The sequence below is a fragment of the Bacteroides timonensis genome (genome assembly GCF_000513195.1).
Lineage (GTDB): Bacteria > Bacteroidota > Bacteroidia > Bacteroidales > Bacteroidaceae > Bacteroides > Bacteroides timonensis.
Genome location: NZ_CBVI010000133.1, coordinates 1 through 41,470, shown reverse-complemented (window position 1 = coordinate 41,470; position 41,470 = coordinate 1). Strand labels below are relative to the sequence as shown.

The following is a 41,470-nucleotide window of genomic DNA, read 5'->3' as shown; positions in this document are numbered from 1 at the left end:
TGCTTTTATCCTAACTTTCGGATAACAGCAGAGAGTCTTTATTGAAGCGTCGGAAAACTGCACATCGCTTCATCAAATCCGACCTTAATAATGAATCTGCTTGTGCTTCTGTCAAATCAGCAGTAAGTTGTTCTCCCGGAAGCAACCGGTGACCGTAACCGATGTAAGGTGCATTCCGAGCCGTATGCCAGCCCTCATATCTTTTAACGATTTCAACGGCGCTATCAAACAACGTTTTTTCTTTTTCATCAGGATAGGACACTATCAGATTATCCGCCCGGAGCATAAAACTGAATATAAAGAATGGCAGAATACCCAACAAGAGCTTTTTCATAATCTAAACTTTCTTTTCGGTTGCACTTTCCTTTACTTCATCCTCATTCCCTGTATCCTTGTTATTGAAATCAAAACTGAGCCGCCGGATATCTTTCCAGTTATTTTCAAAATACAAATCAATGGTCTGTGCCTCATCCGCACTCTTGGATGTATAATACAGCCTGAATTTCTTTTCATTCAACAGATAGCGGTCATTGGGCTTGAGTACAGTGCCATCTTCCATTTTCAACAAGCCGTCTCCGGACGGCTGAAAATAACGCAAGGTATAAACTGTTCCGTTAAAGTCACCGTCCGACAAGATTTCCAGACGGATTTCCACCGTCTCGCCATTCTTAATCTTATCCGCCACCGGCATGGCTTCTACCGTGAACGGGTAGTCCTGCAGAATATCCAGGTTGCTGTCACAAGAACCAAGACAAAAAAAGGCGGCTGCCATGCAACAGGTAATCATCATAAAATAAAGTATCTTTCTCATGTTCATATGGATTTAGTCGTTATAAAATGTATTTGATGCCCAAAGCATACTGGGTGTGAAAATGTTTGGCGGCACTACCCCAAATAATACGTTCACGTAGCCGTAACAACAGGACCACCTTATCCGACAGGTAAGTTTCCGCTTCCAATGTCACTGATCCGCCATAAATGAATGATTCATATTTTCTAAGGGCCGCACCGTCAGACAGCAGTTTTTTTCCGCCGTTGACCGCTTCATACCCCATCATGCCGGAAACGCCGACATTCAGAAAAACAATTTTCTTCGGATCGGAAAAGAAATTATAGAAGTAACCTCCCTCCGCCGTGTACTGTCCCAAAGGAATACGACTACTGCGATAGGGATAGTATCGCTGCATGATTTCAGCACCGAATACCCATTTGTTTTCACCTTTGGCATACGTGGAAACGGCAATACCGAAAGCAAAACCCGCATCACCACGGTTCGCCTTGCTGTAAAAACCGTCCACCATTTCCGCTGTAAACTGCACACCTTTCATGCCCGGCAGGCAGCGTTGCGCCTTTGCCTGCCCTGCAAAGAGGGCAAGCATGGCTGTAAACAGCATTACAAACTTCATGCGTGCTTTCATCTGACTTTCAACTCATTAATAGTTTCCGCACGTACAAGGTCCTCATTGTCCACATCAAAGGTCTGGTGGCGTCCGCCTTGTTTCTCGTACATCTCCACGATCAGTTTCTTGTCCTCCGGTATCGTGAACTTGGGCAGGGCGTACACCGTACATTCGGAATCCTTGCCGTCCACACGGGTCACATAGCTGTAGGCACGTAGCGGATAAATCACCTGTTCCTGCATGGCAGTGCGCTTTACCACCTTTTTATCCACAACCTTGAAAGTCACAAAATCGACATCGAAAGGCACGTTCGTCTCATTTTTTACCTGCGTATGAAAATACAGCAGGTCATTATGAGCGTAAAGCCCTTTGAGCAGGAACTGCACCCCGAAGCGTTTGCAACCGATGTGCTTGATACGACGTTTGTCCTGCTTGTGTACGGACTTCATAATCAGATGTACCAGACGCGGGGATTCATTGCCCAGTTCTTGCAAATAGATTTCCATGGCATTATTCGGACGGTTGACCGTTTCCCCGTCATGGATGAAGTCGCACATCTCCACATTAAGCAGCAGCGGTTCGTCCGCGTACTTGACATTGAATGTGTAGAAGTTTCCATCTTCTGTGATGACACTCATATTCGTTTCATCACGGAAATGCTTCTTGGTAGCTTTCACGCGGATTACATTTTCAGCGGCATCCGCCTTGCCGGCAATCAGGTTGGTGGAACCCAAGTCCACGTACTTGATGGGAGAAGGGAAAATAATATGCACCGTCTTGTCGTAAGTGATTTCCAGACCATGCGGGGGAATCATTTGGCTAAAACCGATCTTGCGGCTCAAACCTTCAAAATAATCTCCGCTACTCTGCTGCGCATGGGCAGCCACTACGCCCGTTAAAAGGGCAAAAAACATCATCAGAATCTTCTTCATGTCCGATTGTTGAATGATTGGTTAATAATTGGGTTTCTATTCATTGCTCAGGTGAATGCAGCAACAGCCTGTGTCCGGCTTTGAGCGTAATCTTTACTGTCCGCATCTTCTTGGATATATACCCCGATACACCCTGTATCACACCTTTTCCCAAGTCTGAAGCGATCTGCGCCCCGGCATCCGTAGAAATATTGATGCTGCTGTTCATCGAGGTTCCCATATTGGCCGCTATCTCACGCACCGCATCATACTCCATCGAGTTGGGTATAAGGATGCCCTGTTGTCCGTCCGCGTCATATACTTCAAGTTCCACCGGAATGACCGAACCTTTGTATTCCACGGCATTGATGACAATATCGAGACGTTCTCCCTGTATACGGGTACCTCCAACCAGCACAGTGCCTTTGGGGATAAAACGGTCATCGACTACCATCGGTTCCAACAGCCTGAGACGGAGTGCCTGCCCGTCCGATACGGTCTGTGTACCATGTACGCAGGCAGGAATGGTGTTCCTGTCCGAAGTGAGTGTCTTGCCTACGGGAGTGTTGAATCCCATGTTCCTGCCACCCGTAAAACCGGAAATAAACTCCTCATCGCTCATTGGCTGTGCCAGGGAGGACACCACCTGCTGCCGTACCTGCTTCACCGGTTTTGCCGCAGTCCGTTTCCTCTCGTCTTTCACGGGTGAAACCGTAGCCGTCTGCTTGCCGTTATATCTGGCGGCAAGCTCGTAGGATTTCTCCATCAGGGCCATTTTCTCTTCCATCGTGTTCTCCTCAGGCTCTTTTTGTGTCTTCTGCTCCCGTTCCAGCTCTTCAATACGCCTTAGCAGTTCCCTCTTTTCCGGATCATCTGTCCGGGTGTAGAAGTTGTCAAGCGTATGATTCATGTTTCGATATGCATTCGCGGAAGAACGCACCGTGTTATGGGAACTGCCGACTCTCTTTTCTGCCGGTTCTTCTGGCAGTTCTACCATTCTGTCCGGCAGATGTACCGTATCATTCTTGGCTTTACCGAACAGTGAGGCCATCTCCTGAAACGTACCCTTGCGCTGTTTTTCTTTTCTGGCCAGCTCTTCCCGTTCGTATGCGGTCATCTTGTTCCCCTCCATCTGTTGCTGCAGGGGGGACGGTATTTCCGTATTGAATCCTTTGCCTTTTTCCTCTTCCGCCCTGTCCTTTTCCGACGGGGAGAAAATCAGCCAGATACAGGCTGCGAAGATCAGGAAGAATACGGGATAGATGATATACCGTGCGCGTCTGCGCTTCTCTTCCGGTGTCAGCGGCTTATCAGGAGACAAGCCTAACCGTGTCTTGATTTTCTGGATATCCATAATCGTAATAGTCCTTAAAGTGATTGTTCTCGTTTCTCTTAACGCCGTCAAGCATCTGCCGGGGTGAACGTATATGCTCTATCTCCGGACTTCCGTCCGGCTTCCCGAACCCGGTGAGTGAAGAGGCGATCATATAAAGGCAGCTTGCCATGAAAAGCACGAATGCCGTAGCTACGACAGCCACCCGTTGTCTCTCTGTCAGTTTGCGGCAGTACCAGCGCATCAGGCTGTCCGCCCGTTTCAAATAGTTGTTTCTTCTTTTCATCGTTCCACGCTCCTTAAATCCTTGTTCTCAAGAATAGTGAAATTCTCGATGATGAACCCGTTCGGATTATCGTCAGAACGGACCGCATTCTGGAGCTGGCAGTCCGTCACCAGGCTACGCTCCGTGACATTGCTTTCGCGGATAATCATCTGCCGGGCATACGTCCTTGCCTTGTAGGGATAGCCGGTGAAATCACAGATTACGCTGTCCACTTGCAGCACCTGGTTGATATTGCCCGATATAAGCCGGTTGTAATATCCCTTTTCGGCAAAGTCCACATAGTAATGGTAGGCGCTCTTGTCGGCCAGCAGCAAGGCACGGTTGATATTATGCTCGATGGCGTCTTTCTGCGGAGAAAGGCTGAAGAAGAGTTCGTGGAATCTCCTTACATGCTCCCTCGCCTCTGCCGGACGGTTCTGTGAAAGGTCCTGCGAAAGGGCGAGCATCAGCGACTTGCCACCGTCCAGCACATAGATCTTCTCCCGCTGCTTTTCGGCAAAGCTGTAGGAACTCCACAACGCGTAGCCGGTGACTAAGGTACAGCAGCAGACAAAGGCTATCAGCATCAGGCGGATGCGTTTGAAGCTGCTTTCAATATTGGTTAATGACTTGAATTCCATAAATGACTTGTTTTTGAATGGTTATTTTCCACGGATGCGTCCTCCGATATTTCCAAGCACCGCTCCGCCTACGCCGGCTGCGAAACTTCCGGCTTTTGTTGCCGTACGGTTCAGGTTGCGGGAATAGTTTCCGGCTCCTCCGGCCTGCACGATCCAGCCGGCAACCGTTGGCACGGTAAAATATCCGATGATGCCGATGAGCATAAAAATTATGTATACGCTATTTGAATTCTCCAGCGAATAATCGGGGTTTCCCTGCAACTCGGCGATGTCGCTCTGAAGCATCAATACCTGTATCTTGGCAAGCATGCTACTGAACAGGTCACTGACCGGAAGCCATAGATAGACGGATATGTATCTCGTAAACCACTGGCTGAGCGTGGACTGGAAGCCGTCCCATACGGAGATGGCGAAAGCTATCGGACCAAGCACCGAAAGGACTACCAGAAAGAAGGTTCTTACCGTGTCTATCAGCAGGGACGCCGCGGCAAAGAGCAGCTCAAGCAGGCTGCGGAAGGCATCACGGATGCTCTTTTCCATATTGTACATACCCACTTCCATATACATGCCCAGACGGGTGGCGGCATCCCCCGGTGACCAGCCGAGCTCGTCCAGCTGCCGGTCAAACTCCTCGTCACTGACCAGATAGGCGGTTTCAGGATTGCGCATCATGGCTTCTTTCTCCAGTTTCTCTTTCTGCTCCCGGTATTGCTGCATATCCAGCGTCTGCCCTTCCAGCATCTTGTGCGTCCCCTGCACGATGGGGCTGAGAATACTGTTCATGGTTCCCAGCACCAGTGTCGGAAACAGGAGAATGCAGATGCCAAGGGCAAAAGGACGCAGCAAAGGATATACATCTATCGGTTCGGCACGTGCCATCGACTGCCAGACACGGACAGCTACATAGAAAAGGGCACCCAGCCCGGCGATGCCTTTGGCGACATCCAGCATATCTTCGCAAAGCGGCATCATCTGTTCATACAGACTCTCCAGAATCGTATGGAGGTTCGCAAAATCTATTGACAACAGTACCATAGGCTACCAGTATTTAGCGTTTTCATCCCCGTAAAGCCGCATCACACGGTCCAAGTCATTCTTTTTCTTGGCACGCAGGTAGCTCACGGCGATGTTCTTGTTCGTATAGTAGCTGACAAGGTTCCGGTAGCGGCGCATATTGCGGTAGCATTCATCCACCACGTCCATGCGGTCCTTGTCCGTCATACTCAGCGTGCTGACATTGATGACCTGTTTGAGGTCCTGCAACACTCCGTTGCTCTCCTCCAGAAGTTCGGTGTAGCCGTAAGCGATGGCGTCCAGTTCCTTTGCCGAAAAGTTCTCATCGTTCATCATCCTGCCGAAGTTGGTGACATAGATATCTGACACGTCACCTACCATCAGGATGATTTCACGGACCTTGCGGGCATCCTTCACCAGATTGTTCACGGACTTGAGCGCATCGTAGTACTTTTTAGCCTGCTGGTAAATTTTGACCGTCTCGGAAAAACTCTGTGCGGTACTGGTTGCAGTCTTGGAAGTATGCGTAATATTGTCCGACATATTGATGATACTCTGGGCGAGATTGCCGGGGTCGGTAACCACCCATTGGGCGCTTGCCCGGGTGATGCCCAGTGCAAGGGCCATGCAGATTAGGATTGTCTTTTTCTTCATATGCTTTTGTTTTAGTGAATCCGCCGGCGGAATTAATTCTTTCCGTACCGCTATTGAATCAGTCCGGCACAGATTGCCCGCTGAATCGAAGTTGTCTTGTCGCTGACTTGTGGCTGTCTTGTCGGCGACTCGAGGTCCTCTTGTCGGCGACTCGGGAAAGCCTTGCCGGAGATACGAAAAGACCGGATTGCATTCGTTTCATTTCCGTACGGTCGTGAAGTCATTCCGCCAGGTTTTTAGTGTTCATTTTCTTTTCGCACGTAATCCCCGTTCGGTGAAAAGGTAAGCACGTCCGCCGCTTCATTGTAGGATACGTCAATGCGGTATCCGGTATTGATGAAGAGATTGCCGTTTTCTTCCACCAGCAGGTACGTCTGTGGTTTCAGACGGCGCATCTTTCCGCTGCGTGAAAAGACCGTCACCTTGTAGGATTCGCCCTCCTTGTAAATCAGCACGTCAGGCTTGCCCTCTACGCTGCTCCACGAACCGCACAGTTTATCGCGGTCCGTTCTTCCGTTCATATCCGCACATCCCTGTAGCACCAGTGAGGCTACGCCTATCAGGCAGAGTGCCAGTTTCAATAGTTGTCTGTTTCTCATCCGTTGTTTTCATTTAGGTGTTGATACTTGTTTTTGTTCTTCCCGTTTCTTTTCAGCCAGCCGCCGGATGGCAAGTTCAAGATTGCCGCCAAGTTCTTCCGACATCTTCCGGACTTCCAGTTTCTCTGATTCTTCTGTCGTGAACGTGTAGTACTCTTCTTCGCTTACTTCCGTAGCATACACCGCCGAATGGGTGCCGCCCAGACCGATCCATACTTCACGGTAGAAGCGTCCCGGATGGTTCGCCTGGTTAATAGAAAGGATTTGTCCCTTTTCTTTCTCCGTGAGTCCCAGAAGCTTCTGGATATGCTCGAACTTGTTCATATACTTGCGCTGGTCAAGCAGTATCTTGCAGTCCGAATTGTTGATGATGGCTTCCTTTACAATAGGCGAACTGATAATGTCGTCCACTTCCTGCGTAACCACCACTGCCTCACCGAAATATTTCCGGACGGTCTTAAAAAGATACTTTATGTATTCACTCATATTGGCGGACATAAGGGCTTTCCAGCACTCTTCAATCAAGATCATCTTGCGGATGCCCTGGAGCTTTCTCATTTTGGAAATGAAGGTTTCCATGATAATCAGCGTCACCACCGGAAGAAGTACCTTATTTGAACTGATATTATCCAGTTCGAAGACAATGAACCGTTTATGGGTCAGGTCAAGCTCCTTGTCAGAATTCAGCAGGAAATCATAGTCACCGCCTTTGTAGAACGGCTCCAGTACATTCAAGAATCCGTCAATGTCGAAATCCTTTTCGCGTACTTTCTTTTCCTCGATCATCCGGCGGTAGTCATCACGGACGAATTCATAGAAACCGTTGAAGTCGGGCTTGATTGTTTCGTCTTCCATAATCTTCCGGATATAGGCGTTTACCGCACCGGAAAGCGCCACCTCCTCCGAACGTTTCGGGGCTTCATCCTCACGTTTCCAGAGAGTCAGAATGAGTGTTTTGATACTCTCACGTTTCTCCACGTCAAGCTGTCTATTGTCAGTATAAAAAGGATTGAAAGCAATCGGGTTGTTTTCTTCATACGTAATGTAAATCCCATCCTCCCCGTGTGTCCTGTCATGGATCATGCGACACAATCCCTGATAGCTGTTACCCGTATCCACCAGCAGGATATGCGTGCCTTGTTCATAATACTGCCGCACAAGGTGGTTGGTAAAGAACGACTTTCCGCTGCCCGAAGGACCCAGTATAAACTTGTTACGGTTCGTGATGATGCCCCGCTTCATAGGCAAATCGGATATGTCCACATGAATAGGAATACCGTTCTGCCGGTCAGCCATGCGGATACCAAATGGGCTGGGCGAGCTACGGTAGTTGGTTTCAGCAGTAAAGAAACAGACCGCTTGTTCCAAGAACGTGTAGAATGATTCTTCCGCCGGGAAATCACCGGCATTGCCGGGAATACCCGCCCAATAGAGCACCGGAGTATCCACTGTGTTGTAACGGGGCGTACATTCCATCATGGCAAGCTGGCTGCCCGTATCGTTCTTTATCCTTCTGAATTCCTCTGCATCTTCCGCCCATGCCATCACGTTACAGTGGCAGCGCACGGGCAATACGCCTTTGGTGTGTGCCTCGTCCAGATACATCTCCGTCCATTCCTGATTGACGGCATTGCTACGGCTGTACTTCGAGAGCGAGAGCATATTGCGGGAGGTCTTTTCCATCGACTGGAGAATTTCCTGCGCGTCGTCAATGAATATAAACTGGTGATAAATGTGGTTGCACGAGAGCAGCAGGCCTACCGGAGCGGCAAACGAAAGGCGGCAGTCACTGCGGTCGGTAGACATACGCTCATAACGCATATCAGTGGACACTTTACCCGGCAGGTCTGCCGTATCCGAAAGGGTGTGCAGGCAGAGCCGCTTATCACCGACGCGCATCCTGCCCGGTTTGAGGCAGATGTCCTGAAGGACGGCTGTCTTGTTTTCAAGGGACAGTGAAAAGCATTTCTCCACCAGCCCAGGGCCCTCTTTCGTACCGGTGATCTCGTCCGCTTCCAGACGGCGAAGGCTAACAAGCCCCGAATCATTCATGATGCGTTCAAACTGCTCCACCGCTTCCATAAATCTGGCTGCCATATCCTTGTCGGTTATTTCTTTAGACAAAAGGAAGCCACGGCAGAGCGTGTTAAAGTCGCTCCTTTGCCGGCTGCGTTCACGGGTGGTCTTCGTCAAGTACAGGTAACATTTATGGTTCAGGTACGGACGCTCGTTGAAATGGCGTTCATAGCTTTTAGAGAGGAAACTCTGTTCTTCCGTTTTAAAGCCGGGGGAATAGTTTTCTTTCGTGAACCAGTCCTGCTTGCAGACAACCGAATAATTGGGCAGTACCTTTATTGCCTTTATCCACGAGGAATGGATGGCCTCGTATTCGTCTGCCGTCACGGTGTAGAGTTCGGGGAGTTCCACCTCGAAAACCACTGTCAGGTCTGCATCCTTACTCACTACGCAACCATTCTCCACGGCCAGCAGGGGAAACTTGCGTTCCAGTGTTTCCGCTTTCAATACGTTTTTCATGATTCTTTTCTTTTTTTGGTCAGTAATCGGAATAATCTCTTGCGGTGGATCAGATAGCGCGGATGGCGTTTTTCCGCCAGCAGCTTCATCAGCCCATGTTCACCGTATCGGGCATTCAGACGGAAAGTAACCCAGACGAGCAGGGAACCGGATATGACTCCGAAAGGAATGCATATCCATTGGTCAACGCCTGCCACATACAGGATGATTACCGCAAGAAGCACGGCAACAAGTCCGCCGGCGAAGATGAACAGATACTGTGACTTCAAGCCTTTGAACTCTATCGGATTTCCCGCACCTTTGTTAATCTGGTATTCCATGACCGGTTAGAGGAAGAAGGAACGCAGGATGGTGGCGGCTACAATCAAAAAGATACAGGCGAAGAACCAGCTGGCTGCCGTCTTGCTGGTGTCGGGATCGCCGCTTGAAAACTTGCTGTAAGTCTTGATACCGCCTACAAGTCCCAGCACGGCACCGATAGCGTAACAGAGTTTTGTGGCCGGGTCAAAATAACTGGTCATCATACTCGTGGCTTCGTTGATACCTGCAAGGCCCTGGCCCTGCGCAAATACACTTGCTGCGACAAACGCGCACATAACGGAAAAAAGGATTCTCTTTCTCATTGTCGAATCGTTTAAGGTGAGACATAAAATTGATTTCGACTGCAAATATATGGGGGATAATTTGCTGAGATACAAGTACTTCATCAGGTGTCGGCAGATGTCATCAGATGTCTGCTAAATGGGACTGAATTGAAGACGAAAGGTGATTATTAGCTAATTCTCCGTAATCTCAAACAAAAAGTTAACATATATGTTATCATTATATCGGATTAATTCCCTATTTTTGTGCCATGACTTGATAGAAGAATGAAAATTTCACTTATAAAGTTGGACCAATTCTCAGGCAGAAGGACTAATTTCTATACTGTTGCAGTGGACGATGATGATAAATCCTTGTTCCAGCATTTTATAGAAAGTAATCTGGAGCAGCATGGTACGGAAATTCGGAATCTGCTGATGCGAATCAAAACGATGGGGGATGTCACCGGAGCACGGGAGCATTTCTTCAAACTCAGGGAAGGCAAAGCGGATGACGCCGTAGCCGCATTGTATGACATTCCTTCAAAAAAGCTTCGCCTTTATTGCCTGAGATATGGCAATTGCACCGTCATTTTGGGTGACGGGGGACCGAAGACAACCCGTACATACAATGAAGATGAAAATCTTGACGGGAAAGTACGGTTATTGCAGAGAATATCGAAATTATTGGATAATGGTATCAGAAACAGGAATGTGCGTATAAACGAAGACGGTACCATCGACTGTGACGATGAAATAACGGATGAATATGAAGACGACTAAAGGAAACGTATTTTTTGATAATCTGGCGGATTCGCTCGATGCAGCCGAATACGCGCGTGTTAAAAGCCGTATGTGTGTGGCGGTTAAAATTGCCGACGCGCTTAAACAGAAAGGCATGACACAAAGGGAACTTGCCCGTCTGATGGGGAAAAAACCCTCTGAAATATCCCGTATGCTCACAGGGACAATGAACCTTACACATGATACGATGTTTGACTTGCAGCAGGCTTTAGGCATAGAGCTGATAAATGTCGCTTCATCGGGCATACGTGAAGTTCCGGACATTAATTTGTCCGTCGTATTGAAACGGAACTCTGAATATAGCACACTTCCGGAAAAAGATTTTGTCCGCACCGGCTTCCTTGCCTATAGCGGTGGTTTGAAGGTAGTGTCTTAAAAATTATAGTTATGAAAGAAGAGAAAGTAGTTAATATCGCTTTGGTCAAAATCCAGGAGACCGCATTCAGGTTCAATACGGACTTCGATTACAACGGCTACGACAGGGAGAAGATTACAGTCGGTTATGGTCAGAAATTCCATGTTGACATACAGGCGCAAACCGTCGGTGTGGAACTGACTTTTATTTTTTCAGATAAATCATCGAACACCGACCTGGTTACACTCTCTGTAAATTCTATATATGCCATATCCAACCTATCCGACATCCTGATGGTGGAAGACGGCGTTTATAAAACTAATGAAGACCATGTCATACCTAAAATAATCAAACTTTCCATAGGTACGATGCGAGGCATTCTTTATATGAAGCTGAAAGATACCATCCTTTCAGATATGTTACTGCCCCTGATACCAAGTGACTTTATTTCTGCCACTGGAAATATAGACGGCACAAAAGCAGGCTGATCGCCCGTTTTTTCTGATAATAGCTAAAAGCCTGTGTATTCCTTTTGAGAGATACACAGGCTTTTTTGCATACATTGGTAAACCAAATATTTCCAATGAAACCTTATTTAAAGTCTTACAAGTATTGTTTCCAATCGATTGAGGAGTTAAGACTGGCCTTTGTTTTTCGTACCGGCAGCGCATTGCCTTCCCCGTCCAGATATCTGTCCATGAGATTCTCGATGATGCTTTTATTCTCTACCTGGGAAGAAAAGACCTCAAAAAGGTCTGTCTCCCGGATAGCGTGCAGGGTGAGGGCGGCACGGCGGGACTTGTTTTCGTCCTTATCCGCATCATCCAACTTGAACAATACATTGGCGGCGTTATCAAGGTCGGCCGGTGTTACGACCTGGGATATGGACTCCACTTCCGGAGACATCCCGTCCAGTTCTTCCTGTTCTTCTTTCAGCATTTTCATTTCCTCCAGTGATAATTTACATTCCACTTCTTCCTCCGGTACCTCTTCGTCCTCCCCAATATAATCCGTACCCATTTCCAAAGGTTCACTCATATAGGGAGCTACGGTCTGTCCCGCGTTCTCGTCCAGATAAACATAGCGGGTGCTGCCCATCACATCCGGTTCATCCGTACCCTGCGGTTTGGATGCTACCGGTTCTGTCTTGTCTACTGCTGCGGACGGTTTTATCTCATAAAGCAGGTCACAAATTTCACGAACCTTCTTTTTCTGTCCCCATACCTTATATAATAGGTAGGAAACGCACGCAAGGCGTACCAATAAATAAATTAGATATTCCATTCTATTGGTTTTTGATTGGCTTCCCGATTATACATGGCGTTTATTATATCCTGATACTTTTCCAGATGGTCAGACAACACGCTGTTCACAAAAGTAGGAACAGACATCTCCGGTGCGATGACCGGCAAAACTCTGGCAAATGCCTTATACAAGGAGTCGTGAATATAAGTCTGCCGTCTCGCTCCCGTCAGTTTATTATGCAGGAATTGTTTCCGGTATTCGTCAAAGCCGTATGGCTGTGAATTCTTCTTTCCACCGGACGGTTTCTTCTCCTTTGCTTCCGGTGGTTCTGAAGGTGGGATTTCCCGAACCGGTTCTTCTTCCTGTTCTTTTATCTTTTCCAATGCCGTGGTATCTCCGGCCATCACGCGTTTGAGCGCATCCTCGTCCACATCATAGACGGTTCTCTTTTTGCTTGCCATAGTTGTGTGCGATTTATAGTTGAAGAACCGTTTCTATTTCCGCAGCAAGCAAATCCAGATTGCTGCCTTTCAGCGAAGCGGGGGACGGAGGAAACAAGGTACTGCGGAACAGCTGCCCGTTCATTCCCGTATCTTTGTTGTAGCGTTCCGCACTGGGAATAGTCGTCTCCAACGCAGCTATTTTCAAGGAGCGGAAGATTTCCGTATAGGCGTTATACAGCTCTTTGGAAACCCGCTTGTCCATCCGGTTCCAGAACATATAGATGCCGCGTAAAGGGGCATCTTGGTGATGGGCCATATATTCACGGATGGCAAGTACAAAGTTCATGCTGCTGAGCATCACCATTCTCTCCTGCGTTATCGGGGTAAGTACATAATCCATGTTGATGATAGAACGGAATACGCCCGCTGTATTGACTGTTCCCGGCAGGTCGAAGAGTACAAGGTCGTAGTCAAGACCCGAACGGTCAATAAATTTGTAGGCCGTTTCTTTCGCTTCTTCAGGGGTGGAGGGCAGGATGCTGTAGGCTTTCCTGCCGCTGTCGCCGAACTGTTCCGACAACAGACTTTGCAGGCGCACGTTCTTCTCCACGTTTTTTACATCCAACTCACGTATGGCCTTAACGCTGTGCTGGGGATAGTCGCAATCAACCACAAGCACATTCTTACCCTTCCCATAATGGAAATAACTGGCAAGCAGCACTGTGAAAGTGGACTTGCCCACACCGCCCTTCTGGTTGCTCAGGGCGACAAATAAAGGTTCTTTCTTCATAACTTCATGAATTTAGGGGTTAATGAATTATTTTTCTTTCTTCTCATATATGCTTGCAAAAAGTGACGCTACGCGGTGCTGCACATCTTGTCCGGTAGTAGGAATAACTGCACGTATCACCGTATTCATTCACCGGTTGTTTCCGGATACCGATACCACATAAATCGTACAACGTAAACGCAATGCAAATTACCGGATATTAATACATGACATTCATTCCTGTATGCCAGTCTACATTGTATAAGGACAATATATCCGTTGCCGTATAGCTCCGTCACAGTTTGTAGAATCCTGTTACATTCTACACTGTGCAGTATCAAGACTACACCAATATTTTAGTATCAGGATGTAATAGGTATCGCATCCTATTCAGGTACACCGTATTGCTCCGACACCATATATACCGTATCTGTACGGCTTATTTTACACCCTACTGATAAGGCACGTCCTGTCTTGCGTCACGTCAAAAGTAGAATGTATTTTTGATACTGCCACTATAATTCGGTTCATCAGGTGTCAGGTGTCATCACGTGTCATCACGTGTCACATATCTATCTATTTACCAGCAGTTTAAAACACTCTAATTTTGCAAAGTCAGAACAAGACAAAGGAGGAAATAGCACTTCATCGGACCACAACACGCCGTGAACGTCGCGCAGCAATCCGACGAAGGAGGATTCTATGTTCAAACGAACATAGCAAGTTGTGTTTTCGCCCGACAGGAAGTATCCTGTCCGACGAAAACCACTTGCCCGACCTGGCGGTCGGGGAATTTCCTCCAAAGTCGGAAATTCTGGAAGAGAAAAAAGTACGGACTGAAATTATACAAAGAGTATGAAGGAAGAATCGAAAACTAAAATGGGAAGAAAGCCCAAAAGTGATCCGGCGGACTATAAATACAGTTTCCGCCTGAATGCCGAAGAGAACACGCGGTTTGAAAAGCTGGTTGCCGAGACGGAGGCAAAAGACAAAACACGTTTCATCAAAAAAGCCATCTTCGGCGGTACAATCAAAGTGGTTAAAATCGACAAGGCGACGATGGATTATTACATCCGCCTGACGGAATTTCACAAACAATTCCAGGCAGTCGGCAACAACTACAATCAGGTGGTACGTGCCATCAAAACCAATTTCGGGGAAAAACGTGCGATGTCGTTGCTCTACAAACTTGAGAAAATGACACTTGAACTGATGCTGCTGACCAAAAAAGTCATGGCGTTAACCGAAGAATATCAAAAGAAATGGTTGCAAAAATAAGTCACGGAGCCAGCCTGTACGGGGCACTGAACTACAACCACGAGAAAGTGGAAAAAGGAACGGCTGAAATATTATCCGGTAACCGGATAATTTCAGACCGCCTGGGACTGCCGAGCGAGGACATACGTCTTGCCCTGCTCTCCTTTGAGAATTACCTGCTGGCAAACAGGAACACGGAGAAACCCGTACTGCACATCGCACTCAGCCCGGCACCGGAGGACAAGCTCACCGACGAACAGCTGGCAGAACTGGCGCAAATGTATATGCAGAAGATGGGATACGGCGACCAGCCCTACATCGCCTACAAGCATGGTGATACGCACAATACGCATATCCATATCGTAAGTGTATGCGTGGATGAAGAGGGACGGAAAATCAACGATTCTTTTGAGCACCGCCGTTCCATGACCGCCTGCCGGGAATTGGAAATAGACTTCGGACTGCGAAACGGTGCGGATATGGAAGAACGCAATCCGAAAGCGGAACTGAAGAAAATAGATGTATCCGCGGGTGATGTACGGCACCAAATAGGCAATACCCTGAAAGCCGTATTGGAAAGTTACCGCTTTCAGACGTTCGGGGAATACAGCGCAGTGCTGTCTACTTTCAATATTGAAGCCAAGCAGGTACGGGGAGAATTCAAAGGCGAGCCATATACCGGTATTATCTATTCGGCTACTGATGACAGTGGGAAAGTGGTCAGCCCGCCTTTCAAGAGTTCACGGTTCGGCAAACGGTTCGGGAATGAACGCCTGGAAAAGAGGATGCTTTCACATACCAAGGATTTCAAGGACGGCAAATGGGCACCGGCTATTCATGCACAAGTGGCTTATGCCATGCAGCACGCACGTTCACGTGAAGAACTCACCGGACTATTAAAGAATGCCCGCATTGATGTGGTATTCCGGGAAAATGAGCAGGGACGTATCTACGGTGTCACGTTCATCGACCATAACCGGCGGGAAGTATTCAACGGTTCGCGTATGGGCAAAGAGTTTTCTGCGGGCGTATTCAACGAACTTTTCAAATGGTGGGACAGCATACCTGCCGGAGAACGTTCCGCACATACCGGTGCCGAACTATGGCAGCACTATTCGCATAAAGTGGAATCGGGAAGCGCATTGGAACAGGCGGCAGGAATATTCTCGATGGAAACCAGTCCGAGGGATTACGAAGAGGAGGCCTTCGCACGCCGCATGAAGAAAAAGAGGAAAGCAAAACGAAAGTCACGCGGCATCTGAAAGACGATTATTTATATTAACCCATTTATACACAATTCTTATGCAACAAGAAGATGATTTGAGAGCACTCGCCAAGATTATGGAGTTTGGCCGGGCAGTGAGTATTTTTCTTTTGGTGGTACACGTATATGTCTATTGCTATCCAAGTATTATAAGCTGGAATTTGAATCTGGCAGTGATAGACAAGATAATTATGAACTTCAACAATACAACCGGAATTTTCAACTGCGTTCTATGGAGCAAACTGGCGGCTATCCTGCTGCTGGCTATCTCGTGTCTGGGAACCAAAGGTGTCAAAGACGAGAAGATCACCTGGCATAAAATCTATGCGGCACTCTTTGCAGGATGCATCCTTTTCTTTCTCAACTGGTGGATATTGGATTTGAACCTGCCTCATGTGGCTGTCACCGCACTTTATGTCTTCACATTGGCTTCAGGTTATCTTTGCCTCTTAATGGCAGGATTATGGATGAGCCGTTTATACAAACACAACCTGATGGAAGATATTTTCAATCTTGAAAACGAGTCTTTCCAGCAGGAAACGCGGCTGATGGAAAATGAATACTCGGTCAACCTGCCGACGAAGTTTCAGTATCAGGGGAAGCTCAATGACGGATGGATAAATGTGGTGAATCCGTTCCGCGCGACTATTGTATTGGGTACTCCCGGTTCGGGAAAATCCTACGCTGTGGTGAACAATTACATCCGGCAGATGATTTCAAAGGGTTATAGTTGTTATATCTACGATTACAAATTCGATGACTTATCCGTAATTGCATACAACACGTTGTTGAACAATATGGATAAATACAAGGTAAAGCCCAGATTCTATGTCATCAATTTCGATGACCCGCATAAATCACACAGATGTAACCCTATCAATCCGGAGTTCATGACAGACATCTCAGATGCATACGAGGCAAGTTACACAATTATGTTAAATTTGAACAAAACATGGATTGAAAAACAGGGGGATTTCTTCGTGGAATCACCGATTATCTTGCTGGCAGCCATCATCTGGTACCTTAAAATATATAATAACGGGATCTATTGCACCTTCCCCCACGCGGTGGAACTGCTGAATAAACCATATTCAGATTTATTTACTATATTAACCTCTTACCCGGAACTTGAAAACTACCTTTCACCATTCATGGACGCATGGAAATCAGGAGCTCAGGATCAGCTCCAAGGTCAGATTGCAAGCGCTAAAATCCCACTTACCAGAATGATTTCTCCACAACTTTACTGGGTAATGACAGGTAATGACTTTTCTTTAGACATCAACAATCCGGATGAGCCTAAATTGCTATGCGTAGGCAATAATCCCGACCGTCAGAACATTTATTCTGCAGCCTTGGGATTGTACAATTCCCGTATTGTAAAGCTGATTAATAAAAAAGGACAGCTGAAAAGTACGGTGATTATCGACGAGTTACCGACTATCTATTTCAGGGGACTGGACAATCTGATTGCCACGGCCCGAAGCAACAAGGTGGCGGTCTGTCTGGGCTTTCAAGATTTCAGCCAACTCAATCGTGACTATGGTGAAAAAGAATCCAAAGTGGTGCAAAATACTGTGGGCAATATCTTCAGTGGTCAGGTAGTAGGCGAAACCGCCAAAACACTATCGGAACGCTTTGGAAAAGTACTTCAGAAGCGTCAGTCCATCTCCATCAACCGGCAGGATGTTTCCACCTCTATCAACACGCAACTTGATTCGCTTATCCCCGCTTCCAAGATAGCAAACCTTTCACAGGGCACATTCGTTGGTGCCGTATCAGACAACTTCGGTGAGAAAATAGACCAGAAGATATTCCATGCCGAAATCATTGTGGACCATGCAAAAGTCAGCGCGGAAGAAAAAGCCTACAAAAAAATCCCTGTCATCAACGAGTTTAAGGATAAAAATGGAAATGACATCATGATGCAGCAAATCCAGCGGAACTATGACCAGATCAAAGCGGACGCGCAGGCGATTATCAATATGGAAATGAAGCGTATCAAGAGTGACCCGGAATTATGCAAACGGCTGGGACTGGAAGATGAAAAGGAGAAAGAGGACAAGAAAAAGAAATAATTCAGGGCACTCATTTTACAATTGGAAGATTATTTCTATCTTTGAAAATTGAAAATAGAATATAGCGGTAGATTGTGGAATATTTTCTACCGATTATATACATAAGTCGCAAGACGTCTCAAGCAGAAATCTGGTACATTTCAAATAACAGAGACTATTGTGTGAAGCTTATGCTATACCTTATAGCGTGGGCTCATGCATGTTTCTGTTATGGGCTTACCAGAGCCTCTGCTTGGAACTGCGTGGGTTTCACGTTTTTTATTCATATAAAACAAGCAGAGGTATGGCTAAAATTCAAATTGCTTTGGCAATGACGCTCGACGGATTCCTTCCCGAAGAAAATGAAAAATTGATGCAATGGGTAAAGACTGACAAGAAAGGTTTCCCCCGTTGGAAAGAAGAATGCTCATACCCTTTGTTTCCGGGTTACCCGCTTCTTGATTTGATATGCAGCAAAGATCAATCGGAGGAGAATTTCATTTATTATGCTGAGATTACCGGCAAGGATAGTGTGGAACTGCTGCGGGGACTTTTCCTCTATCACATGGTAGACGAAGTCGTTATCTATCTTCTTCCTATCACTGCAAACAAGGGAATACATATCATGAAATGCGTATCTCCTTGCCAATGGTCATTATATAAAGCCAGGCAATATCCCGGAGGAGTCTGTATGATGATCTACCGGAAATGTAAAAAGCTATTTTAAATTGTATTTTCTTAATCTGGCATATAATGCCTGACGGCTGATTCCAAGCAGTCCGGCTGCCTGTGTGATATTACCGCCCGATTTTTCAAGAGCAAGCTTTACCTGCTCCAGTTCTCTCTCCTCATCCCTTATCTTCATGATTGTCGCCCGGTCTTTCCCGTAGGTCCCAATAATCATATCTTTATCAAATCCCAAATCTTCTGAAGACAGTAGTTCCTGTTGTGCCACAATCACGGCACGCTTTATTTTGTTTTTCAGCTCCCGAATATTTCCTGACCATGAATAACCGAGCAACAGTTCTTTGGATTCGCCTGTGAAACCGGTAGTTACCCTCCTGTATTTTTCTGAGAACTGTTTACGGAAGAACTCGGCAAAAGGCAGGATATCCTCCGGACATTCCGAGAGAGAAGGCATTCGAAGATCAAATTCACACAGGCGATGATAAAGGTCTTCACGGAATCTACCTTCAGATATTGCTTTCTTTAAATCTTCATTGGTCGCAGAGATGACGCGGACATCAGAAGTCCGTTCTTTGGAGCTGCCAACCGGAGAATAGGTATGCTCCTGCAATACCCTTAACAGCATAACCTGAAGTTCAAGGGGCATATTCCCGACTTCATCCAGAAACAGTGTACCTCCATTCGCCAGTTCAATACAACCTTTTTGGTCGTATTCCGCACCGGTGAATGCACCCTTGACATGTCCGAAGAAATGTGATGCGGTAAGGTATTGGGGGATTCCCCCACAATTCACAGCAATGAAAGGACCCTCACACCGGTCGCTGTTCTGGTGGATACTTTGCGCCACCGATTCCTTTCCCGTACCATTTGCGCCGAGTATCATCACGGAAATGTCCGAAGGGGCGGCAAGCAGGGCAAGGCGTTCCACTTCCTTTGCCTTGGGACTGATCCGCCGCAGTATCATTTTCTCTTCGCGCATGACCGACAACGGTTTCAACAGTTCACGGACAAGTTCATGCAACCTTTCCTTATGCACGGGTTTGGGCAGATAGTCTTTAGCACCCAATTTGACGGCACGTACCGCATCCGAAAAAGAGGCATAATCCGTCATTATCACAAATGGAATACGTATCTGGGAGTTGTTAAGCCATTCCAGCAAGGTGATACCATTACCTTCCGGCAGACGGACGTCGGAAAGGATAAGGTCAAACGGCTGGTTCCGTATCAGCTTGCGGGCGACCGGTTCATTCATGGCGGTGACGACATCATAACCGGACTTTTCCAGCCAGCCTTTCTGCAACTGCGACAGGACTATATTATCTTCAACTATCAGTATTCTCTGTTTCATTTTTCAATAGGGTTATTTCGTTTTTGGCTTTCATTATTAATTCGTGTGTATGAGTTATGATCCTTTTCGTCTCTTCTCTGACTGTCCTCATATCCGAATGTTCATCATGCAGTACCCGGCGGTATTCCTGCAAAATATTGTCAGTGTGCAATATCTCCCATAACGGAAGCATCCGATGTACGGTTTCACGAAGCCGTTTCCGGTTCTCCGTCCTCAGTGCGTCCTGAAGCTCGGCAATACTTCTTTCCGATTCTCCGACAAAAAGCTCCAGCATCTTTTCCTTGTCATTCGTTCCGGATATCAGTGCATCAAAAGAGACCTCATTCCTTTCTTCATTTTCCTGCCGGACGACAGAAGAGATGAAAGACAAAAGTTCCTGAGCGGAGAACGGTTTGTAGATGCAGCCACGGAAGCCGGCTTCCGTAAAGACGGAAGTGTCTTTATCACCGCGTGCGGTCATAACCATTACAGGTACAGCCTGCGAATTTCCGATTTGGGAATTGCGTAATAGCTTCAGCAGGTTGAAGCCGTCGGTGCCGGGCATCTGCACATCGGTCAGTATCAGATCAAAATCACGCTTCCTGAGTGCCTGCACCACCTCTTTTACATTTCTGCACGCCTCACAAGATACCCCGTTGCGCTCCAGCATCTCCTTGATTACCTCAAGCTGTACAGAGTCGTCATCAACGACAAGTACCTCATGTGGCAACCGTAAACTGCCTGCAATGGATTTATTCTCTGCCTTCTCTCTTTCCTCCGTTCCGCAAAGAGGCAAGGTCACACGGAACAAGCTTCCTTTCCCGGTGGAACTCTCAACAGAAATCCTCCCTCCCAGCAATTCAACAAGGCCTTTTGTTATCGAAAGACCTAATCCGAAGCCCTCTGAATTTACGCTCTGGGCGGCACGCTCGAAAGGCAGAAATATACGGGACAGCGTCTCTTCACTCATACCGATGCCTGTATCCCGCACTTCTGTTGTCAACTGCCCTTTTTCATAACTTGCCATAAATCGTATTTCTCCGGTTTCTGTAAATTTGACGGCGTTCATCAACAGATTGTCAAGTATCTGTTCTATGCGGTCGGCATCTCCAATCACTGTAGCTTCCATGCCGGTCAGTTCTGTTGTAAACAGGAGTCCCTTGTCGTTGCTCTTGCGTGAATATCCGGCGATGATCCGCTCCATAAACGGGCCTAGCCTGAACGGGACATCGTTTCTGGTTTCTTTCCACTCGTTCATCCGGTAAATGTCCAGCAGGTTATTCACCAGATGCAGGATATGGCGGCAGGAAGTCCGGATATTCTCCAGATGATTATTCCTTTTTTTCTTTTCACGAGTATCCATCGCCAGTTCTGCACTTCCGTTTATGCTTCCTAAGGGTCCCCGGATATCATGTGAAATGGTAAGGATGATTTTCTTGCGCATTTCCAGAAGAGCCTTGTTCTGCCGGATGCTCTCCTCCAATGCCCTCCGCGATTTCTCTTTTTGCCGGAGATCCTTCTGGATGACCAGATAAGAAGCAAGCAATAACAAAATGGCAACTGCCAACACATACGACATCAGACGGAAAGAACTTTGCCGCATATCCTCTATCTTTTGTTCTTTCTGCCGGAAAGCGTTCCGCGCCAAGTCATCCATTTGGGAGATCAGGTTCATCAGTTCTTTGTTGAGTATTCTGTTTTTCAATCTCAACGTATCGACATAACTTTCCAACTCATGCCTCCGCTGCTCCTGCATTTCTATCAGTTGCTCATTCAAAGAATTAAGCGACATTGCGGGAACTTTAACTTGTATGGTCTCTTTCTTCCCGAATAACCCGGCAATCCCCTTTTTTCTCCGTGTTATTTCGCGGGGATGGGCGACTTGCCTGGCAACAACGGGCAAACGGTGCATAAGCAGGCTGTCCGCTTCTTCCTGCCTGTGGAATGTCAGCATGATATGAAACAAATGCTGTTCCTTGCTTGCAAGCAGGCTACGCAGGGTGTCAACTTTCTCCGGATTTATAAATTCCCGGCAAAGTTGTCGAAGCTTTTGCAACAAACTGTCTGTATACAATCTTTTGCTGCGGTATGTCCGATAATCTGCATCTTCCCAGCTGATAACAGATTCTCCTAAAGTAGCAAGCTCTGTTATGTAGCGATGGGCCGTATGGATGTCATGCCGGATGTCGCGGCTGCCCGATGTATCCGTTTCTATTTCGCGCAGCTGCTGTTTCTCATGCAAAATGATTGATATCACACTGCTGACAACCGCCAATACAACGAAATAGCCGAATAATATCTTGAAATTAAGAAGATTCGTTTTCGCCCCCATTATTATATCAGTTATGAATATACGAATGAATCACGTTTTCATTTTTTCTTTCTGCAACGCCTCCTTCAATATCCTTTTATCCAATATCCTTTCCTCGGATTTTATCAGGTACAATGCGCACCGCCGCACCACATTCGTGATAGACCCTCCTGACAGTTCCGTTTCGGCGGCAATAGCGATCAGTTCGTCTGCATCTTTGCCCAGCCATTGTCGGGGGAGCATCTTCCGCCATAAGTCCGCACGCAGCTCTTTCGTCGGCATCGGGAAATAAATCACCGACTGGAAACGACGGGAGAACGCTTCATCAATATTGCTCCGCAGGTTGGTTGCCAGAATGATTATGCCGGGGAAATCCTCTATCCGTTGCAGAAGGTAGGCCACTTCCTGATTGGCATGACGGTCGTTGGAGGTATTTGTTGAAGTTCGTTTGCCGAACAAAGCATCCGCCTCGTCAAAGAAGAGAATCCAGTTCCGGTTCTCGGCAAGGTCGAACACCCGGGCCAGATTCTTTTCCGTTTCGCCGATATACTTGGACACAATCATCGACAGGTCTATCCGGTATACGTCCATCCGGTTCTTCTTACCCAGCAGGGTTGCCGCCAGTGTCTTTCCCGTACCCGGAGGACCGTAAAGCAATGCACGATAGCCGGGCTTGAGGATACGGGACAGTCCCCAATTCTCCATGATGATGTTCTGGTGGGCTATCCATGTATTGATTTCATCGAGGGCCTCAAGCGTGTTGTAATCCAGAATCATATCCTCCCACTCCAAAGCGGTTGTGACGCGCTTTGCAGGAAAGCCGATGTTGTAGTCCGGCTTGTAGTCCTTCTCCAGCAGGACTCTGCTCAGAAACTCTTCGGAAACTCTCAGCTGCCCGCTCAGGAACGGCTCGCCTTCACCGGCACCTTCCAGCCGCAGGATATTGGTCGAATAGAACCAATGGTCTTTCTGGAACATGCGGATGACCGCTTTCTTCTTTTCCATGTCTTCCCCGGCGATGATAAACGAGGCGGTTTCTCCCGTTGGCAGGAAACCGCCGTGCGACAATCCTTTCCAGCCGCCGAACTCGGTATATTGACGGTCGAAGTTCTTGTTCTGCACGAAGAAGATGTCCAGTATCTGCGGACAGATATGTGGCATCAGGGCCAACATGATGACTATCCGCTCGTCGAATGTGATATTCGGAATGTCAGTTACTTTTTCCGGCCAGTCGCTTGCAGGCGGCACCACTTCTTCCAGCGAGGAATATTCACATTCCTGCTGGAAATAAAGTTGGATGGAAGTGGTCAGGACTTGATTGAACCATGCGATATATTCGTTCATACTTTTTCAATTTATAGACTGTTAGCTCTTGATCCCATCACATCCGCCTCATGTTCCAATGCGACATTGTCATTCACCGGCAATCCGCCCACTTCGGTGGTAGGTTCCACACGTCCGGCCTTCTGTTGCACCACATGCCATGCTTCGTGCGGCAGGTGTTGTTCCTGACCGGGAGCCACATGGATATCCGTTCCCTGCGTGTAGGCCAATGCCTGTACGGTTGCCGGTTTGTCCGAGTTATAATGTACCCGAACATCATCCATTGCAAAGCCTGACAGACTCTCGACACCTGCCTTCAGATTGTCAGGCATTCCGGTTTCATTCGGTTTCTGCTGCATCGTGCTGTCCGCCTTCATCTGCATTCCTTCCTCCTCATCTTCCTCTACGCGTTGCAACGGCTGTTCAAACTTGCCTTGCAAGGCATCTTCCTCGTCTTCACTCATACGCTGCAATGCGGCGTTAATACCGCGGTTGTCCACAAACTGCAATGCGCCGCTACTGTCCTGCTTTTGCTGGATGGTGCGTGCCGTCTTTTCCTGATATACTTTTTCTGCTTCCATCTCTTATTGTTTTTAAATTTGATTAATCCGATTAAAACTCCTGTTTCTCATGCCAATGCACCTGTATATATTTCTTCAGCCACGGAAAACGTATCTGACGGAATGACCAGGGAATATAATCGAGCATAATGTCATACGCCTTATCCGTTACAGTAAGCAACCACTTTTTTTCCTGCAACTCTAACTGCCCGGTGCGCTGGAGAAAAGATTGTTGGAAACCTTCTACCGAGGTTCCCTGCATTTTTCCGCAATGGCTCTTGATCCCGACAAGCATACTGTCTGCCGTATTTTTTTCTTTTTCTGTCAACTCAAGCTGTTTAGGCAGCGGGATATGCATTGGCAGGGCCAGCAATATCCGGTTGAATGCCAACTCCGGTTCCCTGTATGCCTTCTCTTCCGAACCGACCAGATATTGTAGCAGAAACACAGCACGTATCCTTAATTCCGTATTCCTGAAATCCGTTTTATCCTCATTCAAATACCCCAACAGTTCAAATAACTTGAGAAACCAGGGTGCAAGCAGGCATAACCCTGCATTTGAAATCAGGAAAGAGGTAGAGATCTCCACCTCATTCTCTGCCCATTCGTTATCTTCTATTATAGGTATTCTCAGTTCATTTTCTATTTTCTCTACAATTGCTAGTTTTTGTCCGTCACTTTGCTCCCAGGGGGATGGAAGTGACAGAATTAATAAATTGATTGTTTCTTTCTTATCCTGACAGATATGTTTTCCGGTATTTTTTCTTAGGAAAAACTGTGCCAGAGCTGTCCGTAGGTCCGATTCAGTTATTCCGTCGCTTCCTGCCAGGCAGTTCACAATCTGTCGCAAAAGTTCCGCTTGTGACAGCGAACGGTCTGCCGCCAGCCTTATCCAGTCGTTGATATCCAGCCATTCCGGCCATTTATCCGGCAACCCGGTGTTTTGCGTGAGGGACTTCCATATATAGGCTGACAGTTCTCCCGGATAAAGACGGAGAAAATCATGCAGCAGTCTTTTCCGGGTTGCATCCGGCAGGCTGTTGTCCGAAAGTTGTTCCATCAGCAGGCGTATCCTGTTGTCTCCGGATGACAATTGCAGCATGAAATATTCCTTCATCTGTTCCGGAGTCTGCTTTTGCCGGTCCGGTTCTCTTATCAATGAGAACAAGATTCCGGCCATCTCCCGGATACCCCATTTGCCTCCTGCCCAGTGCGCTGTCCAGCACATCAGATTTCTGAACATACCGGAGTAATCAACACCGGTTGCTTTTGAGAGAAGAGCTACCCATTGCTCAAGCAGGAGCTGGTCTGAAACTTCGGCAAGACGTTCCACCCGGGAGAGGTCATTACAGCTTTTCAACCAATCCAACAGTCCCTCCGGTTGTTCTTCCATCAAAGAAGAAATACGGTAGCGGATAGCCGTATCGCTTGCATTCCTGCAGGCCAGAACAGCGGCCATTGCTTTTCCCTGTCTATCCGCCCATACTGCCCCCGGCTGTAATGTGCCAATTGGGGAAGATCCTACAGTCCCGGCCGGTTCATTCGGTTCTTCAATCCTGCCAATTTCCGAAATTTCACCGATTCCGGTCTTCCCGATGTTCAATAAACCGGATAACTCCGGCTGCTCCGAGGTGGCGGTTTTACCGGTACAGACCATGTACAGGTACTGAAAAAACGTCCGTAGCGTTTCTTCAGTTGTCATCGTTCTGCCGCCCAGTGTATCTTTGTCCTGCATATAGAGCAGCAACGCCCGTGACAAGCTGACTGACAAAGGCTGACCGCTACCGGACAGGAACGAACAGCTTTCCGGCTTGCGTTGCAGCCATTCCACCGTTTGCGACAATACCATTGCCTGCCGGGATTCCAGTTGTGCCATTCCCCGCAACAGGGTCGTTGCCGACAAGTTTTCCGCCAGACGAAGAATCGTTTCCTCCTGTGCGTGCAACTCTCCGAGCAGGCGCACCCATTGCCGGGGATGTTCACAAACAATCCCTTGCAGCACTGTCTGCCGGATATGCCGGGAAACAGCCACATTATCCAGCCATTCAATCAGACCTCTGCCGGTCTTCCAGTGGCGTTCTACCAATATCCGAATAAATTCCGTGAGGCAGTCCGCTTGCCGTATCCATTCTTCAAAGTCCTGTCCGGGTGAGGACGGCATCATAGTGGCATCATTCTCCGCATAATATGCCGCCAATAAGCGCAGGGCGTTGTATTTCACTCCTTGGGGAGCAGCCCCGTCTGTCAGAACAGCTTGAAGTTGGCTGATAATGTTGTCTTTCCCTTGTCGGATATGTGATAAAGCATTCGAATTAAATCCGGTGATTATCTGTCCGTCCGGTTGCCGCGCATCATCTTCATTTCCTGCCGTTTCCCCGTCAGGCCCTTTCAACAGTGACAGTTGCAGGAATGTACGATACAGTTCTCTGTTAAAATAACTGTCATACACGGGAGAACCATCCACATTATGGGGCTGCAGATCATAAATGGCATTCAACACCTCCACATAATAAGCGTGACCGAACACTTCCAGCAGGAACCCGATGGTCAGTTCCGCTTTGGAGAGATAAACGGCGGCATCCCTTTTTCGGATAAAAGCGAGCAGCCTCTTGTGCAGGTGCAGTGTAAACTGGCTCTTGCCGCCGAATATGGAAAGTCCGTTGAAGGGATAATATCTGATGAGCCATTCGTACAAGTAATGCCAGTAGGGAGGTATATCCACCTCGGCATGCTCTTCCGTCTCTGTTTCTATCATTCTGCGGACAGTCGTTGTGTCAAGCAGTTCAGCCATTACTGCCAATTCTTCCTCACTCTTCGCTTCATGGACAAAACGCACGGCAAGTTCCGGACTAATCTCCATGACCATTCCCAGCCAGCGTCGTTTTTCATACAGGCCGGATGTGCGGGTTGCCAGAAAGCAAGTGTAGAGCCGGAGCAACGCATCCGCATCCTCCGTCTGCCATAGCAGGCGGCGCAAGGCATATTCCTTGCCGGCACAGAGGCGCAACAGCCGGTCCGTGTAGTGTGCCGGCTGTTGCGCCAGCCATTCCAGTTCTTCACTCAGGCTGTAGTCCTCCTTGCTCCATTCTGTCCGGCAAAAGCCGTGCTCCAGATAGAACAGCAGATTTTCCAGCCGGGAGTATTCCCCTCTTTCCGTCCGGTTTCCGATATGTGTGCCGGACAATGACAGTGCTTTCAGCAGTTCCCCTTTGAGGCGTTGGGGAAATTCGCTGTAGAAATCCTCCTGCGGAATACCGCCCAGGTTCAGGTCCGGCAGTTCTATTTCATGCAGCACCTTGTCTTCCTCATACGCGGACAGGCATTCTTCCACCACGTTTTCAAGACAGGTACGGCAAAAGTTGTCCCAGTCCGCATACAGAGTGTGTGCGAACTGTTCATCAGTCATGGTGAACCCGAATGATATGTGGTCAATCCTGATCATCCAAAGATTCCTGCTTTTCTGCCCTGCCCAAAGCTTTCTCCATGCATTCCAGCATTTCCATTCCGGCTTCAGTGTCGTTGTCTGCCAAAGCCTGCCTCCACAGGCGGTAGGCATCCTCAAAATCCTGCATGGGAGAAACGTCCAGCCAGTACAGCGTGCCCGTCAGATGGGCGGGCAGCAGCGAGCGCAGCAGTTCCCTGCACACCTCACGGAAACGGGACGATTTGAAACGCGCCGTCCATGAAGGCAGCACGAGTAAGAGCGTGAACGGACGTGACGGGTCGGACAGTACCGGCTCGATGATATAGAGCGTCTCGCATACGTGGTTCAGCTCCATCAGGTACCGGCGCAGGATATTGGCCATCAGGTTCAGTTCCTCCTTGTCGTCGGTACGTCCCAGATTCATCAGACAGTCCTCTTCCCGGTTGCGGAACACCAGCATGAACTCATTCGTTCCGGCCTGTACTATCTTGTAATTGTCCGGGCGGATGCCTCCGCGGAACAGACCTGCGTTAATAAAGTTATGGTTGAACACGGGCAGCTCCCTGCGCAGACGGCTGTATTGTTCCAATTTTCCCTTCTCGTCTTCCGGCAGGATAACGGGCGTGATATCCTCCGTATAGCTCTTGTCGAGCATCCGTTCATTGACAAGCATGGCGTTCAGCCGGTCACGGTCCGTCTTTTCCTGTTCATCCGTTCCCATCAGAATCAGGTTGTGCCCCGGCAGGATATTGCCTACCGTCCGGTCTTCATCCCGGTTGATGCCCAGCAGACGGCAGAACCATGCTTTTGCCGTAGGAATATTCTCCTTGTCGTCCATCTCCCTTATATTCCTTGCGTGCGCACGGTTCTTTGTCAGAACGGGCGCCTGTTTCAGGAATTCCATGCGGCGGAGCAGGATTTCCTCCTGCGTCTCACCGTAGTTGCCGAACTCATTCATCCATACGGACTGGCTCTCCATGCCGTAAAGATTGTCAAGGAAATCCAGATAGCGGCTTTTCAGCGAACAGATGTTACGGCTCCGGTATTGCAGGCTTCCGGGCGGCAGCATGTCCGGTTCCCATACGTCCATCCCGGAGCAAAGGGCGTTCCCGGCGTCAACGGACAGCAGCCGCTTCAACTCCTTCACTTCTTTCAGTCCTCGTTCCACGGTCAGGTCATACAGTTTCAGGTAAGCCTCGAAGGCGGAAGGGAGCTGTTTGCCGGACGGGAGGCGGTAGCAGTCGGGAAACTCGTCGGCAACGGGACAATGGCGGTAGATATTCCGGCAGACTCCTTCCGCCCGGTTCCACCGGAATTCTTGTCCGCCGATTATTTTCGCCCTGCTACGACCTTTGGTATAATAAAGCTTTTTCAAACGTTCCACAAACAGCTTCATATCCACATCCGGTTCGGACCGGCCGCAACGGATGCGCACAGCCAAGTCCTTTTTTTTCTTGGGAATAAAAAGACTGAAGCCTCCCGACAGATCGGTCTGCGGTTTTCCGTCCTTCATCAGATAGCAGGTGCCGAATGATTTGATCCCTTTCACTTTCCGCAGTTCCTTGTACAGTTCGTATTCGGTATTCTGTTGTTGCGGAATCACTACCCGGACAGCGTTTTCCGAACCCTCCAGCCACTCTTCAGGTGACAGTCCGGAGGTCAGGAAATCTACCGGAGGCTGGATACGCACACCGCCGGACAGGTAATGCAGTATCTTCCAGTACACCCTTGCCAGCACCTCCGTGGCGTCTTCGCCCGCCTCTGTCTCAAACTCCGCCTGAAATGTGAGCGTTTCAGGCTGTATGACAACCACCTGTTCCAGATACTCGCAGAGGTTGCGGTGACTGTTATAGACCTTCGCCGCCTGTTTTCTCAGGTTCTCCCGGTCCTCCTCGAAAGGAGACAGAACCAGGCTGACGGTATAGCCGCCGGTGTCCGCCCGGCAGTCCACCCACACGTTCTCCAGTTCCGGGATATAAGAGAAGAACAGTTTCCGGTAATCCTCCGTGGTGACGGGACCGGTGGTATAGACCTTGTCGGGTGAGAAAAGGCCGAAGGCTTCCGGGTCGAGCTTGCCGTTGCCCTGCACCAGATAATCCGGCAGATTCGGGAAACTGAATTTATAAGCCGTTTCCCCCAGTACATAATTGGCTATGTCGGCCAGTGTCACGCCCGGATCGTGGGCATTGAAGTCCGTCCACACCTTCCCCGACAGGCGTTGGAGTTCTTCCAGCGTTTCGCGTTGCAACCGTTGGTACAAGGGTTCGCCGTCTGTCGGACGTTCGATATAAGAGTGAGTATTGTTATCCATGTTTCTTCCTCCTTTGCATTAACCGTTATACAGTTCCACCATCCGGCAGTGTATTCGGCCGGAAGGAAGCTGTTTCTTACTCCGCATCTGCAGGCAGGGCTTGCCGTTCCGCTCCTGCCAGCGCAGGCGGATGCAGCCCGACCATCCCCACCAGTGCTTCTGTGGCGATTCTATCCGTTGCTCCATGTCGTTCTGCCAGATAGCGGTGGCCCGTACCAGTTCGCAAAGATCCAGGCTCCGTTCGCGGAAAGAGGCGTAGATGTCGTACATGCGGCAGTTGAAGCCTTCGTTTGACACCTCCAACGGGAGGTCATGCCACTGCTTGTCGGCTGGAAGGGTAAAGTACCCCCCGCCGCCGGGAGTGAGGGAGCTGCCGTCCTCCAGCAGGTAGCCGGGCGCGGTGATTTCTTTTTCCACCGTTAGGGAACCGTGCAGTATAAACGCCTTGTCCTGCGTCATATCCAGTACCGCATCTCCCTGCATATTCTTCAGCAGCAGGTTCTTTTCGGGCGTGACGGAGAGTGACCATACAGGAGACTCCGCACCATCGGCGGGTTCTTCCGTATAGAAATTGATTTTCAGGCTGCCGCCTTGTACGGGATAGAAGCTCCAGCCGTTTCCGGTGTCCGCCACATGCCCTTCCTCCCTGATGTTGGGCATGGAGTCTATCAGTGCCGCAAACTGTTCCTCGGTGGGAGTCTTGCCCTTCCGGAAGTATTCCTTCAGTGTTTCTCTGTCTTTTCGGTTATTTCGGTTCATAAGTTTATCCTATTATGAAGTTGTTTTCTATCTCGGCTCCGTCTATCCCGTCGTTGGGAGAGAGGAGTTCTATCTTGATTTGGGGAAGCAGCACGTTCCAGGCACGGCTGCCCTTTATAATCAGGTCCCCGGTTTTTATGCCGGTGTCCGGCAGGCTTTTCCCGTCCACTTCCAGAAGTGCCAGTTTCATCAGGTCCTCATGGTTTGCCAGGCGGGCATGCAGTTCCTTGTAGGAAAACCGCTGTCTGAGTCCGGGCAGCGTGCCCTGTCTGTACCAGGGGGCGATGTAGTTCTGTGCCAGCACGATGAGCTGGCGCAGTACCTTGCCTTCGTCCTCCGCCGTGGGCCACAGTACGGCCTTGCAACGGATGCTGACCGGTTCGTAAACGGGATTGCACACACGCAGGGAAACTACAGGCGGCGCATACTGCGCTATCCTCTTCTGTATCTCCGCCAGTTTCCAGGACGGGGAAAGGTAATAGCGGTTATCCTCCGCGCGGCTGAACACCACCAGACAGACTTCCGCAGGCTGTCCCTCCCGGAGCACGGTGAGGCACTGCGCTTTTTCCACTTCGGGGAATTGCTCCAGCACCAGGCTCTCGTAATCCCTTGCCGTAACCGCCCGGTGGCGGTTGCCCATGCGTGCGGTCTGCCGCACGGCGGTTTGTCCTTCCGCAGCCGCGTGGCAGCCCCCGAATCCGGGCAACGGCTGCGCGACGGTTTCTATCCTTTCGTCCGGTTCGGCCGTTGCCTGTATGGTTCCGGCAGGCAGCGGCGTGCCGTCACCGTTCACGGCGGTCAGCAGGAGGCGGTTTGTCAGTATGCCGCGCACGGCCAGACAGGAGCTGACGTCCCCTATGACGGAGGCGCGCAGCCACGCTCTGCCACGCTTGTCCAGATGAGCGGCGGTAATCTTCTCCGGCCATCTGATTTCGATGAATCCGCTCTGCGTCAGTCCGCGGGTTTCATCAGTGATGAGCGAGGTGACCGGCAGAGGCTTCCAACCGTTCCCTTGCCGGTATTCCCAGTTCAGCTTCACGCCCGTGCCGGGCTGTGGGTTATAGAAAGGTATCTTTTCCTGCGGCAGCACCAGGTCGGCATACATCCGCACCGTCTGTTCCCCACTGGCGTGCAGGAAGCCGAAGCAAAGCGTATGGTCTGCCGGAAGGGGTTCGATGAACGGTTCCTCCATTTCGTTGCCGGCAGGGCATGTGTCATCTCCGGACAGGGAGGTGATGCGCGTCAGAAGGATGGAGGAACCATCCATCCGGCAGAGTGCGGTTTCCTCACAGGCGATATAGGACAGTTCCGCATCCGCCAGCATGGGCACCACGGGAACAGGCGGCAGTTCCCTGCGCTTTTTCTCCTTGCAGCGGCTGTTGTGTATCATCGTGTCTGTGAACAGGGTGCGGTATTTCTCCGTGCCGAAGCCGGCAGCAGGCTCCAGCAGGGTGGCGCGGAAGAATCCGTCACGGTCGCGGTCGTACTCGTAGGGTTCCGGCGTGTCGCCGCTGTTGTCCGAAAGCGGCCCGGCAGGAAAGTCAAACACCAGTTCGGCACGTTGCAGCGAGCGGTCCTCGCTGTTGTCGGGGACAAACAGGTGTTGTCTTTCCCCGCAGAGGTGCCAGCAGCTGTCTTCCTGCCATTCGGTGCTTATCAAGAAAGATGCTGCGCCGATGCCGCCATAGTCCCTGTATTGCCGGTCGAACTCCGCCTCCGTTTCGGGCAGCTTCTTCCAGCGGCCTTTCAGCCGTACTTCTTCCAGCGGCTTGTGCCCCATCTCCTCGTTGCCGAACAGGAACCAGGCTCCCTTTTCCGCCTGCGGCCCGAAGGGGTAGAAAGGCTGTGTGGTGTCCACCTCGCCCAGCTCGTTGTAGAAGGTGAAGTTCTGTATGCCGCTCACCTCCGTGCGTATCCGCAGGGCGTCAAAGCGTATTTGCGATGCCCGGTCGTAGGGACACGGCTCATTGGAGGCCTGTATGCGGACGGCCGGGCAGGCGGTTGTCGTGCCGTGTGTCTCTTCCGTGCAGGGAACAGGGACAACTCCTTCCCGGTTCAGGGTAAACTCGAAGCTCAGCCACCGGTTGCCGCCCGACGTGACGGTGCGGCAGTTGCAGCGTGGCGGTGCCGTCCAGCCTTTCTCCTCACTCAGCAGCAGGGAGAAGGAACGCAGCGGCTGTTCGTCCGGAGGCAGAAGGTCTGTGCCGGTACCGGTTATCCGGAAGGCGATGCTTACTTTCCGTTCCCCCTCGCCCAGTAGCAGCATGGGGGATTCCACCATCCAGCCGGGTTGCGGGTTGCAGCTTTTCTTGTCGGAGAAAAGAGTGTCCGCTGATAGTGTTCCTGCCATGCCGACGGGTTGTTTCCAAAGGCCGGTCACCCGGTTGTTTTCCCTTTTCAGGAATACGGCGTTCACTTCGTCCATGCGCAGGGGGCTGATATATTCCGGACGGACAGTTTTATAGAGCAAGTCCTCTCCGTTGGCATTCTGTCCTGCCGGAAAGGGTTGTCCGGCGGGCAGCGTAAAACCGGCCGCACCTTCTTTCGGAGTGACCACCACGTACACGCTGTCCTGCACCGTTCCGGCAGGGCGGACTTGCAGCACCTCGTTGCGGTAAAGCTCCGGCAGGGTGGAAAGCCGCTTGTTGAAGTCCTTCGCCATGCGGCAGTAGTTTTTCACGTACACCAGCAGCAGTGCCAGTGCTCCGTCCATGTCGCCGCTGTTCTCTATCTGTTCCAAGTAGTAGGCGGCATTTTCCTGCACGTGGCCAATGGCATGGAACATCCGGTAATAGGCCTGCTGCTCCGTTTCCTCCTCTATCGGTATCAGGGACTTTTCCAGCCGTTCCTTTATCAGACGGGCGGTCTCGCCGGAAGGGCTTTTATCGTTTCCAGCCTTCCAGTTCCGGTTGCCATAGTCTTCCAGACGGGCCATCCAGCCATCCAGCTTTTCCATCAGACCGGACGTAGAGGCAGGGACTTCTTCTTGCAGAATCTCCACCAGCACGGTCAGTACATGATTTTTAAACAGTTCTCCGAGCGTGCCATTCTTGTTGTCCTGGCAGTAACGGATGTCACTGCCCACGGACATGAGTCTGTGCAGCACTTCCTGCCAGTCGCTTTCCAGTGCCGGAAAGTCATCCAGCCGGGCATGGTCTGTTTCGTGGTCGGTGCGGAGCGTGCCGCTTTGTCTGTTGTTCGTTACCATTGTTATTATATTGTTTTTATATCTTAATATTTTCAGTATTCTTCAATTCTTGGGAAAAAGAAACCGCCTTGCTCCGTAACGTTTTGTTGTTACGGGACAAGGCGGAATAATGGGGATGAAGCAAGACTTGTAGTTAGCTCCGGTTAACTTTCACCGTCCGTCTTTTCATACTGTTCCAAGAAAAAACGTTTTTGTTGCTCTATTTCCCGGCGCAACTCTTCTTCCGTCGGCATATAAGTCATGTATTTGGCGGCAAAGAGTTGTTCGCTGTTATGAAGTACAGAGTATCGGGCAATGGTGCTATCGGTATCCGTACAAAGCAGCACTCAGATGGTGGGTAAATCATCGTTGCCCTTTATAAGGTCATCGTACATACGTACATACATATCCAACTGACCAATATCCTGATGCAACAGCCTTCTGGTCTTCAACTCAAAAATAACGAACCTTTTCATCTCGCCTGAATCCCATAAACTCAGCCAGCGTAGGATTCTTGATGTATTCCATAGGATCTTTCTCGTCTACCGGTTTTGGCAGATTGGACGGGTTTTCACGGGCGGCAGCTACCCGTCGCTCGTAATATTGCGTCGAAATGTTTCGGTCAAACGCACGCACGCTCCACATATCCCTGTCCGCAGTTTCCAGATACCAAAGGCGGGCCTGCGGACTGCTCACTGACAGCAAACGACGGATGTGCGACCAGTTCAGATTGTGAACACGCGTGTTCACAATCTCTACATCCGGGAAAGAAAGATAAAACTTCCGGTAGTAGTCCAAGTTGCGTTTACCGTAATTGTTACCATAGGCAGGTATCAATTCTGCTGACAAGTTCTTGATAAGTTGTGTACCGTATGCAGCCCGCGCCTCTCCATGTTGTTCCTCTTCCACAATACGCCGTCCTACATTCCAGTAAGTCATGATAGCTACTTGTCCTGCTGCTGCGTATGCCTGCTGCCTGCCACGTTCTATGATGGATCTGACATCATTGACGAAACCGTTTGATATGATATTGTTTTTATCAGCCATTATTCTCTGTCTAAATTTTGCAAATCTATGCCACCTTGGTACGCTATACAAAGCAAGAAGCGCGGTGGGTTCTGTCGGTGTAAAGATACGGCTATTGGCCTTTTTCGCCAAATAATCATTCACATAGTTATTGTTTTATCTTACCATTATTCCTTTTTCCCAATATGTCAAAGAGCGTTCTTTTTCCAGTTAATTCATTCTATCGGATTCGTAATCCGATTGTATCGAGTGTTAAGATTTTCAATCCGATAAATAATATGGATTAAGATATTGCAGATTACAAATCCTTATACTATGGCATATCCGCCTTGACGGACGGATCGATAGTAAAAAATTCAAAACTAATAAAATGCAATTTTAATAGAGAATTTATATATTCTATTGCTGTCATTAGAGCCTTAAGATCAGAAGAACTATACTGTCCGACATCTGGATCAAAATAGATTATGCTATTTTTTGACATCTTTACAGCAATTACATGCCCTCCATCCACACCTTCCAAAACGATTATTAATAAATTTACATTAAATCCGCGTATATTACCCAACATTGTTTCTATATTATTAAGAGTTTCTTTTGGATTATTTACATTCAAATCATTTAATTCACTTCCCCCTTTCCTTCTCAAGTTACTATTTTTATTATTAAACATATCCATTTGCTTATATAAGCGTGCATTATAAAGAAGTTGTTTCTCGTATAGATCATTATTACTTAGTCTAGATTTGACGGGGGTAGCCTTATCTCCTTTTTTTGTAGTGTCCAATGTCTTATTCAGTTCGACTATTTTAGAAATTGTATATTCAAATATCGGTCCACGTCCACTGTTATTTACTATATATTCTGATTGTAAATAAATACCTTCATTTAAAAAAATATCTCTATTTATATTAAGAAAAAATGATTCGCTCATAGAAATGTTTCTTAGCCAAGCTAAAGATAACCCATAGCAAGCTCCACTTCCAACTTGGTTATATTCATATTGATTAAAATAAACATATTTTTTTTCATGTACATTTCGGCATCAATTTGCTCATTCATATTATCATAAAAATATTTGTGTTTACTAAAATTCGACATTGCTGTTTTGATTTTTTTCAACAAGAACACTTTGCTTTCATCATTGTTATATTGATTGATAAGCGTTAATAATATTTGAAAATTTCTTTCGACTACAACGCTTGGATTTGCATGTAATAAAATAATCTTCCTTTGGATCAAATGCGAGGAAGTATTGCTGCAATTTTTTAGTAATAAAGTATTCTTCTTATTAAACATTGTTACATTTTTATTACCACTCAAACAAGTCGTTATTTTATTGAAATTATTACCTGTTAATGTTTGCTTTACAATTTTTTTTTCTATCACCCTATATGGAAATACTTTATTTTGTCTTATTGCGTACATATCCATCTTATTTTTAAGTTATTTCTTATTCTTTTTTCCCTGAAAAACGACCACCACGCTCGCGGGACGACCACCTCTAATGTAATTTTACACCAGCGGATGCTCGCTTTGGTCATCTTCCTCATCCTGCGCTGAGTTGTCGTCCTTCGCTTCTGATAATAGCTCTATCCACTCCAGATTGTCGCTCTGCCTTGCGCCATATGGCTGTGCATCACACCGGAGATGTCGTCCAAGACGGCTTGAACATCGGAGCTTGATACGGTGGAAATCTTCGACAGGTCTCGGGCGATGATTTCCGTTTCCAAAGGTTTGCCCTATACGATGGCTTGGAGATAGTCCCCTCCTTGCTTCTGTCTGCTGATAAGACTTTTTCCAGAATGGCATAGACGTAATATTTTAAGTATTAATATTATTATACATTTGTTCCTTCGTTCAAGTAAAACGGATAGACCATGTTGTTGCGGTTGTTGGTGCGGACAATGGTATATGTCAGCTTTATCAGCAGCAAGCCTTCCTCCGCGTGTTCCTCAAAGGAAACGTCCTCCAGCGTGATGCGCGGCTCGAAGAGCGTCACCGCACGCGCAATGTCGTTGCGCATCCTCACCACTGTTCCCGTATCCATCGGCTCAAAGGCGTAGCGGCGCAGGGGGCAGCCATAGTCGAAACGGTTCACCCGTTCACCGGGCGAGGTGCTGAACAGCACGTGCAGGCTTTGCTCGATGTCCTCCTCGTAGGCCGCCATCGCCACTCCGTCTTCCGTAAGGGTGGGCGGAAAGTTCCAGCCCCTGCCCAGGAAGGCGTTGTTGTCCATGAAAGTATTCTTTTCGCTCATATCGTTTATCCTCCTATCATTACCGTGGGGCATCCCGCCACTATTGTCCCGCCATGCGCGGTGCTGTCGCCCATACGGGCTGCCGGCCTGCCACCTATCATTACGGTGGACGAGCCTTTTATGATGCTATCCGGCGGACCGACGCAGACGCACATGTCGCCTACGACGGCTGCCGGTTGTTTCCCTATCAATACATTCGGCACACACGGTCCGGTTATCGGGCCGCCCACATGGGGTATCGGCGAGGGAAACGCCGGGGTCTGCATGGGGCAGGTGTGCATATCGGTTATTCTTGCTGCTGGAGGCATAATTCTTAAATTAAAAATTAAAAATTAAAAGTTCGTTGCTCTTCATTGTCAATTGTCCATTATCAATTGTCAATTAGTTAATCATGACCATTGCACCCTTTACGGTGGTCTGGCCGCTTGCCGAGAGTTCCGCTGTGGCGTTGCCCTTGACCGTTGCGCCTACTTTCGCCTGCACTTTCACGTTCAGCCCTTCCAGACTGACGTCCTGCTTGGCGGTGCCGCTGAGTTTCATGGTGGCATCCAGCTTGATGTTTCCTTTGGCTTTCAGCGTGATATCTTTGGCGGACGAGAGCGTGATGCCGTCCTTGTCCATCGTGATTTCGTTCTTGTTCGGGTCGGTCAGCTTGATGTGCTTGCCGTCGTCGCTCAGTTCCACCGTGTTCTTTCCGGGGGTGGCCACCGTGATTATCTTCTTTTCCTCGTCGAACTCGATACGCATCTTTTCGCGGGTGACGAGGGCTTTCTTGTTGTTCTTCGCTTCGTATTCGTAGGGCGGCTTGTGCTTCTCGCCATAGAGTGAGCCGAGAATTACCGGGTGGGCAGGGTCCTGGTTCATGAAGCCCACCAATACTTCATCGCCCGGTTCGGGCAGGAAGAACGAACCCATGCCGCCGGTGGCGTACATGGTGGAGAGGCGTGCCCAAAGCAGTCTGCTCTTGCTGTCCATCCACGGCAGTTCCACCTGTATTCGCTGCTCTTTCAGCGGGTCGCCGTCCAGTTTCTTCACCACTGCCGCATGGAGTCCCTGCAGGCCGGGCAGAAAGCCGGAGGCGGAAGGGGAAGTCACATCGGGTTCGTCAGTGATGCTTTGAGGGGAAATGCCTGCGCCGGCTTCGGTGATCCACTCGTTTTCCGACAGGCTATGCGTCACCGAGCCTACGAACAGGTTGCCGTTGAACCGCTTGCCCAGTCCTTTCAGCTCGATGATGCAGCCTGGCTTCACTCTTGCCGAGCCGTAGAAGCTGACGGAGCCTTGATAGCGTGCCAGTCCGGCTTTCAGCGCCATGCCGTCCGCCCATTGTTTCAGGGCTTTTTCGTCCGTGGGGGCATCGGTCTGTAGCAGCAGGCTGTCGCCGGAGGCGAGGTTCTTGGGCTGCAGGTCGCCCTGCTTGTTCAGTGTGGGGGCGGAGGCGGTGACCTTTACGGCCTTCTGCTCCTTGGGACTCCATGACACGGCTTCGTATTGCGTGAACTGGTCGTCCGACGAGAGTTCGAGGTCGAAGGCGGTGATGTCCGTGCCGAATGTCACCGTCAGCACAGGTGAGGCACTTACGTCGGGCTTCTTCACCTTTATCTTGCTGCCGTCGGTGAACACCAGCAGCCCGTTGGCATCGGTGCGAGAGAGGGCAAAGTCCCAGTCGGAGCAATAGTACTGCACCAATGTGGGGTGCTGGTAAGGCGTGGCATCCACGTCCACACTGCCATAACCTGACAATACTTCCTTGATGATGTCGTCGTCCTTCTTCTTCTCGAAGATTCGGTTCTTGCGTCCCTGCGTGGCGGGATAGGCGTTGTCACGGCATTCCACCACCATGTAGGAACGCAGGTCCTTGCCGGTGAGGATGCGCAGCCCGATGATACTGCCCTCGAACAGCGTTTCCTGCTTGTCAATGCCTCCGGCATCCAGACGGATGCTGTTGCCCGGCTTGAACAACGTGTCATCGCTCTCGTCAAAGGTCTGTTTGTCCATGTTCCCCGCATTGAACTTCAATGTGGCCTTGCCAATGCGGTTCAGTTCGAGCCGCACCTTGGCGGACACCAATGAGAAGGTGTCTGGTAGCTTGCTGCCGTTGCAATAAACGGAGCAAGACAATACCCGGTCTTTATATATGGAAGGCGAATCTGCCATTGTCTTATTCTTTTTTCAGCATCGGCATCAGAAGTTCCGTTCCTGCGGGTATGTTTCTGTAGCCGTTCAAATTGTTAAATCTTGCGACCTGCCCCACAAGGAGCGCATCGCCGTATATTTCATAACAGAGTGCGGCAAGTGTCTGCCCCTCTTTCAGTGTGACGAGCCGCGACACGTCCGGCGAGCGTTTGGAGAAGTGTTTCTTCTCTTCTTTCTGGCTGCAATAGCCTGTCAGTGTCACTTTCAGCTCGGCACGCAGCGGCATTCCGTCCATATCAAACAGGGTGTACTCCGTTTCCAGTGCCTTGAGCTGCCCGAAGAAGGTGATGTCGCCATATTCCACTTTGACGAACGACGGGCGGTGTCCCTCGGTGTTATAGTCGTAGAGCCTCGCCTCAATCTCGTCCACCGTGTCGTGTACGGGCTTCTTCTCGTCGTCGTCCTCCATGGCGTTGGTCATGTCGAGCAGGCACTCGAAATGAAGCGTTTCAGGCTGATAACGCACATAGACGTTGGACCCGTTCAGGCTGCCCAGCTGCTTGTCCTCCGCATAGCGGATGCCCTTGCCGAGCTTCACCTTCTCAGGGTTGACGGGCAGCTCCAGAGCGGGCTTGTACACGCTGTTGAAACTGTCGTCCGTATAGGCCGTTATCTTCATCTTTCCCATATCGTTTCCGTCTTATCTTTCGTTTCTTCTCTTTGTTTGCCGCCGTCCGGCAGGCTGTCCGGCGATGTTCTCCTCGGACAGCCTGTCCAGCACGCGGCTTTCTATCTTCCGGACGATTTCGTCCGATACTTCCGTCTCCGTGACGATTCGTTTCTCTACCACGGTGCGGATGCGCATTTCTTTGATGACTATTGGCATAAGGCGTGTCTATTTGACTCTTTCCAATCGGTTATAAACCAACTCTATTGTTTCTGTGACCAGTCCACTGCGACCCGCATCAAACCCGCTAATACTATACTTTATAGGATAAGCATGGTTGCATGACCATGCCGCCAATGGTTGACCATTTTTATCCAATAGTTTTATAACGACATCGCATGCCTTGTTTTTGGCTATACCACCTTTTCCTCCAGAAAGAAATATCATCTTTGAACAGGTATTAAGCCACGTGGAAAAATCCTCATCTAATGGTCGCAAAAGTCGTTTTAAAGTGAGGTTGGGACAAGACAGTCCTGTTGGCATCTGCAATTTCTCATTGGAATCTGTCGTTTTCTGTTCTGTAGAGAAATTCCATCCCAAGCCATTAATCTCGAGAAATGAAGCCTTGAATTTCCGACCATTCATGGTTTGAAAGTCTACCAAAAAGTAGAACTCAACAGGCGGATTCCATTCGGATGTCGTATTGCCAGCCATACCTCAAGCCTTTTCTTATTTCACATTTACTCCTTCATGCGCCAATACCAAGGTTTCAATAGCTGCTGTATTTCCATCCGCTTTGAACCCCTCGACAGTAATTTTCTTCGGCCATGCGTTCACCACTTCCCAGGTTGTCACCGGACTGTTACTTTCATCCAACAAACTGATGGTAATAACCTTGCGTTCGATGGTATTCAATTTCACGCTGTTCAGCCATTCCCACAATTTTTTATCTCCTTTGAATATGCCTTTCTTCAAAGTCACATCACCGGCTTTTCTCAGTCCCGGCATTTTCATTTTGGTGAAGATAGGACTGTCTCCGGCACGATAGGTTATTTCTTCAAATTCAGATTCAAGACCTGATACTTCACTGAAGGACATATTGTCACCTCCGATTGATACTTGAAAATAAAAACTCGGTAACGGCCATGCCTGAGTGCTTTCACTCTGAGTTGCTCCATTGTCTGCCATAATATTAAAATTTTAAATGGTTTATTTTTCTATTTTGATTAAACTCAGCTCTTCTGCATCTGCTGCTGGAACGTGATTTCAATGAATTCTGCCGGACGGCTGATAGCCACCAGCACCGTGATACGCATGATACCTTCCAGTATATCCTCACCCGTCATGGTGTCGCCCAGTCCTACA

The 41,470-nt window shown here is 49.0% G+C and carries 44 protein-coding genes; 7 read left to right on the top strand and 37 right to left on the bottom strand.

Annotation, left to right across the window (positions count from 1 at the left end; genetic code table 11):
* Nucleotides 1-10: 10 nt before the first annotated feature.
* Genes BN161_RS23530 through BN161_RS23470 form a run of 14 tightly spaced genes read right to left on the bottom strand, consistent with a single transcriptional unit; the run spans nucleotide 11 to nucleotide 9,948 of the window.
* The gene (locus BN161_RS23530) at nucleotides 11-334 is read right to left on the bottom strand and encodes a lysozyme family protein (protein ID WP_052356409.1); all 324 of its coding nucleotides are present in this window, start codon (nucleotides 332-334) and stop codon (nucleotides 11-13) included.
* Nucleotides 335-337: 3 nt separating this feature from the next.
* Nucleotides 338-811 carry a DUF3872 domain-containing protein gene (locus tag BN161_RS23525; RefSeq protein ID WP_044270876.1) on the bottom strand — a complete coding sequence of 158 codons (474 nt, stop codon included), beginning with the start codon at nucleotides 809-811 and terminating at the stop codon, nucleotides 338-340.
* A 19-nt stretch (nucleotides 812-830) separates the two neighbouring features.
* The gene (locus BN161_RS23520; RefSeq protein ID WP_044270873.1) at nucleotides 831-1,418 is read right to left on the bottom strand and encodes a conjugal transfer protein TraO; all 588 of its coding nucleotides are present in this window, start codon (nucleotides 1,416-1,418) and stop codon (nucleotides 831-833) included.
* The gene (gene traN, locus BN161_RS23515; protein ID WP_044270871.1) at nucleotides 1,415-2,332 is read right to left on the bottom strand and encodes a conjugative transposon protein TraN; all 918 of its coding nucleotides are present in this window, start codon (nucleotides 2,330-2,332) and stop codon (nucleotides 1,415-1,417) included. Before traN ends, BN161_RS23520 begins: the two co-directional genes overlap by 4 nt.
* A gap of 40 nt (nucleotides 2,333-2,372) precedes the next feature.
* Complete coding sequence (gene traM / locus BN161_RS23510; protein WP_044270869.1) at nucleotides 2,373-3,665, bottom strand: conjugative transposon protein TraM; 1,293 nt, start codon at nucleotides 3,663-3,665, stop codon at nucleotides 2,373-2,375.
* Nucleotides 3,622-3,930, bottom strand: coding sequence for a TraL conjugative transposon family protein (locus BN161_RS23505; protein WP_044270867.1), 309 nt, complete (start codon nucleotides 3,928-3,930; stop codon nucleotides 3,622-3,624). The genes traM and BN161_RS23505 overlap by 44 nt, the downstream gene beginning before the upstream one ends.
* Complete coding sequence (traK, locus tag BN161_RS23500) at nucleotides 3,927-4,550, bottom strand: conjugative transposon protein TraK (protein ID WP_044270865.1); 624 nt, start codon at nucleotides 4,548-4,550, stop codon at nucleotides 3,927-3,929. The genes BN161_RS23505 and traK overlap by 4 nt, the downstream gene beginning before the upstream one ends.
* 21 nt (nucleotides 4,551-4,571) lie before the next feature.
* On the bottom strand, nucleotides 4,572-5,585 hold the full coding sequence (gene traJ, locus BN161_RS23495; protein WP_044270863.1) for a conjugative transposon protein TraJ: 1,014 nt from the start codon (nucleotides 5,583-5,585) through the stop codon (nucleotides 4,572-4,574).
* A gap of 3 nt (nucleotides 5,586-5,588) precedes the next feature.
* Nucleotides 5,589-6,218: a DUF4141 domain-containing protein gene (locus BN161_RS23490; RefSeq protein ID WP_081743780.1), complete on the bottom strand. Its 630-nt coding sequence runs from the start codon at nucleotides 6,216-6,218 to the stop codon at nucleotides 5,589-5,591.
* Between the two features lie 50 nt (nucleotides 6,219-6,268).
* Complete coding sequence (locus tag BN161_RS29990; protein WP_167332573.1) at nucleotides 6,269-6,442, bottom strand: hypothetical protein; 174 nt, start codon at nucleotides 6,440-6,442, stop codon at nucleotides 6,269-6,271.
* A 12-nt stretch (nucleotides 6,443-6,454) separates the two neighbouring features.
* Entirely contained in the window at nucleotides 6,455-6,817 is a 363-nt protein-coding gene (locus tag BN161_RS23485) for a DUF3876 domain-containing protein (protein ID WP_044270861.1), read from the bottom strand.
* Nucleotides 6,818-6,826: 9 nt separating this feature from the next.
* On the bottom strand, nucleotides 6,827-9,352 hold the full coding sequence (locus tag BN161_RS23480; protein WP_044270858.1) for a TraG family conjugative transposon ATPase: 2,526 nt from the start codon (nucleotides 9,350-9,352) through the stop codon (nucleotides 6,827-6,829).
* Nucleotides 9,349-9,672 carry a DUF4133 domain-containing protein gene (locus BN161_RS23475; RefSeq protein WP_044270856.1) on the bottom strand — a complete coding sequence of 108 codons (324 nt, stop codon included), beginning with the start codon at nucleotides 9,670-9,672 and terminating at the stop codon, nucleotides 9,349-9,351. Before BN161_RS23475 ends, BN161_RS23480 begins: the two co-directional genes overlap by 4 nt.
* A gap of 6 nt (nucleotides 9,673-9,678) precedes the next feature.
* Nucleotides 9,679-9,948, bottom strand: a complete 270-nt coding sequence (locus tag BN161_RS23470; protein ID WP_244436606.1) for a DUF4134 domain-containing protein — start codon at nucleotides 9,946-9,948, stop codon at nucleotides 9,679-9,681.
* A 273-nt stretch (nucleotides 9,949-10,221) separates the two neighbouring features.
* Between BN161_RS23470 and BN161_RS23465 the strand changes: the two genes are divergently transcribed.
* The 3 genes from BN161_RS23465 to BN161_RS23455 are packed head-to-tail and all read left to right on the top strand — an operon-like array spanning nucleotide 10,222 to nucleotide 11,580.
* Complete coding sequence (locus BN161_RS23465; protein ID WP_044270853.1) at nucleotides 10,222-10,716, top strand: hypothetical protein; 495 nt, start codon at nucleotides 10,222-10,224, stop codon at nucleotides 10,714-10,716.
* Nucleotides 10,703-11,113, top strand: a complete 411-nt coding sequence (locus BN161_RS28320; RefSeq protein WP_167332572.1) for a helix-turn-helix domain-containing protein — start codon at nucleotides 10,703-10,705, stop codon at nucleotides 11,111-11,113. The genes BN161_RS23465 and BN161_RS28320 overlap by 14 nt, the downstream gene beginning before the upstream one ends.
* Nucleotides 11,114-11,124: 11 nt before the next feature.
* Nucleotides 11,125-11,580: a hypothetical protein gene (locus BN161_RS23455; RefSeq protein ID WP_044270851.1), complete on the top strand. Its 456-nt coding sequence runs from the start codon at nucleotides 11,125-11,127 to the stop codon at nucleotides 11,578-11,580.
* A 115-nt stretch (nucleotides 11,581-11,695) separates the two neighbouring features.
* Here BN161_RS23455 and BN161_RS23450 read toward each other — a convergent pair whose 3' ends face one another.
* Genes BN161_RS23450 through BN161_RS23440 form a run of 3 tightly spaced genes read right to left on the bottom strand, consistent with a single transcriptional unit; the run spans nucleotide 11,696 to nucleotide 13,570 of the window.
* The gene (locus BN161_RS23450; protein ID WP_044270849.1) at nucleotides 11,696-12,376 is read right to left on the bottom strand and encodes a DUF4122 family protein; all 681 of its coding nucleotides are present in this window, start codon (nucleotides 12,374-12,376) and stop codon (nucleotides 11,696-11,698) included.
* Entirely contained in the window at nucleotides 12,364-12,798 is a 435-nt protein-coding gene (locus tag BN161_RS23445) for a DUF3408 domain-containing protein (RefSeq protein ID WP_044270847.1), read from the bottom strand. Before BN161_RS23445 ends, BN161_RS23450 begins: the two co-directional genes overlap by 13 nt.
* 13 nt (nucleotides 12,799-12,811) lie before the next feature.
* Nucleotides 12,812-13,570: a ParA family protein gene (locus tag BN161_RS23440; protein WP_044270845.1), complete on the bottom strand. Its 759-nt coding sequence runs from the start codon at nucleotides 13,568-13,570 to the stop codon at nucleotides 12,812-12,814.
* An 834-nt stretch (nucleotides 13,571-14,404) separates the two neighbouring features.
* Here BN161_RS23440 and mobA point away from each other — a divergent pair.
* The 4 genes from mobA to BN161_RS23420 all read left to right on the top strand — a co-directional run bounded on the left by mobA (nucleotide 14,405) and on the right by BN161_RS23420 (nucleotide 18,854).
* The gene (mobA, locus tag BN161_RS23435) at nucleotides 14,405-14,827 is read left to right on the top strand and encodes a conjugal transfer protein MobA (RefSeq protein WP_044270842.1); all 423 of its coding nucleotides are present in this window, start codon (nucleotides 14,405-14,407) and stop codon (nucleotides 14,825-14,827) included.
* A complete protein-coding gene (mobB, locus tag BN161_RS23430) occupies nucleotides 14,812-16,068 on the top strand; it encodes a conjugal transfer protein MobB (protein WP_044270840.1) in 1,257 nt (418 codons plus the stop codon). Before mobA ends, mobB begins: the two co-directional genes overlap by 16 nt.
* Nucleotides 16,069-16,108: 40 nt before the next feature.
* Complete coding sequence (mobC, locus tag BN161_RS23425) at nucleotides 16,109-18,148, top strand: conjugal transfer protein MobC (protein WP_044270838.1); 2,040 nt, start codon at nucleotides 16,109-16,111, stop codon at nucleotides 18,146-18,148.
* 283 nt (nucleotides 18,149-18,431) lie between these two features.
* Nucleotides 18,432-18,854 carry a hypothetical protein gene (locus tag BN161_RS23420; protein ID WP_044270882.1) on the top strand — a complete coding sequence of 141 codons (423 nt, stop codon included), beginning with the start codon at nucleotides 18,432-18,434 and terminating at the stop codon, nucleotides 18,852-18,854.
* Here the strand turns inward: BN161_RS23420 and BN161_RS23415 are convergent.
* The 20 genes from BN161_RS23415 to BN161_RS23325 all read right to left on the bottom strand — a co-directional run bounded on the left by BN161_RS23415 (nucleotide 18,846) and on the right by BN161_RS23325 (nucleotide 41,293).
* Nucleotides 18,846-20,162, bottom strand: coding sequence for a sigma-54-dependent transcriptional regulator (locus tag BN161_RS23415; protein WP_044270836.1), 1,317 nt, complete (start codon nucleotides 20,160-20,162; stop codon nucleotides 18,846-18,848). The two genes, BN161_RS23420 and BN161_RS23415, sit on opposite strands and share 9 nt — an antisense overlap.
* Nucleotides 20,137-22,473: a hybrid sensor histidine kinase/response regulator gene (locus BN161_RS23410; protein WP_044270834.1), complete on the bottom strand. Its 2,337-nt coding sequence runs from the start codon at nucleotides 22,471-22,473 to the stop codon at nucleotides 20,137-20,139. Before BN161_RS23410 ends, BN161_RS23415 begins: the two co-directional genes overlap by 26 nt.
* A gap of 30 nt (nucleotides 22,474-22,503) precedes the next feature.
* Nucleotides 22,504-23,796 (bottom strand): ATP-binding protein, encoded by a 1,293-nt coding sequence (locus tag BN161_RS23405; RefSeq protein ID WP_044270832.1) that lies wholly within the window; start codon nucleotides 23,794-23,796, stop codon nucleotides 22,504-22,506.
* 11 nt (nucleotides 23,797-23,807) lie between these two features.
* Nucleotides 23,808-24,356, bottom strand: a complete 549-nt coding sequence (locus BN161_RS23400) for an eCIS core domain-containing protein (RefSeq protein ID WP_081743779.1) — start codon at nucleotides 24,354-24,356, stop codon at nucleotides 23,808-23,810.
* A 31-nt stretch (nucleotides 24,357-24,387) separates the two neighbouring features.
* The gene (locus tag BN161_RS30710; protein WP_244436604.1) at nucleotides 24,388-27,741 is read right to left on the bottom strand and encodes a contractile injection system tape measure protein; all 3,354 of its coding nucleotides are present in this window, start codon (nucleotides 27,739-27,741) and stop codon (nucleotides 24,388-24,390) included.
* Between the two features lie 22 nt (nucleotides 27,742-27,763).
* Nucleotides 27,764-30,070: a hypothetical protein gene (locus BN161_RS23390; protein WP_044270831.1), complete on the bottom strand. Its 2,307-nt coding sequence runs from the start codon at nucleotides 30,068-30,070 to the stop codon at nucleotides 27,764-27,766.
* Nucleotides 30,071-30,088: 18 nt separating this feature from the next.
* A complete protein-coding gene (locus BN161_RS23385; RefSeq protein WP_044270829.1) occupies nucleotides 30,089-30,829 on the bottom strand; it encodes a hypothetical protein in 741 nt (246 codons plus the stop codon).
* A gap of 4 nt (nucleotides 30,830-30,833) precedes the next feature.
* A complete protein-coding gene (locus BN161_RS23380) occupies nucleotides 30,834-34,037 on the bottom strand; it encodes a baseplate J/gp47 family protein (RefSeq protein ID WP_052356405.1) in 3,204 nt (1,067 codons plus the stop codon).
* Nucleotides 34,038-34,180: 143 nt separating this feature from the next.
* A complete protein-coding gene (locus tag BN161_RS30960; protein WP_316931144.1) occupies nucleotides 34,181-34,363 on the bottom strand; it encodes a hypothetical protein in 183 nt (60 codons plus the stop codon).
* Nucleotides 34,364-34,492, bottom strand: a complete 129-nt coding sequence (locus tag BN161_RS30955) for a PDDEXK nuclease domain-containing protein (RefSeq protein WP_316931143.1) — start codon at nucleotides 34,490-34,492, stop codon at nucleotides 34,364-34,366.
* Nucleotides 34,470-35,063 carry a DUF1016 N-terminal domain-containing protein gene (locus BN161_RS23375; RefSeq protein WP_316931142.1) on the bottom strand — a complete coding sequence of 198 codons (594 nt, stop codon included), beginning with the start codon at nucleotides 35,061-35,063 and terminating at the stop codon, nucleotides 34,470-34,472. The genes BN161_RS30955 and BN161_RS23375 overlap by 23 nt, the downstream gene beginning before the upstream one ends.
* A 292-nt stretch (nucleotides 35,064-35,355) precedes the next feature.
* On the bottom strand, nucleotides 35,356-35,976 hold the full coding sequence (locus BN161_RS23370; RefSeq protein WP_044270826.1) for a hypothetical protein: 621 nt from the start codon (nucleotides 35,974-35,976) through the stop codon (nucleotides 35,356-35,358).
* Nucleotides 35,977-35,996: 20 nt separating this feature from the next.
* A complete protein-coding gene (locus tag BN161_RS23365; RefSeq protein WP_044270825.1) occupies nucleotides 35,997-36,476 on the bottom strand; it encodes a hypothetical protein in 480 nt (159 codons plus the stop codon).
* 406 nt (nucleotides 36,477-36,882) lie between these two features.
* Complete coding sequence (locus BN161_RS23355; RefSeq protein WP_044270822.1) at nucleotides 36,883-37,302, bottom strand: GPW/gp25 family protein; 420 nt, start codon at nucleotides 37,300-37,302, stop codon at nucleotides 36,883-36,885.
* 5 nt (nucleotides 37,303-37,307) lie between these two features.
* On the bottom strand, nucleotides 37,308-37,610 hold the full coding sequence (locus tag BN161_RS23350) for a PAAR domain-containing protein (protein WP_044270821.1): 303 nt from the start codon (nucleotides 37,608-37,610) through the stop codon (nucleotides 37,308-37,310).
* A 73-nt stretch (nucleotides 37,611-37,683) separates the two neighbouring features.
* Nucleotides 37,684-39,459 (bottom strand): type VI secretion system tip protein VgrG, encoded by a 1,776-nt coding sequence (gene vgrG, locus BN161_RS23345; RefSeq protein WP_044270820.1) that lies wholly within the window; start codon nucleotides 39,457-39,459, stop codon nucleotides 37,684-37,686.
* A 4-nt stretch (nucleotides 39,460-39,463) separates the two neighbouring features.
* Nucleotides 39,464-40,126, bottom strand: coding sequence for a LysM peptidoglycan-binding domain-containing protein (locus tag BN161_RS23340; protein WP_044270819.1), 663 nt, complete (start codon nucleotides 40,124-40,126; stop codon nucleotides 39,464-39,466).
* Between the two features lie 12 nt (nucleotides 40,127-40,138).
* Complete coding sequence (locus BN161_RS23335; protein ID WP_044270818.1) at nucleotides 40,139-40,324, bottom strand: hypothetical protein; 186 nt, start codon at nucleotides 40,322-40,324, stop codon at nucleotides 40,139-40,141.
* Nucleotides 40,325-40,333: 9 nt separating this feature from the next.
* On the bottom strand, nucleotides 40,334-40,819 hold the full coding sequence (locus BN161_RS23330; protein ID WP_044270754.1) for a phage tail protein: 486 nt from the start codon (nucleotides 40,817-40,819) through the stop codon (nucleotides 40,334-40,336).
* 15 nt (nucleotides 40,820-40,834) lie between these two features.
* Nucleotides 40,835-41,293, bottom strand: a complete 459-nt coding sequence (locus BN161_RS23325) for a phage tail protein (protein WP_044270752.1) — start codon at nucleotides 41,291-41,293, stop codon at nucleotides 40,835-40,837.
* Nucleotides 41,294-41,470 lie beyond the last annotated feature (177 nt).

What these genes read in the sequence shown, in the direction of transcription:
- BN161_RS23530 (WP_052356409.1), bottom strand. Translation starts at nt 334, where the DNA reads ATGAAAAAGCTCTTGTTGGGTATTCTGCCATTCTTTATATTCAGTTTT.
- BN161_RS23525 (WP_044270876.1), bottom strand. Translation starts at nt 811, where the DNA reads ATGAGAAAGATACTTTATTTTATGATGATTACCTGTTGCATGGCAGCC.
- BN161_RS23520 (WP_044270873.1), bottom strand. Translation starts at nt 1,418, where the DNA reads ATGAAAGCACGCATGAAGTTTGTAATGCTGTTTACAGCCATGCTTGCC.
- traN (WP_044270871.1), bottom strand. Translation starts at nt 2,332, where the DNA reads ATGAAGAAGATTCTGATGATGTTTTTTGCCCTTTTAACGGGCGTAGTG.
- traM (WP_044270869.1), bottom strand. Translation starts at nt 3,665, where the DNA reads ATGGATATCCAGAAAATCAAGACACGGTTAGGCTTGTCTCCTGATAAG.
- BN161_RS23505 (WP_044270867.1), bottom strand. Translation starts at nt 3,930, where the DNA reads ATGAAAAGAAGAAACAACTATTTGAAACGGGCGGACAGCCTGATGCGC.
- traK (WP_044270865.1), bottom strand. Translation starts at nt 4,550, where the DNA reads ATGGAATTCAAGTCATTAACCAATATTGAAAGCAGCTTCAAACGCATC.
- traJ (WP_044270863.1), bottom strand. Translation starts at nt 5,585, where the DNA reads ATGGTACTGTTGTCAATAGATTTTGCGAACCTCCATACGATTCTGGAG.
- BN161_RS23490 (WP_081743780.1), bottom strand. Translation starts at nt 6,218, where the DNA reads ATGAAGAAAAAGACAATCCTAATCTGCATGGCCCTTGCACTGGGCATC.
- BN161_RS29990 (WP_167332573.1), bottom strand. Translation starts at nt 6,442, where the DNA reads ATGACTTCACGACCGTACGGAAATGAAACGAATGCAATCCGGTCTTTT.
- BN161_RS23485 (WP_044270861.1), bottom strand. Translation starts at nt 6,817, where the DNA reads ATGAGAAACAGACAACTATTGAAACTGGCACTCTGCCTGATAGGCGTA.
- BN161_RS23480 (WP_044270858.1), bottom strand. Translation starts at nt 9,352, where the DNA reads ATGAAAAACGTATTGAAAGCGGAAACACTGGAACGCAAGTTTCCCCTG.
- BN161_RS23475 (WP_044270856.1), bottom strand. Translation starts at nt 9,672, where the DNA reads ATGGAATACCAGATTAACAAAGGTGCGGGAAATCCGATAGAGTTCAAA.
- BN161_RS23470 (WP_244436606.1), bottom strand. Translation starts at nt 9,948, where the DNA reads ATGTGCGCGTTTGTCGCAGCAAGTGTATTTGCGCAGGGCCAGGGCCTT.
- BN161_RS23465 (WP_044270853.1), top strand. Translation starts at nt 10,222, where the DNA reads ATGAAAATTTCACTTATAAAGTTGGACCAATTCTCAGGCAGAAGGACT.
- BN161_RS28320 (WP_167332572.1), top strand. Translation starts at nt 10,703, where the DNA reads ATGAAGACGACTAAAGGAAACGTATTTTTTGATAATCTGGCGGATTCG.
- BN161_RS23455 (WP_044270851.1), top strand. Translation starts at nt 11,125, where the DNA reads ATGAAAGAAGAGAAAGTAGTTAATATCGCTTTGGTCAAAATCCAGGAG.
- BN161_RS23450 (WP_044270849.1), bottom strand. Translation starts at nt 12,376, where the DNA reads ATGGAATATCTAATTTATTTATTGGTACGCCTTGCGTGCGTTTCCTAC.
- BN161_RS23445 (WP_044270847.1), bottom strand. Translation starts at nt 12,798, where the DNA reads ATGGCAAGCAAAAAGAGAACCGTCTATGATGTGGACGAGGATGCGCTC.
- BN161_RS23440 (WP_044270845.1), bottom strand. Translation starts at nt 13,570, where the DNA reads ATGAAGAAAGAACCTTTATTTGTCGCCCTGAGCAACCAGAAGGGCGGT.
- mobA (WP_044270842.1), top strand. Translation starts at nt 14,405, where the DNA reads ATGAAGGAAGAATCGAAAACTAAAATGGGAAGAAAGCCCAAAAGTGAT.
- mobB (WP_044270840.1), top strand. Translation starts at nt 14,812, where the DNA reads ATGGTTGCAAAAATAAGTCACGGAGCCAGCCTGTACGGGGCACTGAAC.
- mobC (WP_044270838.1), top strand. Translation starts at nt 16,109, where the DNA reads ATGCAACAAGAAGATGATTTGAGAGCACTCGCCAAGATTATGGAGTTT.
- BN161_RS23420 (WP_044270882.1), top strand. Translation starts at nt 18,432, where the DNA reads ATGGCTAAAATTCAAATTGCTTTGGCAATGACGCTCGACGGATTCCTT.
- BN161_RS23415 (WP_044270836.1), bottom strand. Translation starts at nt 20,162, where the DNA reads ATGAAACAGAGAATACTGATAGTTGAAGATAATATAGTCCTGTCGCAG.
- BN161_RS23410 (WP_044270834.1), bottom strand. Translation starts at nt 22,473, where the DNA reads ATGGGGGCGAAAACGAATCTTCTTAATTTCAAGATATTATTCGGCTAT.
- BN161_RS23405 (WP_044270832.1), bottom strand. Translation starts at nt 23,796, where the DNA reads ATGAACGAATATATCGCATGGTTCAATCAAGTCCTGACCACTTCCATC.
- BN161_RS23400 (WP_081743779.1), bottom strand. Translation starts at nt 24,356, where the DNA reads ATGGAAGCAGAAAAAGTATATCAGGAAAAGACGGCACGCACCATCCAG.
- BN161_RS30710 (WP_244436604.1), bottom strand. Translation starts at nt 27,741, where the DNA reads ATGACTGATGAACAGTTCGCACACACTCTGTATGCGGACTGGGACAAC.
- BN161_RS23390 (WP_044270831.1), bottom strand. Translation starts at nt 30,070, where the DNA reads ATGGATAACAATACTCACTCTTATATCGAACGTCCGACAGACGGCGAA.
- BN161_RS23385 (WP_044270829.1), bottom strand. Translation starts at nt 30,829, where the DNA reads ATGAACCGAAATAACCGAAAAGACAGAGAAACACTGAAGGAATACTTC.
- BN161_RS23380 (WP_052356405.1), bottom strand. Translation starts at nt 34,037, where the DNA reads ATGGTAACGAACAACAGACAAAGCGGCACGCTCCGCACCGACCACGAA.
- BN161_RS30955 (WP_316931143.1), bottom strand. Translation starts at nt 34,492, where the DNA reads ATGAAAAGGTTCGTTATTTTTGAGTTGAAGACCAGAAGGCTGTTGCAT.
- BN161_RS23375 (WP_316931142.1), bottom strand. Translation starts at nt 35,063, where the DNA reads ATGGCTGATAAAAACAATATCATATCAAACGGTTTCGTCAATGATGTC.
- BN161_RS23370 (WP_044270826.1), bottom strand. Translation starts at nt 35,976, where the DNA reads ATGAGCGAATCATTTTTTCTTAATATAAATAGAGATATTTTTTTAAAT.
- BN161_RS23365 (WP_044270825.1), bottom strand. Translation starts at nt 36,476, where the DNA reads ATGGATATGTACGCAATAAGACAAAATAAAGTATTTCCATATAGGGTG.
- BN161_RS23355 (WP_044270822.1), bottom strand. Translation starts at nt 37,302, where the DNA reads ATGAGCGAAAAGAATACTTTCATGGACAACAACGCCTTCCTGGGCAGG.
- BN161_RS23350 (WP_044270821.1), bottom strand. Translation starts at nt 37,610, where the DNA reads ATGCCTCCAGCAGCAAGAATAACCGATATGCACACCTGCCCCATGCAG.
- vgrG (WP_044270820.1), bottom strand. Translation starts at nt 39,459, where the DNA reads ATGGCAGATTCGCCTTCCATATATAAAGACCGGGTATTGTCTTGCTCC.
- BN161_RS23340 (WP_044270819.1), bottom strand. Translation starts at nt 40,126, where the DNA reads ATGGGAAAGATGAAGATAACGGCCTATACGGACGACAGTTTCAACAGC.
- BN161_RS23335 (WP_044270818.1), bottom strand. Translation starts at nt 40,324, where the DNA reads ATGCCAATAGTCATCAAAGAAATGCGCATCCGCACCGTGGTAGAGAAA.
- BN161_RS23330 (WP_044270754.1), bottom strand. Translation starts at nt 40,819, where the DNA reads ATGGCTGGCAATACGACATCCGAATGGAATCCGCCTGTTGAGTTCTAC.
- BN161_RS23325 (WP_044270752.1), bottom strand. Translation starts at nt 41,293, where the DNA reads ATGGCAGACAATGGAGCAACTCAGAGTGAAAGCACTCAGGCATGGCCG.